The organism is Flavilitoribacter nigricans DSM 23189 = NBRC 102662 (assembly GCF_002646595.1).
Classification (GTDB): Bacteria; Bacteroidota; Bacteroidia; order Chitinophagales; family Saprospiraceae; genus Flavilitoribacter; species Flavilitoribacter nigricans.
On the sequence record NZ_PDUD01000048.1, the window covers coordinates 57,672 to 99,919 of the forward strand.

At 46.7% G+C, this 42,248-nt stretch carries 38 protein-coding genes (1 of these 38 only partly in view); 14 read left to right on the forward strand and 24 right to left on the reverse strand.

Translation table 11 applies throughout. The annotated features are described in order from the left end of the window. The 9 genes from CRP01_RS35040 to CRP01_RS42035 form a co-directional block, all read right to left on the reverse strand. Positions 1-103: the 5' portion of a hypothetical protein gene (locus CRP01_RS35040; protein ID WP_099154749.1), read on the reverse strand. 440 nt of this gene lie to the left of the window's left edge; the window shows 103 of its 543 coding nt (coding positions 1-103); its start codon is at positions 101-103; its stop codon lies off the left edge, out of view. 182 nt (positions 104-285) lie between these two features. Then, positions 286-510 carry an SHOCT domain-containing protein gene (locus CRP01_RS35045; RefSeq protein ID WP_099154750.1) on the reverse strand — a complete coding sequence of 75 codons (225 nt, stop codon included), beginning with the start codon at positions 508-510 and terminating at the stop codon, positions 286-288. 38 nt (positions 511-548) lie between these two features. Further along, complete coding sequence (locus tag CRP01_RS35050; protein ID WP_099154751.1) at positions 549-1,061, reverse strand: hypothetical protein; 513 nt, start codon at positions 1,059-1,061, stop codon at positions 549-551. 44 nt (positions 1,062-1,105) lie between these two features. Further along, positions 1,106-2,191: a site-2 protease family protein gene (locus CRP01_RS35055; protein WP_099154752.1), complete on the reverse strand. Its 1,086-nt coding sequence runs from the start codon at positions 2,189-2,191 to the stop codon at positions 1,106-1,108. 18 nt (positions 2,192-2,209) lie between these two features. Further along, on the reverse strand, positions 2,210-3,532 hold the full coding sequence (locus CRP01_RS35060) for an NAD(P)/FAD-dependent oxidoreductase (protein ID WP_099154753.1): 1,323 nt from the start codon (positions 3,530-3,532) through the stop codon (positions 2,210-2,212). Next, positions 3,510-4,121 carry a lycopene cyclase domain-containing protein gene (locus CRP01_RS35065; RefSeq protein WP_222845889.1) on the reverse strand — a complete coding sequence of 204 codons (612 nt, stop codon included), beginning with the start codon at positions 4,119-4,121 and terminating at the stop codon, positions 3,510-3,512. The genes CRP01_RS35060 and CRP01_RS35065 overlap by 23 nt, the downstream gene beginning before the upstream one ends. A 123-nt stretch (positions 4,122-4,244) precedes the next feature. Beyond that, positions 4,245-4,580, reverse strand: coding sequence for an isoamylase early set domain-containing protein (locus CRP01_RS35070; protein ID WP_099154755.1), 336 nt, complete (start codon positions 4,578-4,580; stop codon positions 4,245-4,247). A 31-nt stretch (positions 4,581-4,611) separates the two neighbouring features. Beyond that, positions 4,612-4,887 carry a DUF5676 family membrane protein gene (locus tag CRP01_RS35075; protein ID WP_099154756.1) on the reverse strand — a complete coding sequence of 92 codons (276 nt, stop codon included), beginning with the start codon at positions 4,885-4,887 and terminating at the stop codon, positions 4,612-4,614. Next, a complete protein-coding gene (locus CRP01_RS42035) occupies positions 4,868-5,101 on the reverse strand; it encodes a hypothetical protein (RefSeq protein WP_143473676.1) in 234 nt (77 codons plus the stop codon). The genes CRP01_RS35075 and CRP01_RS42035 overlap by 20 nt, the downstream gene beginning before the upstream one ends. 561 nt (positions 5,102-5,662) lie before the next feature. Between CRP01_RS42035 and CRP01_RS35085 the strand changes: the two genes are divergently transcribed. Further along, positions 5,663-6,049 carry a DUF302 domain-containing protein gene (locus CRP01_RS35085; protein WP_099154758.1) on the forward strand — a complete coding sequence of 129 codons (387 nt, stop codon included), beginning with the start codon at positions 5,663-5,665 and terminating at the stop codon, positions 6,047-6,049. Positions 6,050-6,411: 362 nt separating this feature from the next. Here the strand turns inward: CRP01_RS35085 and CRP01_RS35090 are convergent, their stop codons facing one another. The 12 genes from CRP01_RS35090 to CRP01_RS35145 all read right to left on the reverse strand — a co-directional run bounded on the left by CRP01_RS35090 (position 6,412) and on the right by CRP01_RS35145 (position 21,074). Then, positions 6,412-6,993, reverse strand: a complete 582-nt coding sequence (locus tag CRP01_RS35090) for a helix-turn-helix domain-containing protein (protein WP_099154759.1) — start codon at positions 6,991-6,993, stop codon at positions 6,412-6,414. A gap of 60 nt (positions 6,994-7,053) precedes the next feature. Continuing rightward, on the reverse strand, positions 7,054-8,295 hold the full coding sequence (locus CRP01_RS35095) for a hypothetical protein (RefSeq protein ID WP_143473677.1): 1,242 nt from the start codon (positions 8,293-8,295) through the stop codon (positions 7,054-7,056). Between the two features lie 340 nt (positions 8,296-8,635). Further along, positions 8,636-11,008 carry a multicopper oxidase domain-containing protein gene (locus CRP01_RS35100; RefSeq protein WP_099154761.1) on the reverse strand — a complete coding sequence of 791 codons (2,373 nt, stop codon included), beginning with the start codon at positions 11,006-11,008 and terminating at the stop codon, positions 8,636-8,638. Between the two features lie 62 nt (positions 11,009-11,070). Continuing rightward, positions 11,071-11,502, reverse strand: a complete 432-nt coding sequence (locus CRP01_RS35105; RefSeq protein WP_170110675.1) for a DUF3347 domain-containing protein — start codon at positions 11,500-11,502, stop codon at positions 11,071-11,073. Positions 11,503-11,630: 128 nt separating this feature from the next. After that, on the reverse strand, positions 11,631-11,918 hold the full coding sequence (locus tag CRP01_RS43545; RefSeq protein WP_099154763.1) for a heavy-metal-associated domain-containing protein: 288 nt from the start codon (positions 11,916-11,918) through the stop codon (positions 11,631-11,633). Between the two features lie 12 nt (positions 11,919-11,930). Next, positions 11,931-13,757 (reverse strand): efflux RND transporter periplasmic adaptor subunit, encoded by a 1,827-nt coding sequence (locus CRP01_RS35115; RefSeq protein WP_099154764.1) that lies wholly within the window; start codon positions 13,755-13,757, stop codon positions 11,931-11,933. A gap of 11 nt (positions 13,758-13,768) precedes the next feature. Next, entirely contained in the window at positions 13,769-14,356 is a 588-nt protein-coding gene (locus CRP01_RS35120) for a DUF2911 domain-containing protein (protein ID WP_222845890.1), read from the reverse strand. A gap of 75 nt (positions 14,357-14,431) precedes the next feature. Further along, positions 14,432-15,697 (reverse strand): TolC family protein, encoded by a 1,266-nt coding sequence (locus tag CRP01_RS35125; RefSeq protein WP_099154765.1) that lies wholly within the window; start codon positions 15,695-15,697, stop codon positions 14,432-14,434. Further along, entirely contained in the window at positions 15,694-16,047 is a 354-nt protein-coding gene (locus tag CRP01_RS35130; RefSeq protein ID WP_099154766.1) for a four helix bundle protein, read from the reverse strand. Before CRP01_RS35130 ends, CRP01_RS35125 begins: the two co-directional genes overlap by 4 nt. Before the next feature lie 41 nt (positions 16,048-16,088). Then, positions 16,089-19,757, reverse strand: a complete 3,669-nt coding sequence (locus CRP01_RS35135) for an efflux RND transporter permease subunit (protein WP_099154767.1) — start codon at positions 19,755-19,757, stop codon at positions 16,089-16,091. A gap of 127 nt (positions 19,758-19,884) precedes the next feature. Then, positions 19,885-20,349, reverse strand: a complete 465-nt coding sequence (locus CRP01_RS35140; RefSeq protein WP_099154768.1) for an HYC_CC_PP family protein — start codon at positions 20,347-20,349, stop codon at positions 19,885-19,887. 371 nt (positions 20,350-20,720) lie between these two features. Next, positions 20,721-21,074 carry a hypothetical protein gene (locus tag CRP01_RS35145; protein ID WP_099154769.1) on the reverse strand — a complete coding sequence of 118 codons (354 nt, stop codon included), beginning with the start codon at positions 21,072-21,074 and terminating at the stop codon, positions 20,721-20,723. Between the two features lie 260 nt (positions 21,075-21,334). Here CRP01_RS35145 and CRP01_RS42570 point away from each other — a divergent pair, with 260 nt between their 5' ends. The 7 genes from CRP01_RS42570 (at position 21,335) to CRP01_RS35185 (ending at position 29,743) form a co-directional block, all read left to right on the forward strand. Next, positions 21,335-21,496, forward strand: a complete 162-nt coding sequence (locus CRP01_RS42570; RefSeq protein WP_170110676.1) for a hypothetical protein — start codon at positions 21,335-21,337, stop codon at positions 21,494-21,496. Positions 21,497-21,554: 58 nt separating this feature from the next. Continuing rightward, positions 21,555-21,941 carry a hypothetical protein gene (locus CRP01_RS35150; protein ID WP_099154770.1) on the forward strand — a complete coding sequence of 129 codons (387 nt, stop codon included), beginning with the start codon at positions 21,555-21,557 and terminating at the stop codon, positions 21,939-21,941. Positions 21,942-22,602: 661 nt separating this feature from the next. Beyond that, entirely contained in the window at positions 22,603-23,445 is an 843-nt protein-coding gene (locus tag CRP01_RS35155; RefSeq protein WP_099154771.1) for a sigma-70 family RNA polymerase sigma factor, read from the forward strand. Positions 23,446-24,374: 929 nt separating this feature from the next. Continuing rightward, complete coding sequence (locus CRP01_RS35160; protein ID WP_099154772.1) at positions 24,375-25,418, forward strand: hypothetical protein; 1,044 nt, start codon at positions 24,375-24,377, stop codon at positions 25,416-25,418. A 616-nt stretch (positions 25,419-26,034) separates the two neighbouring features. After that, entirely contained in the window at positions 26,035-27,579 is a 1,545-nt protein-coding gene (locus CRP01_RS35170) for a hypothetical protein (RefSeq protein ID WP_099154774.1), read from the forward strand. 355 nt (positions 27,580-27,934) lie between these two features. Then, positions 27,935-28,237 (forward strand): hypothetical protein, encoded by a 303-nt coding sequence (locus CRP01_RS35180; RefSeq protein ID WP_099154776.1) that lies wholly within the window; start codon positions 27,935-27,937, stop codon positions 28,235-28,237. 651 nt (positions 28,238-28,888) lie between these two features. Beyond that, complete coding sequence (locus tag CRP01_RS35185; protein WP_143473678.1) at positions 28,889-29,743, forward strand: hypothetical protein; 855 nt, start codon at positions 28,889-28,891, stop codon at positions 29,741-29,743. 35 nt (positions 29,744-29,778) lie between these two features. Here the strand turns inward: CRP01_RS35185 and CRP01_RS35190 are convergent, their stop codons facing one another. Continuing rightward, entirely contained in the window at positions 29,779-30,015 is a 237-nt protein-coding gene (locus CRP01_RS35190; RefSeq protein ID WP_143473679.1) for a hypothetical protein, read from the reverse strand. A 157-nt stretch (positions 30,016-30,172) separates the two neighbouring features. Further along, entirely contained in the window at positions 30,173-30,853 is a 681-nt protein-coding gene (locus CRP01_RS35195; RefSeq protein WP_099154779.1) for a hypothetical protein, read from the reverse strand. 170 nt (positions 30,854-31,023) lie between these two features. Between CRP01_RS35195 and CRP01_RS42040 the strand changes: the two genes are divergently transcribed. Beyond that, on the forward strand, positions 31,024-31,302 hold the full coding sequence (locus CRP01_RS42040) for a hypothetical protein (RefSeq protein WP_143473680.1): 279 nt from the start codon (positions 31,024-31,026) through the stop codon (positions 31,300-31,302). Here CRP01_RS42040 and CRP01_RS35205 read toward each other — a convergent pair. Next, positions 31,299-31,796 (reverse strand): hypothetical protein, encoded by a 498-nt coding sequence (locus tag CRP01_RS35205; protein WP_099154781.1) that lies wholly within the window; start codon positions 31,794-31,796, stop codon positions 31,299-31,301. The two genes, CRP01_RS42040 and CRP01_RS35205, sit on opposite strands and share 4 nt — an antisense overlap. A 340-nt stretch (positions 31,797-32,136) precedes the next feature. Between CRP01_RS35205 and CRP01_RS35210 the strand changes: the two genes are divergently transcribed. From CRP01_RS35210 to CRP01_RS35230, 5 genes are all read left to right on the forward strand, one after another. After that, a complete protein-coding gene (locus CRP01_RS35210) occupies positions 32,137-32,541 on the forward strand; it encodes an SLOG family protein (RefSeq protein ID WP_170110677.1) in 405 nt (134 codons plus the stop codon). Between the two features lie 1,344 nt (positions 32,542-33,885). Further along, positions 33,886-34,659 carry a tail fiber domain-containing protein gene (locus tag CRP01_RS35215; protein WP_099154783.1) on the forward strand — a complete coding sequence of 258 codons (774 nt, stop codon included), beginning with the start codon at positions 33,886-33,888 and terminating at the stop codon, positions 34,657-34,659. Between the two features lie 75 nt (positions 34,660-34,734). Further along, positions 34,735-35,886 (forward strand): T9SS type A sorting domain-containing protein, encoded by a 1,152-nt coding sequence (locus CRP01_RS35220; protein ID WP_099154784.1) that lies wholly within the window; start codon positions 34,735-34,737, stop codon positions 35,884-35,886. Positions 35,887-36,020: 134 nt separating this feature from the next. Then, positions 36,021-37,619 (forward strand): hypothetical protein, encoded by a 1,599-nt coding sequence (locus CRP01_RS35225; RefSeq protein ID WP_143473681.1) that lies wholly within the window; start codon positions 36,021-36,023, stop codon positions 37,617-37,619. Between the two features lie 93 nt (positions 37,620-37,712). Continuing rightward, positions 37,713-42,143 (forward strand): DUF6443 domain-containing protein, encoded by a 4,431-nt coding sequence (locus CRP01_RS35230; protein WP_099154786.1) that lies wholly within the window; start codon positions 37,713-37,715, stop codon positions 42,141-42,143. Positions 42,144-42,248: the final 105 nt, after the last annotated feature.

The window sequence follows — 42,248 nt, forward strand, 5'->3', positions numbered from 1 at the left end:
GTGTTTTCATAATAAATTGATTGAACGGTAAAGAAATAAATGCTTTATCCCAGGTGATTTTGTTGGTATTCAGTTTGCTGTTTTTAAGAATTCTGCGATTCATCCTCGGTTAAATTTGCCCGCCCCCTCGTGCTTCCAGTTGGTTTGTGCCGTAGCTGCCATTCCGAGGAAAAGACAAATAAGTACCAGTGCTGCGTGGAGTACATTTCTACTCCAGCAGAGAATTGACAAGTTCATCGCTGTGTTTTTTAATTAAGGAAGTAGATCCGGATTCAATCCTGTTTATCATTCTTTCTCCAAAACTGCTTTGCGTTCTTTGTACTCTTCGGTAGATATTTCTCCTGCCGCATATCTTTTTTGGAGCATGTCAAGAGCTGACTCTTCTTTTGGGCCCCAATTTTTGTTTGGTATGGGCAACGGCAGGAAAAAGATCCATGCCAGGAGGACAATCCAGACAATCCACCAGATCAGGTGCATGCCCCAAAAATGATAACCGTTATAGAAATGCATGGCGATTAAATTTTGGTTAAATAATTTCGTACTAGTTTTTAGTGATGTCCATCTTCATGTGCATCCCCCGATGGATCCTTACCTGTCCCCTGTCCCTCCATCATCTGCATATCCATGGACATTCCCTTGTCTTTCATCATCTGCATACAAGACTGCATACATTCTTCACTCATCATTCCCTCCTGCTGCATCATTTGCATCATGTGCCCCATCATATTGCCGTCTTTCATCATACCACTCATCATCTGCTGCATCATTTCGGGCCGGTCTTTCATCATTTGCATCATGTTGCCCTCAGCCGCCATCATGTTGCCCTCAGTCGCCATCATGTCCATCATCTGCTGATTGCCCTTCATCATCATCACGGCATGTTCGTTGGACATCATTTTGTTCATAAATTCAGTCATCAGTTCGTGATCCTCTAATATCGCGGCGAACACATGGTCTTTGGATTCCGCATTTTTCAGCATGGAATCCACGTTCGTTGGTTGGCTGCAACCGATCCAAAACAGGGCGGTTGCGGCGAAAGAAAAAAGCAGTATCTTTTTCATGATTGTTAACTTATTGATGTCAATGAATGAGTATTATTTTTGATTCAGGATCGTGTAACAGCTTTGTTGACCATGATCACTTCCGAGATATTTTCTGTGTCGAGTACACCGGCCAGTTCACCTTCCATGAAGACCGGAGAAAAGGAGATGCCGAGTTTGGCCATCATCTCATGGGCTTTGTCCAATCCCATTTCCGGACTTAATGCCGGGAAATCCTGCCTGGCAATGTTGCCGAGCGGTGCGCTTTTGCCCAATTCACTCAAGCCTCTGATAATTTCGTCCCTGGTGACGAACCCCATTAATCCGTTGTTCAGGGCAATCAAAAATTCTTTTTCCTGGCCGTTCAGCAGGTGCTCAACAGCCCTTTCAATGGGGTCGTCAGCGGATAGTAGAGTGTATTTTTTCATTAAGGCATCGCTTACTTTATACTTCGAGAGCACCGAACGCGTAGCTTCATAATTGGATTCGGCGCCTGCTCCCAGGAATACGAACAGGCCGATAAATACGAGCCATACGTTTGAGATCAGGCCCAGGAAAACAAAGCCTATGGCCAGGAACTGCCCGGTTCGGGCGGCAATCTCAGTGGCTTTTGCCCGATCGAATTTCATGGCAAGCAGCGCCCGCAGCACCCTGCCGCCATCCATCGGGAAAGCGGGAATGAGGTTAAATACCGCCAGCAGGATATTCACCAAAAAGAGGTTATATAGAAAACTGGACGAGGACATATGCCCGTCGACATCCAGCAGACTGGGCATATCACCGGCTTGGCGGAGCACAAAAAACAGTACGATTGCAATCACCAGGTTCACAGCCGGACCGGCCAGGGCCACCCATAATTCCTGTATGGGCTTTTCCGGCATTTTCTCCATGTTGGCTACCCCGCCGATCGGGAGCAGCATAATATTTTTCGTAGTAATGCCGTAGCGTTTCCCCGTCAGGGCATGTCCCAACTCGTGCAACAGGACACAGGCAAACAGCACCAGGATGAAGACAACCCCTACGAGGCTCTGCTCCCAGCCGTGTCCCATGCTGAGATGACTAAACAGTATCCAGGCAATCAGGATGAGGAAGGTCCAATGAACAAAAACCTCTATACCTGATATGCGTCCGAGGCTAAGTGACCATTTCATGATTCTCCATTTTAATTCTCAGGTTTGTTCTACCTTGGTTTGTTGAGGTTTAAATTCCCGAATGATCAGCCTGTTCGCTTTTTCGTAATTCAAGTAGCGGATGATCCAGTTAATGCCCACCATCAATTTGTTTTTGAACCCGGTGATGGAAAACAAATGCACCGTGGACCACAACACCCAGGCTAACTTGCCTTTCCAGACAGATCCTCCGATCTTAGCCACTGCGTTTCTCTTGCCGATGGTAGCCATACTGCCTTTGTCCCGGTAGTGAAACGCTGTTTTAAAAGTCCCGTGTCTGATCAGGTGAAGGAGGTTTTCTGCCAATAGCTTTCCCTGCTGAATAGCCACCTGAGCCACCATTGGGTGACCTTGAGGCCATTCTTCGTCGGTCATGGCAGCTATATCGCCGATGGTAAAAACATGGCGGCAGCCCTCTACCTGATTAAAAGGATCGACTTTAAGTCGCCGGCCTTTTGTGCCACTTTCGGGAGCGAGACCCTCCGGGGCGGCCCCTTTAACCCCGGCAGTCCAGATTAAAGTCTTAGCTAATAGTGTTTGGTTGTCGGCCAGCAGGACTTCGCTGCCGGTATAGCCTTGCACGGTAGTGTTCAGTCGGATCTCCACTTCCAGTTGGGAAAGCGTCCGGAAGGCATGGTCTGAGGCCGCTTCGGGCATAGTACCCAGCAGGCGGTCCGTGGCTTCCACCAGATAGACCTTCATCCATTCTTCAGCGATCTCCGGATAGTCCTTGCGCAACAGGTAGCGTCTGAATTCAGAAAGGGCGCCTGCCAGCTCAACGCCGGCAGGGCCACCCCCGACTATAACGAAATTGGTTAGGGCTTCTTTTTCATTTTGGTCGCAGGTAATGGCGGCTGCTTCGAGGTTTTGCAGTACCCAACTGCGAATATCGAGCGCATCGCGAATATCCTTCAGTCCGACACTATTTCGGGCCACGTCCTCCAAACCAAAATAATTGGTGACGCTTCCGGTAGCAATTACCAGGTAATCATACTGCACCCAGCCGATATCCGTAAAGACCCTCCGGCTATCCGGATCAACGCGGTTTACTTCGGCCAGCCGATAGATCAGATTGCGATATCCCTGGAACAGTTTTCTAATTGGAGTAACAATAGAATCCGGTTCCAGACCGGCAATAGCTACCTGGTACAGCAGAGGTTGGAACTGATGAAAATTGTTCTTATCCAGTAAAACCAACTGCACCGGACTGTTGTGCAACTTTTTGATCAGGTTGATCCCGGCAAAACCTGCCCCAATCACCACGATGCGGGGCAGGTCTGTAGCCGGAAGACAAAGGGAACTATATGGACACTGACTGACCATTTGCAATTTCTTTTGGGTTCAAGGTATACCAGTAAACGTGCTCATACAAACCGGACCAGTACATGCCGAAGCTAAAGGCAAACATCAATTCTTCCATAGGGATACCGGCTAATTTGATACCGGTGAGGTCGGCCAGGTTCCAGTATGCATCTACATAACTTGGAAAGACCAATAGCAAGCTGCCGAAGTAAACAAAGTAAAGCCCGGTAAACAGGAGTCCCCCTATCCAGATCTTGGCCTTTAGATCGGGTCGACAATAAAGGGTAGCTACTGCGCCAAGAAACAGTGCAATCACTCCGCTGTAGATCGGGTTCAAGCTGGTGAATACCAATAGTACTGTGAAAATCGCCGCTGGAAGAAACAATATGATCCGGTGAAGTTGATGACGGCCATGAAGCTTGTCGCTATCAATCATGGGGCTTATGCTCATCGGATAAACCAATCGGTACAGCACTACACCCAAACCTCCAATAGCGAAAGAAAAAAGAAGGCTTTCTATATCGAAGCCGGTTTTATTAGCCAGGTCAAATAAAGATGGAGGAGCCCAGTATTCCGGTACAAAAAGTGGCTCGGTCAGTCCAAAGAACATGGTGACCCAGCTGATTTGCAGCATCTCCTTTCGGAAATCGGGCTTCCTCCAATAAACTAAACCCCAAAGGCCCAATATTAATATTGACCATATTAGCCAGGCAAATTTCATCTAGCGTATTACTTAATTTTCGTTATTGGAATCGAGTTGTGCCGAAAGCGATATTACACAGTTCTGAACCCCCTCAAAAGGAGCGGGTGTATACTCATCCGCAGTCCCATCATTGATCCATTGACCGCCATCGGTCAGGTAGCGAAATTCGTAGCTCTTTCCCGGCTGCAACTCGATGGAGGCCTGAAGGCCGGTTTTAACAGCTTTCATTGGCAGGCCGTTTTCCCAGGACCAGTCATTAAAATCTCCAAGCACCCGTACCTTATCAGCATCCCGTACGGTCTCCGGTGGAAGGATAAAAGTGACCTTGCAGCGGTCTTTGCTTTTCAAATACTTTTTTTTGATCATGGCTTCAATAGTTTATTTGGTTAAGACTTCTTCACTTCGCCTCCAGGCTAATATTATAGATACCCGCAATACAAGCTCCCACAAGCCAGCCCAGGACAAAGGACTGCGTTAATCCGATCACAAATTCGTAAAAAGGTACATCCATCCGGATGATCGGCGCCGTATCGATTCCGTGCAGCAAGCTGTTGAAAAATAGCACGGTACCGTCACGGCCAACCGTTATCATTACGAGCATACAACCCAGATACAACAGTGCCCAGGTAAGCCCCACGGCCAGGCCGAATTTTCTAATGTGAATGCTTTTCATGACTATCTTCTTTGGGAGCTGACAAATAATTCGGTGATTCGTGTTGGTGCTTACCGCCATGTCCGTGCGGCATTAATAAATGGCAGGCAAACATGGCCAGAATGAAGAACAGCAGGCCGACGTTTTCACCGAGGCCAAGAGCAGGAGCCAGAAAGATGAACAGTAACGGCAAAACACACCCAATAAGCATCCAGACAATTCTTTTGCTTTTCATGATTTTTGTTCTTTTTAGAGCAAATAAGCAACCCTTTCAATCAGGGTTAATCGAGCATAATGTATTGGGTATTCAAATTGCCTTTAGAAAAATTAAAAGGCTTTAATTAGATGATCCTAAGATTAGGAATGAAGACTTTTAAAATCTTGTGTAACTTCTAATAATCAACAATTTACAGCCTTTTATTCAGATAGGCTTACAAGTATTTGGGTATTGTTTACAGAATCTTGCCAAGAAGCAAGAAAAGTATAATTCGAACAAAACCAGTTATTTAGCGGTATTAACGAAAAAGAAGATCACCTTATCTATATTTCTAGATTCAGCAAAATATATAAGGTCAGGACTGGCAAAGTAGAGAGGATATATAAAATTACAAGAATATGAGTACAGGAACAGACTGCAAGAGGCAGTTGGGCTTATACTGAAAGCATGCCTCTAATACCTCTGGTAGATGTTGGACTTATCCCGGTCCGGCAATTTACCATACTGCCATCAATCATTTTCCTGGTGAGCATAAAAATATTAAACCTCAATAATTATTAACCCTGAAAGACAAAAACGATGAATTATTACTTTGCAAAAACCATCAAAAATAGCTCATTTGAAGAGACCATAGCGCAGGTCACTGAAGCCCTGAAAGCAGAAGGATTTGGGATTCTCACCGAAATTGATGTGAAGGAAACCATGAAAAAGAAGCTGGATGAAGATTTTCGGCCTTATAAAATTCTGGGAGCATGTAACCCTCCCTTCGCATTTAAAGCATTACAAGCTGAGAATAAAATCGGAACCATGCTGCCCTGCAATGTTATTGTGCAACAAACTGATGCTGGTGTGGAAGTAGCGGCTGTTAGTCCTAAAGCTTCAATGGCAGCTGTAGACAATGCAGAGTTGGCTGATATAGCCAATGAAATTGAAGCCCTTCTGAAAAAAGTGATAGCATCATTATAGCGTGGAAGTTTTTAAAATGTCCGGCAGCATCTTGTACTTTTGATGCCAACCTTTTTGATACCACAGCTATGGCTTTTAGTTTAGCCAATATTGGTGTTGCGGTCTTGATACACGAAGGCTCAACCTTGATTGTAGTATTCAATGCATTGAGATTGTTGGCTTATAGTTAGTCAAAATAGGGGCGGATTCATTATTCCGCCCCAGAAAAAAGTGCAATCATACCACAGCACTAAAAAATTGCGGTGCCTGCAACCAAGGTCGAGCATGCGCCCCGTTCGGCATCGCGATACTGTTGTGTATAGCTGCGGTACATTTTAATATTCATGGTAGTCTTCCTTCAATTAATTTTCTCTTTGAAACTGTTACAAGAGTTTGTCCAGCGGTAAACGAATTTTGTCGTCTAGCTTTTTATACTCACTCATACTCATACCTGTCACTTGTTTGAACTGTCCTGACAAGTGGGAAATATTGCTGAAACCCAGTTCGTAGGCAATTTGAGAAAAAGTCAGTTCCTCGTATTCGATGAGCTCTTTTGCTTTTTCGATACGCAGCAGGATGAAGTACTTTTCGATAGTTACCGTTTCGCTTTTGGAAAAAATTTTGCTCAGTGACCAGTAATCTTTTTGGAACTTTTCGGCCAAGACTTCGGATAATTTCTTGCCGTATAGTATCGGCAAGTCATTTACAATACGGAGCAGGTTCAATTTAATTTTTTCTACAATCTGGTCGTTTTTGTCCTTCACAAACTCAAATTCATCTTCCAGTAAGGCCTCTTCAATTGCAGAAAGCTTTATTTGTCCTTTCGGGAACCGGATCTTCAACTTGCCCAGCTGCAATTCCAATACCTCAACCCCCATATCTTCCAGGTCCAGGCGAATGACTTTCAGGCAACGGGAGCAGATCATATTTTTGATCACGATGCTGTGGATTTCGTATTCTTCCATGATGACAGATTTTTAGGATTAAGGTATTTATCATAATTTTGGGCAGACCGGGCTGTTTGTTTACAGGTCGATCAATATACTTCGCACCGTCGATTCCGTTTCTGCTACACTCGTCCAGGCCAGTAGTAGCTGTCCATGGAGCTTCTCCAGGATCGGGAAACCACTCTGTCGGGACACCCCGGTAGTCGCAGCGGTCCTACTTTCTCCCAATTTGCCTTCCTGCTTAATCTCTGCCAACCGGATCTCACCACCCTCCCCAACTTCTTCCAGCCAGGAGACAATGGCCGTTTTATCGTCCTTAAGCACAACATCCACCCGTCCGATGGGTGCACCGTCATCCACTGCGATCGGAGCTGAAAAGCTTTTGCCGCCATCTTCAGAAAATACTAGTTGTACCCGAGGCTGGTTTTCAGCAGCGGTATACCAGGCGATAGCTACTGATTGCCCCTGGGCAGCGATGGCCGGGCCGTTGACCGGACACCCCTTGATCACCCAATGATCCGTATTGATGATCTGCGATTCCTGCCATTGGCCATTTTCTTTTCGGATCACTGCTATATCGCGGATCTCATCTTCCGAACGGTCGCGGTAGACCAAGATCAGACCGTTTTCTGTCAGTGCTGCATCCGTCTGGCAGCAATCGCACACCCTGGCGTCCAGTTCTGCTTCTTCGAACAATTGGCCGGAACTGTCAAACTCTGCCGTACGCAGACTCATAGCCCCAGCCTGGCCGTGCCCGCCCTCATGGCCATGGCCACCTTTGCTGTTCCGACCGTCCAGCCAGGCGGCAAAGATGCGACCGTTCGGCATGGGCAGCATACTCACGAATCCGTGTTCAGCGGCTATTCCGTCCGTGTGGGGGATGAAGGAAGACGACCAGGAAGTACCACCATCCAGCGATTGAGTGATGCGTACATCGTAGTCATAAGTCCCCCCGGCACTTTTCTGCAACCAATGTGCAGCCAATTGCCCGGGAGCCTGAGAAGATGCCACCAGAGATGGAAAATCCGCCCAATTGACGAACCAGTCGTTGCCCTGAGCAACTTTCACGGATTCTCCCCATCCCCGGTCATCCCATTTTGCATAATAGAAGGCATCAGTGGTATCGTTCTCGTAACCGACCCAGGATAGATATGCCTGCCCATCGGCAGTCACATAGAGGTTAGGTTCTCCACCAGTCCCGGCGGGGGTAGTGATTTCTCTAAAACCTGGAAGCTCAGACTCCGTCGGTGGGGTCTCATTCCGGCAGGCGGTTAGCAGCAGACTTAGTAGTAAGGGTGATAACAGCAATATTTTTTTCATAGCTTTAAAGGTATTTAGGTGAATAAAATTTGGCCCACCGCCAACAGGCTAACACCAACTAGCAAAACGATAATGAGCCAGTTGAAAATTCTTCCGATAATACTCGTTCGTTGATCGGTTTGACAACATTTTTTCATTGTATTATCTTTTTAATAGTCCGGGCAGTCTATCAGTCGTAAGTCATAACAGGCCGGCCGGGAATAGCGATTTGCAAAATTTTGTAAATCTGTAAGTTGCTATCTATCAATCGGCAAAATCTGGCAAATTTTTGAAATTTACCAGATTCGGTTCATTCCCGGTCGGCCTGTTACGACTAAAAACTGCACGGAGTGCTAATCTTTTAAAACCGTACACTTATACCACCGCCTGCACCGAAGCGATTATCATAACTGCCCATCAGGGAAAAATTCCTGGATAGGAGGAATTCGGCGCCGGCACTCCAAACCGTTTCGCTACTGTATCGGCGTGCTCTCCCATCATTCCCCACCCAGCCGAAATCCGCCTGATATTCATAATATCCGAAGATGGAAAATTTGGGAAACAACATGACGCTTCGGCCGATGCCGATCCTGGGCCGGAGCTGATGATCTACCCGCAGATCCAGGCTGAATAAATAGGGCGTCAGCCATCGGATACCCGCCACGGCTGTCGTATTTAAAGTATCCAGGCTATTCGGATTGGCATTTTCCAGGTTTAGTCCGCCAAAAACACTCAGATAATCGTAGAGGTAGTATTGGTACGTGAATTCCGCTTCCAGGTTTTTGTTGTAGCCGAATTCAGCACTCAGGTTGAACTGGTTACGGATATTGGAAGCCGTAAGATTAAGCGCGCTCATGTGGGAGGCGGCATCGATCATTCCCCACTGGTAATAGCGATTGGTCTCGTGTATGAGTTTTTTGACCGGGAAGTTCGTCATCCGCTGATCACGCGGCGTATCATAGTTGAATATCCGGGCCATCCCGCCCATCATGTGGTAGAGGATATGACAGTGGAAGAACCAGTCGCCGTACTCATCTCCGTAAAATTCGATGGTCACCTCTTCCATCGGAGGTACGTTTACGGTGTGTTTAAGGGGTGAATAAGTTCCATTTTTGTTGAGTACCCGGAAAAAATGGCCGTGTAAGTGCATCGGATGGTGCATCATGGTCAGATTGTTCATCCGGATCCGGGTCACCTGATCTCCTTTAATTTTGATCTTATCCGTTTCAGACAAAGGCACCCCGTTCATACTCCAGACGTACCGGTTCATATTGCCGGTAAGATTGAGCAGGATCTCTTTTACCGGGGTAGTGTCAGCAAAAGCAGTCGGTTCCGGAGACTTCAGGTAGTCGTAATTGTATTCCGCGAACATATTCATTGCGGGCATTCCCTGCATCTGCATGCCCGCACTATCCATACCTTCCTTCATGTCCATCTGCGGCATCGGCATGGGATCCTGGTGCTGGTGGTTTTCCTTCATTTGCATGGGAGGCTCCTCTTTTTTATCCGGCATCGGCATGGTGTCTTTAGGATGATCCATGTGGTGGTCCATCCCCGGCATTTGTTTCATGTCATCAGGTTGCCCGGTGGCGGGCGAGTGGTCCATCCCCTCCATTTGCATGCCGTATTTATCCTTCATTTGGAAGCGGTTATCCCTGCCCGGTCGAAATTTGAGCGCAGGTGCCCCCATTTTCATGTCCATCTTGGCCATCTGTTGCATCATACCGATCTTATCCGGCCGAGGTACATTAGGAGCTGACAGAATCGGGCCATTGCCCAGGAAAGCCGCCGTTTGCCCCGAACCATCCTGGGCCGTAGCTCTCACTTCCAATTTTCCGTTAGCGGGAATTTCAACAATATAATCATAGGTTTCGGCAATGGCAATGAAGGTCTTATTGTGAGTGACCGGCACAACATCCAGTCCGTCGGCAGCAACCAACATTGGATCGTCACCTCCGAAGGTGAGCCAGAAAGAAGTAGACGCTGCGGCATTAATAATACGGAGGCGGACTTTTTCACCAGCCTTGAAGTCCGGGTATTCCCGCGTCATTTCCCCATTGGTCAAAAATGCCGGATAATAAATGTCGGCAATGTCCGCCCCTTCCATACGCTGTTTCCAAAAATTGAGCTGAGCGCCGAAGGCTCCCCGGGCGATAACCTGATTCAATGGCGTAGCCGTGCCTTTACGGATGTTGTACCATTCATTACCCCGTTTGAGGTTTCTCAGTACATTTAGCGGTTTCTCATCGGTCCAGTCCGAAACTACCAGTACCAGATCCCGGTCATAATCAATTGTCTTTTCCTGGGGTTCGATCACAATGGAGCCGTATACGCCCCGCTGTTCCTGTAGCATGGTGTGGGAATGATACCAATACGTTCCTGCCTGCCGTAGGGGAAATTCATATTGAAATGTTTCTCCCGGAGCAATCGGTGGTGTAGTTAAGTAGGGAACACCATCAAAAAAATTAGGTAATAACAAGCCATGCCAGTGTACGGAAGTTTCGACATCCATGCGGTTAGTGACCCGAATTACAGCATAGCCCCCTTCCTTAAATCGCAGGGTAGGACCGGGAATGCTGCCATTTATGGTCATACCCATCGTAGATTTGCCGGTAATATTCACCGGTTGTTTTTCGATGGTCAGGTGATAGGTACTTGTATCGGACTGTGCCTGTACTTTAGTAAATGACAGGGCTCCTAGCCACAGGATGCAGAAAAATTTCAGACTCTTCATGATTAGTTTTTTAGGGAGCCGAAACAGGTCATTTCACCCATTTCGGCTCTATTCGGATATGATCAGTGGATCGTCTCTGCCACTTTGCCGCAGTGCAGCATCATTTTTCCGAAATAAGGATTATTGATCTCCGATTCATTCGCCAGCCAGTAGCCGCCTGTATTATCATTAGCCATTGGGCAGTATTCCAAGAATATCTGTCCATCCTCCATCTTCTGGCTTTTCACCCATTGGATCACCGCATTGCTTAGATCGGAGAAGGCCTGACGTTGCTGAGCAAGAGTTGAGGCTTCGGCAACGGCCTTGGCCTGACCCGTTAGTTTTTTAGCACTTTTCGCAGCCTGGAGGGATTTTTCCAACATTTCCGCTGCTGATTTAGTGGTTTCCTGATCAGAACTAACCAAGGCATCTTTTAAGGCCAGATAGTGCTGATAAACGGCCGTAGCGTTGGCATCTTTGAAGTGGACAGCATTTTCGGGCTGGTCCATTTTCATACCGTGCTCCTTGCCATGCATGGCATGTTCATTCTGGGAAAATGCGGTAAAGCTTAGCAGAGACAGGCAAAACATTAACAAGATTGATCTCATGGTTTTAATTATTTAGTTATAAATGCTTTAAAATATCAGTTGTGATTTATACTTCTGTACCGACAAGACAAAGGCAGTTTTTTATAAGCTGTGTCCGGGGCTAATGCTCCATCGATATCATGGCCCAGTTTCAGCACGATCATCTTAATAGCTTCCACGGTAATGATCTCATGATCGTATTGAATCTTAAGTATTTGAGAAGCCAGGTCCCATTCAGCGGAATAAATCCCCTCGATTGGCCGGAGCTTACTTTCGATACGATCTTTACACCGATTGCAGTTGCCCGCAACTTTCAAAGAAGAAAAAAACTGCAGATTCGTCATGGTTTCCAGGTGTTAGTGGTTATGAATATTCGGTGGAGGTGCAGCCGCTACCTGTGCAGTAGAAATTTTAAAATCTTTATCAATAAAAACTTCCACGGAGCCGCAACTCAGCATTTGATCTCCGAAATAAGGATTTCGGATAGTTTCCTCCTTGCTGATCCAGTCCGCTCCCTTATTATCGAAGGCCATCGGGCAATGCTGTACATAGTAGGTTCCCTCAGAAACCCCAAAGACCTTCAGGGCATTGATCAGCGCCTGAGAAAGAAAATCAAACTGTTCCCGTTGGGTTTCGATCTCCAAAAGTTGACTGATCTTATCACTGTGGGCCTGCAGCGCCTGGAGTTGCTCCATCCAATACATATGTGCTTCACCGGAAAGCAGAGACATATCGACGCTATTGAGTGCTGTTCCAACTTTAGCTGCCGCCGTTGCAGCCTGTTCCGCATCGGAGTTTACAAAAGCTTCTTTCAGGGAAAGGTACTGCCCCAGGAGATCGGCCAGTTGCTGCTTGAAAGCGATAGGAGTCTGGTCGGTATAATCCGGTAAATGCTCCTGATGGTCACTACCTTTGAGCATTACCTCCCTGTTCATCATGCTGGCCTGGTTATTAAGTTGGGCAGCCGCATCAATGGCAAAATTACCGTAAGTGACTACTTCTTCTCCGGGTTCCAATCCACTTTGTACTACGTATTGATCCCCCAGTCTTTCTCCCAGTTCCACTTCACGGAACCGGAAAGAAGGAATAGCGGTATCCTGAACTTTTATATACACTACCGAGCGAGTACCCGTCCACAAAATGGCCGATTTAGGCACCGTCAGTACCACACCCGATTTGGTTTTATTTTGCAGATTTCCATATACCAGCATTTCCGGTTTCAGCAATCCATTAGGATTGCTGACTTCCGTTCTTAAGGAAGCCACCCTGGTCCTGGGGTTGATTACCGGATCGATAAAAGTAATGCGGGAGGAAAAAGTTCGGTTCGGCACGGCCGGAGTGGTGAACTCAATGCGATCGCCCACCGAAATCGTAGCCAGGTCCTCTTCGTAGGCATCAAACAGTACCCAGACCCGGCTCAGGTTCATCAGGTCGAACAAGGCTTCGCCCTGTCGAACGTAATCACCGACAGACACCCGGCGGTTGGTTACTACTCCCGTAGCGTCCGCATAGACGGTAAAAGTTTCCTGGATCTCTCCTTTCTCCTCAATTGTAGCAATGGTCTCTTCCCCGATCTTCCAGTAGCGGAGTTTATTGCGAGCAGATTCCACCAGTTTAGGGCTGGTAGATTGCAGGCGTAGTGCCTCCAATAATTCCTGCTGAGCGGTGACCAATTCCGGAGAATACAGCGTAGCCAGCTTTTGTCCCTTGCGCACCGGTTCACCGGTAAAGGTGACGAACAGTTTTTCAATTCGGCCGGGCACATGAGCCACCTGGCTGGAAGCCAGACGTTCATCGGCTTGTACCTTGCCGCTCAAACGGGTAATCTTTTCTCCACCAGCATTACTTTCTTTACCGATAACGGTAGTTTGTACATTGGCGAGTTTCACCGCTTCCTCAGTCATTTCCAGCACCAGCGGATCATTGGACGTATTCTCCGAAAGCGGGATCAGGTCCATGCCGCAGATGGGACAGTCTCCCGGCTCGTTCTGCCGGATCTGCGGGTGCATGGAACAGGTCCAGATCTCGTCGCCTTCGGAAGTAAGCATGGCTTCTCCGGTATGATCGTGTTCTTCAACAAGTGTTTCACCCTTGCTTTCTCCGTCGGATATCCAGAAACCGAGGGCCAGGCCTAAAGCCAGGGCAACGACGGCAACGATGATGATATTGATATTTTTTTTCATGATATTATTTTTTAGCTACCGCTAACCGGCAACTCTACCTTTATTTTTTCCCAGGACACTGCGATCTTACCTGCTTTATCCATACCGGGGATTACTTCGTATTGAAGCATTTCCACATTTTCGGATAGCAGCTGTGGTTGTACCGTGACCCGGAGTACATCCAGTGCCGGGTCGTAATCATCGGCCAGATGCTGCTCGTGATTTTTATTCAGGATCAGGACCCATTCCTGTTCACCGGGAATAGTGAAAAAACCATATTTCCCTTTGGGTATGGTTTCTCCATTGATCATCACATCGGTAGAGAAATCGACCGATGTAGCCTTATGCGCCCCGGTCACCCAAACCTGATCATACGCCACCAGACCATTCCAGATATTGCGCCCCCGGACACTGGGAGCTGAGTAATCAATATGGATATGGGTAGCACCGATATTGGCCATAGCCTGCATCCGCGGGCTTTTAGGTTTCGCGGTATTGGTTTCGCCGGAAGCTGGTTCCTGGTGTTGATGGGCTGCATGATCAGCTTCGTTCTGAGGCGTATTATTACAAGCCATGAAGATCAATCCGATCCATAAGAAGCAGGGCCATACGTTTTTCATAGTCAGTACATTTTTAATTATTAATGATAATGGGCTGAAAGTCGTAAGTCTTAATACGACTAACTGCACGAAGTGCTATTCAAGAAGATATCGTTGAATACTACTCACGGCCAGGTGACTTTTCACGATGGCCTTTAGCATTTTCAGGTCGTAATCGATCAGTTCTCTTTCCAGGCGGAGTAATTCGTCAAAATTACTGCCGGTCGTACTGTAGCTCGCTTGCAGGATCTCAATAGCGGAACGCGTAATTTGCTGCTGTCGTTGGTACAATTCCCGTTGCAGGCGGGCAGTTTCAAAGTCCGCATAGGCCCGTTCGATCGCAGCCGTAAAACGGTCCAGCACTTCATCTTTCTGATGCTCCAGGGCCTGGATCCGGAATTGTTCCTCTCTTTCTTTAGCCTTATATTGTTCCCGAAACAGGGGCACTTTCACGGTAGCCCTTAACTGCAAAATATCCCGGCCGTTGTTCGGCAATTCCATATCAGTACGCTGGTTGACCATGATATAATCCAGGCCTAGTCCGAACATGGGTTTACCGTTCAGTTCATTGACCTGGATCGCAGCCCGGGAAACCACCTGCTGCAAAGCGTACATGCGCAATACGGGGTGGTTGGTTTCGATACTGGCCAGTAAAGTATCCCGACTGAAGGGAATAGCCGCGAAGGCCAGGCTATCGGCCACCTGTACCGGGGTTCCCGCCGGCCGATGCAGCAATTGATTCAGGGTAGCCAGTGGATTGGTTTCGGAAATTTCCAGAATGCGCAGTTCCTGTTGCAACTCTTCCAACTTTAACTGTACGCGCAGTACATCCGCCAGGGTAGCTCTTCCACTCTCTACTTTAATTCGAGCCAGCTCTTCCAGGGATTTAAGGAATTGCACATTGCGCTCGATGATCATCCGGCTTTGCCGGATCCCGTACAACTGATAATAGGCCTCTTCTACCTGATAGTACAACTCCAGTCGACGGGCTGCAATGCGTTCGTAAAGCGCTTTGGCCTTGGCCAGTTCCAGCTCTTTCTTGCTATCGAGCGTTCCGAACCAGGGGAACATTTGAGTTGCGCCCAGGCGGAAGGACTGAGCGCCCAGCCGAGTCTCTACCGGTAGAGGAAAGACGCCCGCACCAATTTCCGGATCGGGTAATTGGCTTACCTGGGGAGCTCGCTCCAAGGCTGCCCGGTATTCACTGGTAAGCATCTTTAGTTCAGGGTTGTTGTCGACCACTTCCTTTTTTAGTCGCTCAAGAGGAGCCGTTTGGGCAATGAGCAATGGACAATGGACAATGAGCAATGTGCAATGAACAATTAACAGTGTGCAATGCTTTACTTTATTGTTTTTTATCATGATTTTGAACTTTCGATGATTCTGAATAACATTCTGGCGATTTCCTCGGCATCTGCGTGTAAACTTTCAAACTGTTCAGGGGAGAGGTATTCGGTTTCTTTCAGCAAGCGTAGCCAGTATTTTGTTTCTCTTACTTCTTTGTAAGCGATCGACATTTTAGCCCGAAAATCCTTTTTGGTATAGCCCCCGACCGCTTCTTCAATATTCGCGCCAACCGAGGTACCCGACCGTAAAACCTGTTTGGCCAAAGTGAATTCTCTCTTCTCTTCCATCATGTACTTATAGAGCTTCACTATTCGGACTGCAAACGCAAAGCTCTTTTCTAAAACCGGATTATTTCGTTCACTCATAATTGCTCATTGTCAATTGTTCATTGCTAATTGCTAATTGTTCATTGCCAATTGTTAATTCTCAATTTCCATTCCTGCCAAAGGGAATAAAGAACCGGCACGGTAAACATGGTGATCATCTGCAAGGTCATACCCCCGAAGGAAGGAATGGCCATCGGCACCATGATATCTGCACCGCGACCGGTAGAGGTCAACACCGGGAGTAGAGCCAGAATGGTGGTGGCCGTCGTCATCATGGCCGGTCGTACCCGGCGCAGCCCCCCTTCCACTACTGCATCCCGGATACCAGGAATCGTATCCGGCTGATTATTTTTAAAACTATCTTGCAGGAAGGTAGCCACCAGCACCCCGTCATCGGTTGCGATCCCGAATAAGGCCAGGAAACCCACCCAGACCGCCACACTCAGGTTGATGGTGTGGATCTGGAAAAGCTCCCGCATATTGGTACCGAGAAAATTGAAATTCAGGAACCAATCGGTATCGTAGAGGCCGATCATGATGAAGCCACCGGCAAAAGCGATAAAAACACCGGTAAAGACCATGGCTGAAATGGTGACGGATTTGAACTGGAAATACAGGATGAGAAAAATGATCGCCAGTGCGATGGGCACCACCACACTCAAGCGTTTACTGGCCCGCACCTGTTGTTCGTAGGTCCCGGCAAAGCGGTAGCTAATACCGGCAGGCACTTCCAAGGTGCCTTCATCGATCAATTGCTGAAGGTAATTTTGGGCATTATGGACCACTTCTACTTCGGAATAATCCCCTTCACGGTCAAAAAGTACGTATCCGATGAGGAAACCATCTTCACTTTTGATAGACTGGGGCCCCGGTTCATAGCGGATGGTCACCAATTCACCCAAGGGGATCTGCTGCCCGGTAGCCGTAGGCAGATAGATGCGTTTCAGTATTTCCGGATCATCGCGCAGTTCCCGGGGATAGCGAATACGGATCCCGTAGCGTTCCCGGCCTTCGACGGTTGTGGTCATGGTCATACCGCCGATGGCCGCTTCAATATACTGCTGGACCTTTTCGATGGTCAGACCGTGGCGGCTGATAGCGTCACGGTCAATGTCCAACAACATATAAGGTTTACCTACGATCCGGTCGGCAAACACCGCCGCATCCTTCACGCCATCTACATCCTTCAGGTATTTTTCCAGTTCCAGACCGAAAGCTTCGATGGTGGGCAGGTCCGAGCCCTGGACCTTGATCCCCATGGGGGCCCGCATACCGGTCTGCAACATAACCAGTCGGGTTTCGATAGGTTGGAGTCTAGGAGCCGAAGTTACCCCGGGGATCTTAGTGGCCTTGATAATCTCGTTCCAAATGTCATCAGGACTATTGATATGGTCCCGCCATTGTCGAAAGTATTGTCCGTTCTTATCCGGGATGAGTTCTCCGGCCTCGTCCCGGAGATATTCACCGTCTTCAAATTTAAAGCGGATCCGGTGACCTTCCACGTCAGTTTTGTATTCCGATTTGTACTGGATCACATTTTCGTACATGGACATCGGTGCGGGATCGAGGGCGCTGGTTACCCGGCCGGCTTTACCCACTACGGTCTCCACTTCCGGGATGGCCGTTACGGCCATATCCAGTAAACGCAGGTTTTTGATATTCTCCTGCATCCCGGAATGGGGCATGGCAGTAGGCATCAGCAAAAAGGAACCTTCATTAAGCGAAGGCATAAACTCCTCACCGGTCTGCTGGAAGATCGTATACCCCTGGTAGACGATAAAACTCACCACCAAAAGAAACAGGATCTTGAACCGCAACAAAAAGCGGAGGATATTTTCATAAAAGTAAATCACGACATAAAAAAGCCCGATCAGTCCTCCGGTCAGGATTACCACAAAGAGGAAATTGGTAAGACTACTTTTCGTTACGCCCAGCGGCATCCAGACTGTAGCCAGCAACCAGGCAACAATGAGGGCATAGATGATGTTGGTGATCCAGGATAATATCTTAATGTTCCTTTCGGAACTGTAGCTTTGCATCCAGGTATTCAGCAAGCCTGCCAAGCCCACTACGGCGAGAATACTACCCAGGAAAGGTGCATAGCCGATAGCCAGGATCAGCCCTCCGATGAACGCGAGGCCGTTGCCGGCGTAAGTCAATGCTTTGTTTTTTGACCGGAAGGAAAATAGGGTGTGCGCCAGCGGTGGGATAATGGTGATGGCCACAATAATGGATGCCACCAGGGCAAAGGTTTTGGTGAAAGCCAGCGGCCGGAACAACTTACCCTCAGCGGCCTGCATGGTAAATACCGGAATGAAGCTGATCACCGTGGTAGCTACGGCCGTGATCACCGCCGAGGCCACTTCCACGGTAGCCTCGTAGATACTCGTGAGCAGGCTCTCTCCGGGCGGCGCTTCCTCGATGCGTTTGACCATACTTTCGGTGAGTACGATCCCCATGTCGACCATCGTGCCGATAGCGATGGCAATACCGGACAGGGCTACAATATTGGCGTCCACTCCAAAATAACGCATGGCGATGAAACACATCAGTACAGCCACCGGCAGTGTACTGGATATCAGCAGTGAAGACTTGAGGTTGAGCAGCATGAGAATCACCACAATGACCGTAATAAGCACCTCCAGGGTAAGGGCTTCTTCGAGCGTGCCGATGGTTTCATTAATCAGTTGGGTACGATCATAGAACGGCACGATCTCAACCTGTGAAACGGTTCCGTCACTGAGGGTTTTAGTGGGCAGACCCGGTTCAATTTCGGCAATCTTAGCCTTTACATTTTCGATCACCTCCAGTGGATTGGCTCCATAACGAGCCACCACTACCCCACCGACGGCTTCCGCCCCGGATTTATCCAATACCCCCCGCCGGGTAGCCGGGCCGATATTTACGCTAGCTACATCTCCAACCCGAAGCGGCACATTTTCATTGACCTTGATGACACTCTTCTCGATATCCTCCACTTTTTCCACATAACCCAGTCCGCGCACAAAGTATTCCGCCAGATTGATCTCGATGGTTTGTGCCCCAACATCGATATTACTGCTTTTGAGCGCCTTCATCACTTCTTCCAGCGTGATATTATTGGCTTTCATGGCGTTCGGATCAACGTCGACCTGGTACTCTTTTACGTAGCCGCCGATGGAGGCTACTTCCGAAACGCCTTCCGCCGAAGACAACCCATACCGTACGTAAAAATCCTGGATACTGCGCAATTCGTGCATATCCCAACCACCAGTGGGTTTACCGTCTTTATCCCGTCCTTCCAGGGTATACCAATAGATTTGCCCCAGGGCGGTAGCATCCGGTCCCAGGGTAGGCTGCACGCCATCAGGTAGCGTATTGGCCGGTAGCGAATTTAATTTTTCCAGAATACGGCTTCGGCTCCAGTAGAATTCTATATCCTCATTAAAAATGATGTAGATACTGGAGAAGCCGAACATGGAGTTACTCCTTATACTTTTCACGCCGGGAATGCCCAGGAGCGCTGTCGTTAAGGGATAACTGATCTGATCCTCCACATCTTGGGGAGAACGGCCCATCCATTTAGTAAATACGATTTGTTGATTTTCTCCGATATCGGGGATTGCATCTACAGCCACCGGATCGCGCGGCAATTCTCCCAAGCCAAAATCGAAAGGAGCCGTAGTGAGTCCCCAACCGACAAATAGTAGCAGTAATAAATAAGCGACTAGCTTATTTTCCAGGAAAAAGCGAATGAAATTATTGAGCATGGTATAGCCATCTACTTTCTTTTTTAAATGTTCGCCCTGAAATGAATATGACTTCTAAGGTGAACCTAAACAGGGATAGCAACCAAAATGGATACCCATTGAGGCTGCACAGAAAGAAAAGAGGATGCTATAAGCGGAAAGATTGGACGAGAACCGGAATGTCCCTAAGTAATAAGGGCGGTTTATACAAAGCGAAAGAAGGCTTCTTCCGCTCGATAGGGCTAGGATTAAAAAAAGTGAATACGAGCGCCACTACAAACTGTTGCAGCGGCTGACTGATGGAGTAATCTACAATTTGCAGTTCCTGATCCTGGTCGGCCTGGAACTGAATGACTTTATTGTTGCAACAATCCTTTTTATCCAGGGAGTGAGCCTTATTTTGGGTCTTTTCTTCCTGGTGATGAGGATGGGAACACTTCTTCTCAGCTTTCGGATTGGCCAGTTCCAGGCAATCCTTCGCCTTACCGAAGAAATTAACCGATTTCAGATGATCTCCGCAATAATGCATATCAATAGCAAAACCTACTGAGGTCGAGAACATCAGTATGGCTAAGCTAAAGGCTATGATGCGATATGTATTGGAGTTATTCATATTTAATCAAGTACAAAAGTACAAAACTTAAGGGGATAGGGTCTTACATTATTTTGCAGGAGATTTATATTATTTTGTTTCAATGAAATTATTAAAAGGGATTATCATACACCTTTCTTAATGCAGTCCGCTTGTACAAAAGCCATCTTGAAGGCCTAGTGCCAATTGAGGATTTGTTGAATGTTCTTCATCCATCGTCCAGTCACAGTCAGCGGTTTAGTTCTCTGGCCCGTGGAAACGGAAAAGAGAGACAACAAAAGCCTGCCTCGGGGATTGAGGCAGGCAATTCAATGCGCTCTACAGCAATAATCCGTTTGGAGCTCAACACATGAGATTTGTACTTCAGGCTCACTCGTTGGCGTGATGATATGCTACTCCGGAAACGCTTCTTTCGAACATTCCGGGACGGCCAGGTAATGGTCAAAAAAGGTTTCCGGTTTCGTTATCTCTTCCACTTTGTTAAGTAACGCTCCTGAATTCTGCCCGTCTTCAAAATAAGAACGTATTAAAAAAGGATAATCTCCTCCCTCTTCCGGATCGAAAGCCGATGCCAGGCAGGACAGCATTTCCTTATCTTGAAAATAGCGTTCAATCAGAGGAATTTTGCCATAGGTTCTGACATAATGACGGGGAGGTTCTTCCGCAAAGGCATCATTGGTAAATTCATAATGATGATCGACACACTCAAACTCGTCCTTATGATAAGGATCAGAAACACTAACCAACGTTTTCCGGGTTGAGGTACTGTGAAGTCTCCCGGAGGATGGTTCCCAGGGTTCGACCCAGTACACCCTCTACTTTCTAAATCGTGTTCTCCTTTTAACCCATCTTCATGCTGTGCCAACCAATCCAGGTAGATCGGTCTGGGGTTATCGAATAACTCTTTATCGAAAAAAGTCGATTCCAGAATGGAAAACCCCATATTTTCCCAGCTTTCTCCCTGGGCCAGATGCTTATCAACTTTGTCTTTCTTAAATAAGCGAAAATGGAAATCTTTACCGTTTGGAATGATGGCAAAAAAAGCGGTTACCTCCTGTCCGTAGGGGAAGGCCAGAGCGACGCAGGGAACGGGATCCTGTGCTGGTTAGTGGATCTCCTCCATAAAATGCATGAATCCCTGCTGTATGGGATTCCAAATACAGAATAAGCCATGGCCCAGCAAACTGGCATTAAATTTGTCGGCATAGATCTAAAAGCCGAAGACCGTGACCAAAGCCTGGTTTACCCATATCATCCAACATTATCCCAAAGCCTATTATCACTGTTTATACCAGTTTAAGGATCTTTACCCTAAAGACTGGAAGCCCCAAATGCGAAACGCTGATCAACTCATTACCTTCTTCGCCGCACAGCAGATCACCATAAAGCTGGTCACGGAGTTTGATAATTACCTGGAAGCGTTAAAATATGGATTCGAGATAACCAGCGAGCTCGGCCCCTACGAATTACAGAGTGGTTTTCAGTTTGAAAAAGAGCACTACGCCAAATGGGCCGCCTTAGAGTTTGCCTTTTTTGTACTCAATTTTCAGAAACGGCAGCGTGAAAAAGCTAAGCCCAGGAAGTCCCACGGTGTTACACGGTATAAAAGATAGTTCTTTGCCAAAAGTAGGGTGCAATTATGATTTGGAATAGTTTCGAGTGGAGGGCTAAATGGTCATTTTGTCCCGACTCATTGAGTGCGGGATGTCGCTGCACTCCATTTTATGGCTTTATGGTTACACGGTTTTATGGCTGGGGGTGAGGCACCAACCGCATAGCCATTCAGTCATCCCAACGTTGGTGGGTAGCCCTTATCAAATCATCATTATCGTTACAGTAAATCTGGCCAAGAATTATTACACTGTCAAATAATTAAACCAACATTCTTTGTGTTTCATAGCTTCATTTTTTATGCTATTTTTTTCCATGAAGCCATGAAACAATGGAGCTTCGAATCGCCGCTTGGTGAGCAGTTCCCATAAAATTTTGCTACTCTATTTGCCCTCCCCTATTTGCCGATCCTCACTCTACCAGGCTTTTACCCTTTCCCGACATTCACAAAAAAGCTATATTTGTAATTGTATTTCCTACCGGTCACCAATTTTGCCGGTAGTCGATCATCTCCCACTCATCTTAAGGTTAGCTATAAACCAAGCTATCCGGCCAGCGCTGGAATGCAGTAGCAAGTCATCAGTTGCAGAATGCTTTAATGATGATCTTGTCCTACTAAAACTGCAGTCCCGCTGCAACGGATAGCACAAATAGCTAATCCAGATGCGACACCTTACCATCTTCCCTGCCATCCCGCAGGCCTCCCGTTCCCTCGAAAGTTATCTGAGTGAACTCAATAATATTCCCTTGATCACCGCCGAAGAAGAGATCCGGCTGGCCCGGCGTATTCGGGCGGGCGATGAGCAGGCGCTGGCGCTGCTCGTCCGGGCCAATTTGCGTTTTGTGGTCTCGGTGGCCAAGCAGTACCAAAATGCCTACATCCCGTTGATGGACCTGATCAGTGAAGGGAATATCGGATTGGTAGAAGCCGCCCGGCGCTTCGATGAAACCAGAGGATTTAAATTTATTTCCTTTGCCGTGTGGTGGATCCGGAAATCGATCCTGGAAGCGATCCGGGAGAAGAGCCGCCTGGTACGATTGCCGGGCAATAAATTGCAGCAGTTGAGCCGGGTGCGGTCCGCGATGACGTCTTTGGAGCAAACCCTGGAGCGGGAACCCACCTTAGAAGAACTAGCTGAGCCCCTGGAATTAGGTGCAGCCGAACTGCGTGATCTACTGGAACTGATGCCGCGACGAGTATCGCTTCATACTCCTCTTGAAACCGGGGAGCCCCCTACCCTACTGGAAACGCTGGTTGAAATGAACACCACTGCCCCGGACCAGTCGCTGGCAGAAACAACATCGCAGCGCATAGCCGTAGATCAATTACTGGCCGGTCTGTCGAAGCGAGAGCAGCGCATTTTACGACTGCGTTTTGGTCTGGCGGGAGATCCGTCGGAAGAATGGATGAGTTATGAGGAGATCGGGAAGCGAGTGGGTTTGTGCGCGGAGCGGGTCCGGTTGTTGAAAAATCGGGCTTTGTTGAAGTTGCGGATGATGGGTTGATGATTTGATGTTGTGATTGATGGTCGGATGGCTTGATTGTCGGATGGTTGGCTGGTGGGAGGTGCCCAAGATTGACATGGTGGTATGGGCTGGAATGCGATACCCGCATTCTATTTTTGCTGTGAGATGGTTATTGTGGAATACCAAGTTTTGGTAAGAATCACATTAGATATTTTTTTGCTTTACAAGATTGTAAAGAACGGCGCAAAATGATAGGACAATCATCATCTCAATCTCTGGTTTTTCATGGTGGCATCCTCAGAAACGCTTCTAAAATCCTCCGCTTCGCAGTTTTTTTTAAGAAAACTCACATATTATTAAATATCTTAATTAATTAAAAATTCTCTTGATTATCAGTATAAAATTATTAAATAACAACGTGTACATTTTACAATCCAAATATTGTTCCTAAAAAAAAGGGAGCGTGGCGAAGGCGACGGTCAAAACTTGACAAAAAGAATTATTGTGTCCAACTTTGGTAGTGTTAAATGTAGTCATGATTTGGAGGCTCAGTCATAGGTGTAGAACGACTATAATTGCTCTTAAAATTCGCCATAATAAGGGCGAAATTTAAAATCCAGTATGATGAAAATATCCCGCACCGGTTTGATGCTGAACACCACCTACTTTTCCTTTGGCAATTCCTGTTGCCGGTATATACTACACGACATTTGGTTTTCCTTACTCGTCGGGACAGATTGTGCATTTGGATCGGCATCATCCCTTATTTATCCAGGTAATCCATCCGGGCCATCAATAAAATCCGGTGAATCCGGGTATACATACGATGTAATTTCATTTTCCATAAGTCTTATTGATCCGAGTCTGCCGGAGCGGGCTCGGATCTTTTTGGCTTATGGATAGCTGGTTAAATGGGTAATTCGGAATTCCTTGAGTTAATAACCTAGTAAATAAATAGTCAAGTTGATATGGAAGATGAAAAAAACACCAGGACCTTTTACGAACGAACTTTTGGCTGGTTGCCAAAAATACCGTTGAACCGAAAAGCAACCGAAACTCCGGATTCGGATCTGGCATTTGAGTCCACTAGCGGAGCGGAGGTGGTAAAGAACCCAGCACAGCGGCAGAAGAGCAAAAAGCCATGGTGGATAAAAGCACTGCGGCTGCTGGTAGTGACGCTCTTGGTGTTGGGAGTGAAGTTCTATTTCTGGGGAGGGACGCCGGTGGATGCAGCATACGAAATGAAAATGGTCAACGATCCGGACGTACTGGCGGAAGGGTCGGCATGCGACCTTTTCCGGGAATTGAAGGCGCAGCAGTCCGCCTTGTTGGATACCCCCGGCGAAAAAATCCTGTATCATACGGATACGGTGGCGGAAAATGGGGTGCGCACCACCATGGAGATCAAAACTACAGTCGGCAAAGGCGTGCGACTGGGCAACGCCGCCGATGTGAACCTCGATGACCTGATCCATTTTGAGATACTGACCCAACAACAGGCGAGGCTGGTATTTTCGGACGGAACCTGCGATGTCTATGATCTGGGTGGCGTACTGCGCTTAGTCCAGGAAAAAGACAAGTGCCATTTGTTCCAGGCAATCACCCAGGATGGGGTGACTTATGAGTACTTCAACATCATGTATACGGAATCGTTTGAGAAGATCAAATGCGAGGAAGGGACCTTCTACCGGGCGCGTTTAAGTATCTCCAAGGCGAAGTGCCCGGCGGGAAATAGCCTGGTGAATTGTGGTACGGATTTTTTTAGCCGGCATGTCTACAATAAGTTGCGCAAGCAACTGGAGTTTATGGATCCGAATGTGGATTATAAATATCGGCGCGAGTATGAACTGTATCCTTGTAAATGCGTGGGAGCGGAAGATAGTCCCGCCGTAAACGCCGACCAAATACGATTGGATCCGGAGGCTCCCACCACGATCGTGATCAATGAAGAGACGGACCTGGAGGCCCTATTCGAGGGGATGGTTTTGGATACTATTGAGGGCGAACGGTAGAAGGGCTTTCCGGTGTTGGATGGCTTCTATGGGTCGATGGCTGGATGGCTCGATGGTTGGATGGTTGGATGGTTATATTGTTTTATTGTCATATTGTTGAATGGCATGGCTGGATGGTTATATTGCTTTATTGTTGGATAAACTGTTTACTTACGACTTATAGACTTTCTGACTTACGACTAAAAGTCATCCGATACTCGATGGGAGTGATCCCGGGTTCGATTCCCGGGTCGGATCGAGACCGTCGGCGACGGATACCAGGTTGCGATGTGGTAATATTGTGATGTGGTGATGTCCTGATTTTATAAGTTTTTTTTCATTTTTTCTTAGCTACCCTTGAGTGATTCGGGAGAAGGGGCGGCATGGGCTTGCTGTGCCGCCACCTTTTTTGGACCGGGAGGGTTGTCTGGACCGGGAGGGTTGTCTGGACCGGGATGGCCAGGATGGTTGGATGGCCAGGATGGTTGGATGGCCAGGATGTTCTCTTTGAAATTTTGATGACTCTGCGCGCTCTTTCTGCAGTTTGCTTTCAAACCAATTTTGATCATGGCAATTGTTGCTGCTCTTGTATTGTCCAAGGGTTAGCAGGTATTCTAATGCCCTAAAATGAAAGAAGATGAAACATTTGAATTGCTCTACAAAAAGATTTACGGAATATTATCTGGATGTGCACAAGAGTATGCTGCTGCTTGAAGATTTTACCTTTAGGTATAATCAGGACAAGCCATTGCGGAAACAATTGCGGGCCGGTCACCTAACTTTAATGCACCGATTACTGAATATTCAGCGGATCGTCCTGTGGAAACAGCAATCGGGCAGAAGACCATTGAGTCCCGGTACTCCCCTACCCTATTTATCAGCCAATAATGTGTATTTAGGAATAAAAATAAATGTAAGCGGCCGCACCATACAGAACCTGCGGCAGCGGTTGCAGGAAGCGGGACTGGTCCTGGACGAGGTCTGGCACGGCAGTAAGGCCAATTACGAGATGCGATTGAACCCCGAAGTGATCTTTCTGGGTCGTCGGGGAGATCGGCGGAACTGGATCTCCCTTTTTGAGGGTAAAGCAATGACCGTTGAGGTGAGTATAGCCGAAAAAGGTCACCAGTATTCCGGAGCAACCAACATAACAGATGGCGATCAACAAAAAACGGAAGATCTGGAGCAACAGATTACCGATGCTACTGAAGTGTGGAAAACCACCGCTACACCTGTGGAAATCCCCCTGGAACCGGCCATTCAACAGCGTGCCCATCACCCCTCTTATGAGGAAAAAATTACGGTTTTTTCCGAAAATCTTTCGTCCAAATGTACCCTGTCCCTACAGGATACTAATCAATTAAATCAATTAGAGATCGATCGATGTGGAAAAGGTGCTGGTACCGATGTCGATCGGGCCGGTGGCCAGCGTCGTATTTTTTTGACTGGTTACGAGACCGACAGCGACGAGCACAGAAAGCCCCCCCGGGTTGCGCGGCGCCCCCCCGTGGGTGAGGAACGAGGAGTGAGAGATGAGGAAGGAGAAGTGAGGAATGAGGAGAGCGGAAGATTTGGTGATGGGGTGAAGGGTGATTTGGTGATTGGGAGGGGTCAGGGCGCAGGGCGCGGGGAGCATTGTATTCCGGAAACATTCGGGGGAGTGGTAGCTGGGCTGCCGGATAAGTTGGGGCGGCGGATCTTCCGGGAAGTGTCCAAGGTGTGGGAAGTGGCTCTGGAAGAGCTGTATGCCGGGGAATGGATCGCCAATACGGAGCGGGAACGAGCCATGGCCCGAATGGCGGAGTACTATGTGCATGCCTTGCCGGCGCGCTATGCAGCGGGTACGACCGAGATCTGCGAGCGGATCCGGCTGGTGCGTAAGTGGATCGACCGGGGGCGACAAGCAGGGCAGGAACGCTGGGTGCCGATACCGAGTGTGTACTTCGATTATCGGAATACCCGGGGATTTGGCCGGACGAAGGCGTGGTTTAAAAAGCATATAGCCAAGCGACGGGAGATTGGAGACAATATCGCAGTGGCCAAAGCAGTGGGAAGGTATCAGCGATGCTGTAAGGAGCATTCCGATGCTGAAGGACCGATGGCAGTTTATCAAAAATTGGTGACTCAATTGGAAGGGCACGGTGAGGAAATCGTACAACGATTTCACCATGCGGTGAAGTAATGGCAATTCAAAAATAAATTTAACAAGATGAACAACCGTAGAAAGAAAAAACCAGCGAGCGAATGCAGGGGTCGGTTCAAGCTGGTCATCTTTTTCAAGGATCACCGACTGCAACAAGGATTTACCATATTCAGTAAAGTGGGCCAAGATGTCCGCGGAATATCTTTAAAGCGATTTAAAAACCTGGTGTTGAAGGGAAAATTTGCCGGTCGGGTGAAATGGGCCGGAATTTATGAATCGGGACAAAACGTTTGGCAGTGGCGGTGTCCTTAACGAGGGCAAACGAGTGAAAATAACGCCCCAGGTCCATTAGAAATGCAACAACTGATTCAATAACCTAAAAATCATTTTACCAATGCAAAAGCAAAAGCAATTGATCGAACTAAAAACTCCACTGAAGGACGGATGGACTTTTCAAATAATCATGGGGAGGAAAATAAAAACTTCAAGTTCGGATACGTTTGAAGAACTTGAAGACCAATCTATTGACTCCGATACATTTTTCGATATCCATCGCGGTGTGCACGCATTCTGGAAAGCCACCGGATCTTTACCCGAAAAGGGAGACATTATCTCAGATCCTCTAGATAATTCAACCGTGTACGAGCGGTGGATCTGGCTGAAAGATCAAACGGTGGTATTTTTTTTGAGTATTTAGGCTGAATCAATTCATTGCTTAACCAATTCAGGACTTACATTGGAAAAGTAGGAAACCTGGAAGATAGAATAGATAAAGCCGTAAAAGTGGATGAGGAGAAAACCGAAATCCTTACTTTTGCGCTCAATTAGTATCAGTAAATTTTGGAAAGGGTGGAAGGGAAATTCTTCCACCCTTCCTTTTATTATAAAGACACATAATTTAGAAAACAGGCTTTTAGAGCGGTTTGGAATTTTTGTTGGAATACCCTTCTGTTTTGGCATGATTTTAAAACAACATTTCTTATAAATAACAAAACCAGTATATAATTCCGGTTTTTTAGGTCTGGGGTTGGTGGAAGGCTAAGAATTTTGCAGTTTGATAAATAGTTTCCAACTTTAACGGCAAGCAAACAGGCAGGTTAGTAGCGTTGCATTTTTATAAGTTCTTTGCCAAAAGTAGCGTAACCATCATGAGTTGGAAGACTTTTGAAGGGGGGCTAAATGGTCATGGCTTCGATGGCTGAATCAGTGCCAACCATATAGCCATACCAGCCATCCGACCATCCCAACGCTTGTTGGTAGACCTCCGCAAATCATGGTTACCATAAATTTGCCCAAGAACTTAATATTATAGAGCAAAGACAAACTGCCGGATAAACATTGGATGAATATGAAAAATGACCCAGGCCGGAATAAGCCAGAACAGCCGGCACCTACCACGCCCAATCGCAAATTTTTTGCACAAATCCCCATTCCATTTTTTGGTCGAAAAGACCGCATACCGGTCGCTGGCCAAAAAAAGTCCGTTGCCGGGAAGTGGTCCCGTTCCAGTCTCCTGTGGCTGGCGTTGGCCTGCCTTGGCGGTTTGTTAATACTTCAGCAATGCAAACGTGCCACCGTCCAAAAAGCCGAAGCGGCCCTGGTCAACCTGATCTATGATAATTATTACTACCACCACGATGATTGTGACTACCGTTTATTTGCAGCGGCATCCGCCTGCACCTACCCATCAGTAGCCAGAAAAGATTATGAAGCCTATCTAGACCGGGAACAGGGCCAGAAAGATAATCCAGGCATTGGTGAAGTCGCAGAAAATTATATCCGGCAACGCCCCCGGATAAACATGGACCGGCTGGCGTATTACGAGCAACTCACCCGGGATCGCGTGCGACTGATCTACGATAACGGCGCCTGCGAGATCTTTGATACAGAGGATCTGATGTACAATATCCAGGACAAGAAACGATGTGGGCAGTTCAGGGGCATTCCCCAAAACGGAGAAGTCACTGAATTTGTCAACCTTCTGTACATTGAATCCTTTGAGAAGATCAACTGCAAGGATAAAGAACTCTACCGATTAAAGTTGGGAATCGATATATCCAGTTGCGCCTCCCTGCGGACCATTGACGACTGTGGGGTAGGCTCATTTGGCGTTTATGTGTACCGGAGACTTCGCAAGACGCTGGAGGAAATGAATCCAGGTACGGATTTTAAATATCGGCGGACGGTAGCTTGTGATTGTTGATTATAAAAGGAGTAAAGATTCTGGAATATAACTACTCATGCAGCCAAAATGAGATGGGCCTTTGCCTTAGCACGGCGCATTAAATGTTCCAAAACTTCAAAGTTTTCCAATTCTTTCTTCTCATTATCCGTCAGCCCTTCCGATTTTTCCTTGTGAACTAGCATCTCATAACGTTGGCTGGACTGCTCAGACGGCTGAAAGGCAATGACGTCTTCCGGACTTTTACGAGCTATGAATTCTACAATTTCGTCAAAGATGGTGGATGCAATCATTGTTCTCTGAGTTATCATTATTTCAAATTTACGAATTAATCAATAACAAAAGGCAAATGAACTTTGAGAGCGCTAGATAGCCCCAGAGGATCGAATGCAACTGACCTTTTTCTTTAAACCCCTAAAGGTGTTGCATTCGATCCCATCTTTGGTTCTGTTATGCCGCCTTACTTTCCTCTTCCTCTTGCCAGGGAACCGTTGACTCTTCGCTGGTCTCTACCCCATTCACCTTTTCCGAGTGCTCCAATTCCGGCAGCTGCACATTTTTCCAGGCGTGGTACTGCGCTTTTGCCATTCCGCTGTTTGTGCCACTGGCACAAGCCCGACGGATAAAGATATCCTGTCGATAGATCGGTGGCAGGCTTTCTGCCACCAGAGCCAGTTGCTCGCGGTCGGCGGGAGGAAGGACCTCAAAGCCGAAAGACGCTACGTAGTAGTTGCCAAAATCATTGGAGCGCGGTTCGGGGTGGACGGTAAGTCGGATGTCCGTCAGGCCGGCATCTTCGTAATAGAGATCCCCGAGGATCACCTGGAGTTGATCGACACTATACCCATGGAAAAGCAGGGAGCAAACGTGTCCCGCCTGGTTCACGAAAAACATTTCCGCCCACTTGCGGCGGGAGTAGCCCAGTATCTCATCGGTAAAGATGCGGTGGGCCAGTGGGATGATGGTGAACGCCTGCCCTTTGGGGGTAATGTCTGTTTCCCCGTTGAAATTCAACTTGCCGTTTTTGGCGTCGAAGCGGTACTTGCGGGGGAAACCCGGCAGGTATTTGATCTCCGGGAGATCGATCAGGGACTTGATGTCGGTTAGGGGTTGGAGGTTTTGGATTTTCATAAAGCACGTTTTGGACCAGGATTGCCGGGATTTAGGGATGACCGGGATGGCCGATTATACCTTGATACGGCAGGTACTGGTAGATGTTAGGAATTTGGACCAGGATTTGCCGGATTTAAGGATGACCGGGATGTTCCGATCGCCCTGTAAATCGGCAAAACCTGGTGTAGTTGAATAATAAATTAGAATATAGATTGGTCAGATGCGACAACGGCATTTTTACTGACCCGTTTGGCAATTTTATTATGCATGAGATAGGAGTGAATACTCCAGCCGTTAACGATGCCGGGCGGGCGTTTTCTTTCTCTCCAGATCGCTCGTTGGATTTCCTGATCAGTGGCATCGTAGCCCTGGCATTGCAGGTAATATCTGGTTTCTTCTTTGACCGTTCTTTTTTTCGTGATTTTGGGGATGGTATACATGGCATAAATAAGTTTGGTCAACATTAGAATGGTAAAAAAGACAGATCAATATTTTCGCGGATCTCCTGCTCGGGGAGATTGGAACGGAAAAAAAGGACGTGGTTGCTGATGTGGTAGAGGTCGGTGCAGCCGGTGATTTCGGTGGAGAAGATATGAATGGATTGCTGAAGGGGGACGCCCCCTCTGTCCTGCGGACGTCTCCCCGCGGGGAGAATAGCCTTCCCTTTATGAATATCGCCGGAGGAAAGCCCGTTCTGCCCTTTGGGCATCTCCCCGGAGGGGAGGCCCCTCTGTCTTTCAGACATCTCCCCGAAGGGGAGAATAGCGACCCAAAAATTTTGGGGTAAGCGGTGCAGGTCGAAACGGGGGGCCAATTCTAATGCTTCCAGGATAGCTTTTTGCCGGGCTTCGGCCGCTTCTGTTTGGGCGGCTCTAGCTTCACGCCACTCCCAATCCTGGGCTGCAAGTTTGGGTAAATTGCTGTCTCGATCAGCCTTAAAAGTGGGGGTAAATGATTTCATCAGAGTGAGTTTTAAGTGCTTAAGTATTATACTACAATATACGACTTTATTCGCTGAAAATCAATTATTTACATTATATTTTACTATAAAAAATTGATTTATTTTTCAATTAAAATTATTCGTTTTAATTGTTGTTTTTCCGTATCTTAATGTACGGTCAAAAAACCAATAGTCTAGGGGCGTCAGGATGGTTGAATGGTTTGATGGCTATATGGTTGGCACTATTTCAGCCATAGAAGCCATAATAACAATCTAACCATCAACCACCATACAACAAATAATGCCTGGCCGTCGAACAGTTAGCAATTATGATAAAAAGAACCTCCCATTTTTTTCAAGTATGAAATTATTAATAACCGGTAGCCGGGCGATCGCGGAGATCGAAGCGAATTTTACGCGACTTGCTAATGAGATAACAAGCAGATATCCAAACGTATCGATATTGTTGCACGGCGGGGCCCGCGGTGCGGATCAACTGGCGGATCGCTTTGCCCGGGTACACGGTCTGGCGGTACAAGTGATCCGGCCGGACTATCAGTACTACCCGGAGAAGCTGGCCCCACTTATGCGCAATACCGAATTGGTGGAACTGGCGGATGCGGTGGTGGCTTTCTACGGACCGAAGAGTAAAACCGGCGGCACCTGGGATACGGTGAAAAAGGCACTGGCCAAAAATATACCGGTGACAGAATTATTTGCGGATGGAACGGTGCGGCATACGCCTGCTAGATTGAGCTTGTTTTAAAGCTTGAAAATCTGGCAAATTCGAGCAATTTACCAGATTCCCAAAGCATGACGCGTTTGGCTGTCCCTGCTCGAAAACATTAGGTCTCCCCTACCACTCATCAATGATGATCGGCCGGGGTGGACCAACCTGGGTGCCCTTTATAAAGGCCGCAAGACGGGAGATGATTCTACAGGAATGATGAATGAGGAGTGAGAAATGGGAAATAAAAAATGAGGAATGAGGATGGTATAAACACGAATTGTACTCATTCCTAATTCCTCACTCCTCTTTTCTATGAAAAACAATGCACCAACCCGGTACGCCCACCTGCGCGCAAAGCCGCCAAACGCGAAGGCACTGCATGTAAAAGGCGGAACCGGAGGACTGCGCAATTCTGCACTTGACGGGAGGCACAAGATTATTGAGCCCCTACCCTATTTTGGGTAGTAACGCTTGCGCAGCCCGGAGTGGAGCCTATCTTGCAGGGACGAGGGTTTGGGCGGTGGGGGTGCTGGTGGGTACATCGGTTATGGGGATAACATTTACACTATGGAATTTTGGAATTTGCAAAAACGCTCCACTTTCATGTTACAAAAATGCCGATTTGTTAAAATCGGGTATTTAACTTTTTAATATTTTGAAAGTCTGGCTAAATGTGATATGTTTGACTCGTAAACATGCTTTCATACCATAGCAAACGTGCATACTCTGATATCCTACCGATATCTTTGTATCCAAAACAACAGCAGTTCTAATTTATCCATTTATTGGACTATATGCGATTAAGCATATGGTACGCTTACTTTTACTTTAGCTATAAGGTTTACCCTTCGGCTAAGGAACTACTCTTCTATTGCTGGTTCTTTGCCAAAAATAGTGTAACAATTAAGATTTGGAATACTTTCGAAGGGGCTATTGGTTAGATTGTCCCGACTCATTGAGTACGGGATGTCGCTGCACTTCATTTTGATGGCTTCATGGCTGAAACAGTGCCAACAGTTTAGCCATCTAACTATCCCAACGTTCATTTGCAAGCCTTCTCGAATCATTGTTACAGTAAATCGGCCCAAGAACACTTAATAACAAATCATTACACTTAAACCATCGAATAACTATTCGGTAACGCTGGTATTTGCCTTAAGCATTAGTGAAGGTCTCCGTCTTCATTGAGATGGAGAAGCTATGGCTTTTACCGATGCAGAGCGGTCGCTTTGTAGCTAAAAGGCGAGTATTTACGGTAAAAAGAAACCTAAGTACTCTGTAACAAAAATAAATTATGCTTCTGAGCGTGCCTTTTCTCAAATAAAAGTAAAAACCGATAACTCGGTTTCGGTTGGTCCTTTTGGCCATGTTGACGCTCTAATGACTGTTGATAATAAGTCGGAAATCTGGGGCCTCTATATCTTTAACCGAGCTTTTTCTACTTCTACTAATGGACGCATAGGACTTAATATCTTAACGGATCACAACACCGATTACCAACAGATCGGAATCAAAAACAGAGTAAATGTCCGTAGTACCAGCTCGGCAGTTTCCTACGGCATACTCAATGATACTTACTTAGACGGTAGCGGCAGCTTGTCAGCAGGTATCTACAATCGTGCTTGGACTAGCACATCTTCGTCAGGTGCTAAGATAGGCCTCTACACCAGTGTAGGCAGTGAGGGAACTGGCCCTAGATATGCACTTTACAGTTCCGGAGGTACCTACGCCGGCTTTTTTAGTGGCAACGTTCATATCAACGGTGTGCTTGTTCAAACCTCTGACCGGGATCTGAAAGAAGAAATCCAAGACGTGGAAGACCCCAGCGAGCAGTTTCTCCAGATCAAAGCCAGAAAATACAAGCTCAAAAAGGAGAAGGATAAGAAAACCCATTATGGCTTTATCGCCCAGGAGATAGAAACCCTATTCCCTGAATTGGTACGCGAGGTAGTTAGTCCGGGAGAACCCATTTACGGGGAACAAGAAAACGAAGAAGGAGAGATGCAAATGACGGAAATCGGCCGGGAGCCCGACCAGACCTATAAAAGCATCAACTACATTGAACTGATGCCGATTCTGGTGAAAGTGATCCAGCAGCAGGAAAGTAAAATTTTGGAACTTCAAGAACGGATCGAAAAGCTAGAGAAAAAATAGCCTGCTTGCTTTTCCGTCTTTTTCAACATCCAATCTCAAGTAGATCTTGTGTGCATCGTACTTAAAATAAATGCAATGAAACAACTCATTTTCATAGCCATATTGTCCCTTCATTTTCTTACCGGTGTGGCCGGGCAGCAACAATTATTAATTCTGAATCGCGGAGAAGGACAAATTCTCTCTGCTAGGTTAGCTAATCCTAACGCTCCCAAAGTTTTGATTGGTAACGTCAAAGAAACTAAGATCTTAAGATCGCTAGATCTGGTTCATTACAAAAAAGGGAACAAATTATTTTGGATTGACGGCAATCAGAGAGTCATACAAGCAGCTGACGATGCTGCTCAAGGGGTTACTAATTTTGATTCTGATGTTTTGGGATTACCCGTAGACCTTGAAATAGACGAGCAGAATGAGGTGATGTACTGGGTGGATCAAAAGCAGAAAAAAATATTTAAAACAAACATACAGGGAGGATCAAAGAGCGAAGTGAATTTAGCAGAACTTGATCGACCAAGCAGTTTGGCCGTCAGTGCTGATAAGAACCGGATCTTCTGGACAGAATTAACCGATCCACACATCAACTATTCCTCCTTATCCGGAGAAAACATCCAGAAATTTCCCATCAATTATTCCAAGTATCCCATCCGCTTATCCATCGATGAGGTACAACAAAAATTATATTGGACCAGTGATACCGGGCACAGCATCGGCCGCAGCGATCTGGACGGCAGTAATCAGGAAATTATTTACCAAGGCGTTGAAGAAGAACATCCCTTCGGTTTATTCATCAATCAAACGGATCAAAAGATTTATTGGACCGATTACGGTACCGATAAGGTCATGCGCGCTAATTTGGACGGCTCCGAAGTAGAAGAAGTCATAAGTGGATTGTTGGATCCGGTATCTATTGTCATACTGGATGGACCAGGAAACCAAAATATTCAATCCCCGGCATCCATATCCCTTGCAAATTCCGAAAAAATCGGTTTATCCATTTTCCCCAATCCTACTCGGGGCAATATCACCTTAGTCATATCCGGCTATAAAGATGAATCGGAAGAGAATAAGATCAGCATTTTCAATCAGTACGGAAGCCTCGTTCAACAATTCACACGCTCCGGACTAGTACACGAAATACGGACTGAGGATCTACCCGGAGGCATCTATTTCTGTAGCGTAAAAACCGGGCTTAAAGAGCTACACAAGCAATTTGTCCTGATCAAATAGTTGTCTTTTGTTAATCTCCCAAAAATTTAGCTCTGATGAAAAAGAGTATATCTATATTATTTATTTTATTTTATTGCTTTCACTTTTTAAGCGCTCAACCGACTCCGGCAGAAAACGATCCAACCCTGGAAATCATGCCACCTTCTCCCAGTGCTGCAGCGATTACCAAGTACGTCGATTTTCCCGTTAATTATTACAGCGGAACCCCGCAAATAAGTATTCCCATTCACACGCTATCAGGAAAAGGGATTAGTGTTCCCGTTTCCCTAAGCTATCACGCCGGAGGTACGAAAGTGGATGAAGTAGCCAGCCACGTCGGATTAGGGTGGAGCCTTAATGCCGGAGGCGTGATCAACCGAACGGTGAGAGGATTTCAGGACGAAGAATTAGACGGCTATTTGAATCGAGGGGCAAATGTCCCCTACCCTATTGATCTTGCCACCAACTTTGATGATCTCAAAAACTTTGCAGACGGCTATTGGGACGGCCAGCCTGACCTCTTTAATTTTAGCTTTGGAGGCTATTCAGGTAAATTTATTTTTCGGGAAGATGGATCAGTTATGCAGATTCCCTTTCAAGATCTGGACATTGACTACGATATATGTTCAAGTTGTCCTTCCCCGTTGAATACCGCTATCCTTTCCTTTACGATCACCACACCGGATGGTATCCGGTATACTTTCGGTACCGCTTCTGCCGTAGAGTATTCTACCACCGCTTCTACCGGACAAAGTGCTACCTGTAGGATCAAGGATTTTTCTAATCCAGCCGTAACTGCCTGGTATTTAAAAGAAATACAACATCCCACGACCCTGGATAATATTGTTTTTCATTACAGCCCCCATACCATACAGTATGATCTAGCCTATTCGGAATCATTTTCTTACCCCACTACGCCGCAGACCGGAGACTGTTCTTCGACTTACAGCCATACCAGTTCCGGTTGTATTTCCATAAAAACGGACCATGGAGTCAATCTAGATTCCATCGTAGCCATCAATGGAAAAGTGACCTTTATCAGTGATGGCGCTCGCAGTGACCTGGTTACCCAAAGCGGTAGTAGCCGATTAAAAGAGATCCAAATTAAAGGCAAACAAAACGGAACGCTCAAGATCTATAAACTAGTCCAAAGTTTTATCCAATCCACGGGTGCTACTCCAAGCACTGAAGCCTCCTCCAAATACAGAATGTATCTGGACGAAATTGAAACGTACACCGCTACCAATGTTTTCAGCAATGAATACAAATTTGAGTATAACAACCGATCCCAGTTACCACCAAGATTGTCTTTCAAACAGGATCACTGGGGTTACTTTAACAACGAAAATAATCTACAGATGACCCCGGCACCGGACGGTGCTGCCAGTACCCTCAATTATATCCAATCTTATTTCACGTCATTTTCTGCCGCCAATCGGGCACCTGATGGTGAAAAAGCACAGTATGGTAATATTAAAAAGATCACTTACCCAACCGGTGGTTTTGTAGAGTATGAATTTGAAGGGAATGAACTAGCCGTATGCCGAGAATTGCAACAGAAAAAAGACACCATTGTCAACAACTATATCACCTACACTACAGGTCCAGCAACTACAACGAATACCTTTACCCTCGAATATCCCCAGTTGATCACTGTGGTTTACGATATTTTTAAGATGGGTTTTAGAGCGAATGGTGCATCCGTTCATATCTATGATATAAATGACCTAAACGATCCTATTGAAACCTGGTGAGGCCATGCAGCAGGGGAAGAAGACGTAATTATTCAGGGTACAGAATATATCTATCTGCCCGCAGGAGAATACTTACTGGAATCAAATGTATTTGTGGATGATGATCCCAATGACAGTTACCCCAATTCCCCCGAAAAAGCTGATATCGGAGTCATTTACGAAAAAAATGTAACAGTAACGGTTGGGAATGAACCAACCGGTGGAATACGACTTCAAAAACTGACGATTGACGACGGAGACAACGATAGTGGAAATAATATCGTAAGAGTTTTCAAATACGAAAAAGACATCAATGGTTGTGACGGTTCTACAGCAGCGTATCTGGGAAGAACCCCAAAGTATATAAATAATGAAGTTAGAGTGATTAATAGTGAGGAGGAAATTTGTGGATATGAAGAATGCTATTTCACTACCTTATCCTCTTCCAGTCTAACAAACCTGAGCAATTACGCCGGTAATATCGTGGGATACCGGGAAGTTTGGGAATGGCAAGGAAACAATGCCGAAAACGGCCAAAAATACTTTAAATACCAAACCTTTGCCGATATCAATCCGCAAATGGGGCCCAACCCCTATAATGTGTTCTTAAGTACCCCCATGATCGATTATTCCTACAAAAGCGGGATGTTGATTGAAGAGCACGTATATAAAGCCAACAATGACACCCTATCTAAAAAAATGTATGACTACGAATTCAACGAAACCGTTAATAGTGATAGTCAGAAGGGCATTGTAGCCAGAAAGGTATTTGACCTAGCTTGTGAAGAAGACGCTTTTTATCTGTGCGACGGTACAAATACCGAAGGAGAAGAATTCTTTCTTTATTACTGTAATAATGGTCAGGGGTATGAAGTCTGCGACACTATTTTCACACCTTGTTACAACAAAGCTGCCGGAGACACCATTTTCAACGCAAACGCTCTGGTTCCCTACGCTATTGAATGGTACGATGTGGTAACCAGCTGGATCTACCTGGGAAAGGAGACCATGCAATACTTCGACGATGACGGATCAGGTAATTACCTGGAGACAGTGACCCAGCATGAGTACGATACTATCCAGGGTAATCACACCATGCCGGTGGCTACCATCATGACCAATAGTGACAACAAAGTCCACCGGACCGAGCATAAGTTTGTGTTTGATATGACTACCACTCCCCTATGGACCGATCTCATCAGTCGAAACATGATCAGTACTCCGATTGAAACCAGGGTAATGGTCGATGGTATCATAACAGATGGCGTAAAAAATGATTTCAGTTATTTCGATGGCAGCGGTCTTCCAACCACTACCCAACAAAGTAATCCACCCCTACTGCACCAGTTGAGCCGATATGAAGTGACCTGGAATCAGAGTGGTACCATCATTGATAACGGATGGGTTTTACAAAACACGATCGATGAATACGAAGCGGACGGATTGATCCGGAAGCACACCAAAGAAGGATGGCAATCTGAAACCTACGAATGGGATAACGGGCAATTGGTAAAAAAGACTTTTGACAATTTTGATTGGGAATATCGGTATTACGACAATTCCAGATTAATTAGCGGTATCACTCATCTGGACGGACAAATAGATTCCTTTGTTTACGACGGCCTACAGCGGCTGGAAACGACGATTTCCCGTCAAGGGAACGTCACTACCAATTATAGCTACCAGTACCGGGACGGAAGTCATCCCAACAACTTTGTGAAAAGTGAAACCATTTACGCGGGAACGGATTCCAGCGACCTTTCCAATCGAACCACTTTCCAATATCTGGATGGGCTGGGCAGACCGATCCAACAAATAGAACAAGCCTATTCGCAGAATAATCAAGACGTCATTTCCGTAACCGAATTTGATGCATTCGGCAGGCCGTTCAAATCCTACGAGCCATTTGAAGGAGCCGGTTCTTCCGGAGATTTTGTAGCCGCCGCCAATTGGCCATCGCAAATGTATTCCACAGATATCGGCTTTGAAGCCTCCCCTTTGAGTAGGAGCATTTCTACTACTCCCCCGGATTGGAAAACCTCATTTATGGAGTACGGCGTAAATACGGCCCCGATCTCTATTCCCGGGTCGAGCATTACTTACCCCGCCGGCACCCTGTTTGCCGAAACTACGATCGATCCGGATGCAACAAATACTAAAACAGAAGACCGAACGATCACCTTTACGGACAAAAAGGGGCGTCTAATCTTATCCAGAAGACAAAACCTGGCACAAACCGAGCAAGCCGACACCTACTACATCTACGACGACAAAGACCGAATTAGTAAGGTCATTCCGCCGGATGCAACAGCGACCGATCCCGATCTAATCTATACCTATACTTACAGTAGTGACGACCTGATTTTAACCAAGAAAATTCCGGGACAAGCATCCAATAGTTTTCTATACAATGACCGGGATCTGGTGACTTTTTCCCAGGACGGGAACATGCAAAGTCAAGGTCAGTGGCTACATACCCAATACGACACCTACGGTAGACCAACCGCTACCGGCTTTGTTGACCAAACGCCGACTAACGGCAATCAACTCTTATCATTTGACAACGCTTTAACCACCACCTGTTACGATGGGTGTGATCTACCTGGAACTCCCCCCCAGATCTATCGAGGCAAAGTAAGACGCACTGAAACCAAGATTCTTGGTACTAATGATTGGCTCCAGACCCTAAACTTTTACGATGCCCACGGTCGGCTGGAAAAAACCGAATCGAATAATCATTTGAACGTCAGTGATCTGGACAGCGAAGTAATGAACTACAGTTATGACTTTGCAGACAATCCTACCAAAGCTTTGCGTACGCATACCGTAGGCTCCACCACCACTACGGTGTTGGAAGAAAGCACCTACGACCACAGTGGACGGGTAATGCATACCTATCTACAGGTAAATGCCGAACCGAAGATCCAGACCAGTAAATTAGTGTACACCGCAAAAGATGAAATCCAAACCCAATACCTGGGTAAAGCCGGCACATCCTGGCTACAAAAAATAGACTTTAGTTATCGAGCCAACGGCTTCTTGGAAAGCATGAACCAACCCACGCTTGGGGGCACAGTAACCGCAGTAGACCTATGTGATCCCACCTTCCCTGTTCCGGGAAATAGTGGAGAAAACGATCTGTTTTATCTACAGATCAACTACGATCACCTCGATTTCAACGCAGCCGGATCGCCCCAATATAACGGCAATATTGCCCAACTCATCTGGCGGGTTCGCGGTCGGGAAAGACAAACCTACGGCTTTGACTACGATTTCCTCAATCGACTCCAAGACGCCAATTATTACGATATCACCGAAGCCGGAGGGCAGCGCAGCCAGACCAATAAATACAGCGTCAATTTCACTTACGCCGATGATCGCGGCAACATCGGTAGCATCAGTCGCCAAGGTCTTTACTGGGATGGTAGTTGTTTCGTAGAAGACCAGATCGATGATCTATCCTTTGGTTATTATCCCGGTACCAATCGACTCCAAGACGTCAATGATACTGCCCCTACCACTGCGGCGGCAGCAGCCGGCTTCAAGCCTTACGATACCGGCCTCAGTGGTGCTGATTACCTATACGATGAAAATGGTAATTTAATCAATGATCCTTCCAAGGATCTCAGTATATCTTACAATTATCTGAACTTACCGGATACTGTCCACCAAAACAGTGGCAGTGACCAGGTAAGCTGGCTCTACGATGCGGCCGGTAACAAATTGCGTAAATCAACCAATGGCAGCGGCAGTACCTTGCACCTCAGTGGCAACATCTCTTCCAATACCTATCAGGCCGATCAAATTACTTCGGATGGTATTGTGCCCACCGGTAACACCGTCTTGTTCCAGGCGGGAACGGAGATTGAGCTGCAAGCCGGTTTTGAAACCAAAGTCAACAGTGACTTTGAAGCGGAGGTGACGACCATCAGCAGTTCCAGCCACCATGATTACGTTAACGGAATTGAATATCAGGATGGGGTCATGGAAGCCATTTACCACGGAGTCGGGCGGATATACTTTGACAACGGTACCCCGCGTTATGAATATACCATCACCGATCATCTGGGCAACGCTCGGGTTACCTTCGCGGACCTGGATAATGATGGGACCATTGAAATCACCTCGGACCCGGCAACGAATGAGTTGCTGCAAGAAAACCACTACTACCCATTTGGAATGCAAATGGATGGTGGCTGGAAGATGCATCCGGATAGGCAGAATGCTTATCAGTATAATGGCAAGGAATTAAATGAGGATTTGGGGTTGTATTGGTTGGATTATGGGGCTAGGTGGTATGATCCTAGTATTGGGAGGTGGAATGCAGTGGATCCATTGGCTGAGGAAATGTCTAGTTGGTCACCCTATAATTTTACTTTTGATAATCCTTTGGTTTTTATTGATCCGACTGGTACCAAACCAGAATGGATTCCATCAGTAGACGACGAAGGTAATATTGTCTTAACGGCTGAAAGAGGAGATAATGCGAATACGTTAATGGAATTTTTTGGAGGAGCCGAAAATGCTTCTCAGAGACTGTTTTAAAACCTAATAATTACGCCGCATCAATAATCTGATAGAGGCAATATAAATCATACTTCGACTATGTTTTGGATTATATTCATAATCCTTACTCAAACGCCTAGCATG

Excerpts from the sequence above, each read along its gene's own strand:
- CRP01_RS35045 (WP_099154750.1), bottom strand. The coding sequence starts at position 510 with ATGCATTTCTATAACGGTTATCATTTTTGGGGCATGCACCTGATCTGG.
- CRP01_RS35050 (WP_099154751.1), bottom strand. The coding sequence starts at position 1,061 with ATGAAAAAGATACTGCTTTTTTCTTTCGCCGCAACCGCCCTGTTTTGG.
- CRP01_RS35055 (WP_099154752.1), bottom strand. The coding sequence starts at position 2,191 with ATGAAATGGTCACTTAGCCTCGGACGCATATCAGGTATAGAGGTTTTT.
- CRP01_RS35060 (WP_099154753.1), bottom strand. The coding sequence starts at position 3,532 with ATGGTCAGTCAGTGTCCATATAGTTCCCTTTGTCTTCCGGCTACAGAC.
- CRP01_RS35065 (WP_222845889.1), bottom strand. The coding sequence starts at position 4,121 with ATGTTCTTTGGACTGACCGAGCCACTTTTTGTACCGGAATACTGGGCT.
- CRP01_RS35070 (WP_099154755.1), bottom strand. The coding sequence starts at position 4,580 with ATGATCAAAAAAAAGTATTTGAAAAGCAAAGACCGCTGCAAGGTCACT.
- CRP01_RS35075 (WP_099154756.1), bottom strand. The coding sequence starts at position 4,887 with ATGAAAAGCATTCACATTAGAAAATTCGGCCTGGCCGTGGGGCTTACC.
- CRP01_RS42035 (WP_143473676.1), bottom strand. The coding sequence starts at position 5,101 with ATGAAAAGCAAAAGAATTGTCTGGATGCTTATTGGGTGTGTTTTGCCG.
- CRP01_RS35085 (WP_099154758.1), top strand. The coding sequence starts at position 5,663 with ATGAATTATTACTTTGCAAAAACCATCAAAAATAGCTCATTTGAAGAG.
- CRP01_RS35090 (WP_099154759.1), bottom strand. The coding sequence starts at position 6,993 with ATGGAAGAATACGAAATCCACAGCATCGTGATCAAAAATATGATCTGC.
- CRP01_RS35095 (WP_143473677.1), bottom strand. The coding sequence starts at position 8,295 with ATGAAAAAAATATTGCTGTTATCACCCTTACTACTAAGTCTGCTGCTA.
- CRP01_RS35100 (WP_099154761.1), bottom strand. The coding sequence starts at position 11,008 with ATGAAGAGTCTGAAATTTTTCTGCATCCTGTGGCTAGGAGCCCTGTCA.
- CRP01_RS35105 (WP_170110675.1), bottom strand. The coding sequence starts at position 11,502 with ATGAAAATGGACCAGCCCGAAAATGCTGTCCACTTCAAAGATGCCAAC.
- CRP01_RS43545 (WP_099154763.1), bottom strand. The coding sequence starts at position 11,918 with ATGACGAATCTGCAGTTTTTTTCTTCTTTGAAAGTTGCGGGCAACTGC.
- CRP01_RS35115 (WP_099154764.1), bottom strand. The coding sequence starts at position 13,757 with ATGAAAAAAAATATCAATATCATCATCGTTGCCGTCGTTGCCCTGGCT.
- CRP01_RS35120 (WP_222845890.1), bottom strand. The coding sequence starts at position 14,356 with ATGAAAAACGTATGGCCCTGCTTCTTATGGATCGGATTGATCTTCATG.
- CRP01_RS35125 (WP_099154765.1), bottom strand. The coding sequence starts at position 15,697 with ATGATAAAAAACAATAAAGTAAAGCATTGCACACTGTTAATTGTTCAT.
- CRP01_RS35130 (WP_099154766.1), bottom strand. The coding sequence starts at position 16,047 with ATGAGTGAACGAAATAATCCGGTTTTAGAAAAGAGCTTTGCGTTTGCA.
- CRP01_RS35135 (WP_099154767.1), bottom strand. The coding sequence starts at position 19,757 with ATGCTCAATAATTTCATTCGCTTTTTCCTGGAAAATAAGCTAGTCGCT.
- CRP01_RS35140 (WP_099154768.1), bottom strand. The coding sequence starts at position 20,349 with ATGAATAACTCCAATACATATCGCATCATAGCCTTTAGCTTAGCCATA.
- CRP01_RS42570 (WP_170110676.1), top strand. The coding sequence starts at position 21,335 with ATGGAAATCTTTACCGTTTGGAATGATGGCAAAAAAAGCGGTTACCTC.
- CRP01_RS35155 (WP_099154771.1), top strand. The coding sequence starts at position 22,603 with ATGCGACACCTTACCATCTTCCCTGCCATCCCGCAGGCCTCCCGTTCC.
- CRP01_RS35160 (WP_099154772.1), top strand. The coding sequence starts at position 24,375 with ATGGAAGATGAAAAAAACACCAGGACCTTTTACGAACGAACTTTTGGC.
- CRP01_RS35170 (WP_099154774.1), top strand. The coding sequence starts at position 26,035 with ATGAAACATTTGAATTGCTCTACAAAAAGATTTACGGAATATTATCTG.
- CRP01_RS35180 (WP_099154776.1), top strand. The coding sequence starts at position 27,935 with ATGCAAAAGCAAAAGCAATTGATCGAACTAAAAACTCCACTGAAGGAC.
- CRP01_RS35185 (WP_143473678.1), top strand. The coding sequence starts at position 28,889 with ATGAAAAATGACCCAGGCCGGAATAAGCCAGAACAGCCGGCACCTACC.
- CRP01_RS35190 (WP_143473679.1), bottom strand. The coding sequence starts at position 30,015 with ATGATTGCATCCACCATCTTTGACGAAATTGTAGAATTCATAGCTCGT.
- CRP01_RS35195 (WP_099154779.1), bottom strand. The coding sequence starts at position 30,853 with ATGAAAATCCAAAACCTCCAACCCCTAACCGACATCAAGTCCCTGATC.
- CRP01_RS35205 (WP_099154781.1), bottom strand. The coding sequence starts at position 31,796 with ATGAAATCATTTACCCCCACTTTTAAGGCTGATCGAGACAGCAATTTA.
- CRP01_RS35210 (WP_170110677.1), top strand. The coding sequence starts at position 32,137 with ATGAAATTATTAATAACCGGTAGCCGGGCGATCGCGGAGATCGAAGCG.
- CRP01_RS35215 (WP_099154783.1), top strand. The coding sequence starts at position 33,886 with ATGACTGTTGATAATAAGTCGGAAATCTGGGGCCTCTATATCTTTAAC.
- CRP01_RS35220 (WP_099154784.1), top strand. The coding sequence starts at position 34,735 with ATGAAACAACTCATTTTCATAGCCATATTGTCCCTTCATTTTCTTACC.
- CRP01_RS35225 (WP_143473681.1), top strand. The coding sequence starts at position 36,021 with ATGCCACCTTCTCCCAGTGCTGCAGCGATTACCAAGTACGTCGATTTT.